The sequence below is a fragment of the Pseudomonas sp. LBUM1649 genome, from assembly GCF_059716155.1.
Genome location: NZ_CP166807.1, coordinates 2,732,999 through 2,790,669, shown reverse-complemented (window position 1 = coordinate 2,790,669; position 57,671 = coordinate 2,732,999). Strand labels below are relative to the sequence as shown.

Sequence of the window (57,671 nt, the reverse complement as noted above, 5' to 3'; positions counted from 1 at the left end):
GGCCGAAAACGCCGGCAAACTGGTGTACCTGCGTATCGAGCTGCAACCGCTGCACCGCCTGCCGCGCAGCAACGCCATTGTCTTTCCGATCCGCACTTACCTGCTCAGCCTCGAAGACATCGCCACCAACCCGGCATGGGCGCGGCGCATGCATCGGGTGCTGCATGACTTGAATCAGCAACTGGTCGATTACAAGGGTTTCAGCAGGTATCGCGATGCGGCCGTTGAGTGGCTGTCGCAGTACGACGATGGGCGCGATAGCGAAACCAAGAAACAAGCCTGACCTCGGGCCTGCTGTTGCTGTAGGAGCAAGGCTTGCCCGCGATGGCGCCCTCGAGATCGCTATCGCGGGCAAGCCATGCTCCTACAAGTCCGGGGTGTTCAAAACAACAAGCCCGAAACGGGCATTAGCGGGCCAACCCGCCAGCACCGCAATCCACTGCCATTGATAATGAGGAAATAACATGAGTGGCTCATCCAACACGCGTGCAAGCAGCGCCGATCAGGACGCGGAACAACTGCGCGCCCTCGGCTACAGCTCGGATTTCAATCGCAGCATGAGCCTGTGGGAGAATTTTTCCCTGGGCTTTACCTACCTGTCGCCGGTCGTCGGGGTCTATACCCTGTTCGGCTTGTGCCTGGCCGCCGGCGGCCCGCCGATGTTCTGGTCCTACCTGCTGATCGGTGCAGGGCAAATGCTGGTTTGCCTGATTTTTGGCGAAGTGGTGTCGCAGTTCCCGATTTCCGGGGGTGTCTATCCCTGGGCCCGTCGTCTGGTGGGCAAGCGCTGGGCGTGGATGGTTGGCTGGGTCTATGCCTGGGCGTTATGCGCCACCATCGCCGGGGTCGCGGTGGGTGCCGGGCCGTACCTGGCGATCATGCTGGGCTTCAATCCCGGCCCGGAGGCCAACATCTGTATTGCCCTGGCGATCATCCTGCTATCCACCGCGCTGAATCTGGTGGGCACCAAGTTGCTGGCGCGGGTGGCGATGTTCGGTTTTCTCTGCGAGCTGGTCGGCGCGATCCTGGTCGGTGGCTACCTGCTGGTCTTCGAACGTCATCAACCGATCAGCGTGCTGTTCGACACCTTCAACCTTGAGGTGAATGGCTCGTACCTGCCGGCCTTCCTCGCTGCATCCCTGGCTGGCCTGTTCCAGTACTACGGCTTCGAGGCCTGCGGCGATGTCGCGGAAGAAACCCCGAACCCGGGCAAGCGCATTCCCAAAGCCATGCGCATGACCATCTACATCGGCGGCGCGGCAGCGATGTTCGCGTGCCTGGCGTTGATTCTCTCGGTGCCGGACATGGCCAAAGTGCTGGCCGGTGAAGACACCGATCCAGTCGCCACGATCCTGGCCAATGCCTTCGGCCCGGTCGGTTCGCGCCTGGTCATGGCGGTGGTCATGGTGTCGTTCATCTCCTGTGTGCTGAGCTTGCAAGCAGCGGCCAGCCGCCTGTTGTTCGCCTATGCCCGGGACGAGATGATCGTCGGCAGTTCGCTGTTCAAACGCCTGTCGGCCAACCATGTGCCGTCGTTCGCGCTGCTGGTCAGCGGCCTGGTGCCGGCGGCGATTGTCTGCCTGGGGATTTTCATGGCCGATGCCGTGGCCACTATCGTCGGTTTCGCGGCGATTGGCATTTACGTCGCCTTCCAGTTGATCGTGGTCGCCGCGCTGATCGCCCGCGCCAAGGGCTGGCGCCCGAACGGTCAATTCACCCTCGGGGCCTGGGGTCTGTGGGTGAACCTCGCCGCACTGATCTATGGCGTGTGCGCCATCGTCAACATGGTCTGGCCGCGCTCGCCGGATGCAGCCTGGTACATCAATTATTCGATGATCCTGACCACGCTGGTGGTGATGGGTGCGGGCCTGGTCTACATGCTGCTGGGCAAGCCCTACGACAAAGGCACGGCGCCGGCGGGGGATGCTTGGAAGTTTTCAAAGCCATTGGCAAAACCTGCTGATCTTTCCGGAGCTTCAGTAAACAGATCAGCGATCTGACAACGATTACCCCCTGTAGGAGCGAGCATGCTCGCGATGGTCGTCAACGATGACGCTGGGCACCTGACACCCATCGGTGCTCTCAGGTTCATCGCGAGCATGCTCGCTCCTACAGGGGCCGGGTTTCAAAACAAGAACTGCTTTGAAAAGGACAAGAACATGCAAACCCAACTCTTGATCAACGGCCAACTGCTCGACGGCGAAGGCCCCGCCCAACCGGTGTTCAACCCGGCGCTGGGTCGCGTGCTGGTGGAAATCAACGAAGCCAGCGAAGCCCAGGTCGATGCCGCCGTGCGTGCCGCCGATGCCGCGTTCGACAGCTGGTCGCACACCCCACCCAAAGAACGTTCGCTGCTGCTGCTCAAACTCGCCGACGCCATCGAAGCCCACGGCGAAGAACTGGCCAAGCTGGAATCGGACAACTGTGGCAAGCCCTACAGCGCCGCGCTCAACGACGAGATCCCGGCGATTGCCGACGTGTTCCGGTTCTTCGCCGGTGCCAGCCGTTGCATGAGCGGCTCGGCCGGGGGCGAATACCTGCCCGGCCACACCTCGATGATCCGCCGCGACCCGGTGGGGGTGATCGCCTCCATCGCGCCGTGGAACTACCCGCTGATGATGGTCGCCTGGAAAATCGCCCCGGCCCTGGCCGCCGGCAACACCGTGGTGCTCAAGCCGTCGGAACAAACGCCGTTGACGGCGTTGCGCCTGGCGCAACTGGCGTCGGAAATCTTCCCGGCCGGTGTGCTCAACCTGGTATTCGGCCGTGGTCCTACGGTCGGTAGCCCGCTGGTCACCCACCCGAAAGTGCGCATGGTGTCGCTGACCGGTTCGATCGCCACCGGCTCGAACATCATTTCCAGCACCGCCGACAGCGTCAAACGCATGCACATGGAACTGGGCGGCAAGGCCCCGGTGATCATCTTCGACGACGCCGACATCGACGCCGCCGTCGACGGCATCCGCACCTTCGGTTTCTACAACGCCGGGCAGGACTGCACCGCCGCCTGCCGCATCTATGCCCAGGAAGGGATCTACGACAAGTTCGTGGAGAAGCTCGGCGCGGCCGTCAGCAGCATCAAGTACGGCTTGCAGGACGATCCATCGACCGAGCTCGGCCCGCTGATCACCGCGCAACACCGCGACCGCGTGGCCGGGTTTGTCGAGCGCGCCGTGGCACAGCCGCACATTCGTCTGGTCACCGGAGGCAAGGCCGCCCCGGGCAATGGCTTCTTCTTCGAACCGACGGTGCTGGCCGACGCGCAGCAGGACGACGAGATCGTCCGTCGCGAAGTGTTCGGGCCGGTGGTGTCGGTGACCAAATTCAGCGATGAAGCGCAGGTGCTGGGCTGGGCCAACGATTCGGACTACGGCCTGGCGTCGTCGGTATGGACCGCCGACGTCGGCCGCGCCCATCGCCTGGCGGCGCGCTTGCAGTACGGCTGCACCTGGGTGAACACGCACTTCATGCTGGTCAGCGAAATGCCCCATGGCGGGCAGAAATTGTCCGGGTATGGCAAGGACATGTCCATGTATGGGCTGGAGGATTACACCGTTGTGCGGCATGTGATGTTCAAGCACTAAAAGCATCGCGAGCAAGCTTTGCTCCTACAGGTTTTGTGTCGTTCACATCACCGGGGTGCGCTACAAAACCTGTAGGAGCAAAGCTTGCTCGCGATGGCGGCACACCCAATTCCCAGCCCTGCGCTACAGCGTTCTCTGGCTATTGCCGATGCCCTTGGCAATGTCGATCCCCCAGTCCATCGCCGCTTCCATGTCCAGCATATGCGGTTGTGGATCGTGGTTTTCGTCAATGGCCGAGCCGTCCGGTCGATAAACCCCGATGAACATTCCCAAAGAGCCGTCCTTCAGTATCTCGGCCTTGACCTTGATGCTGCATCCGTTCGAAAGCGTCTCCTTGTGCTCCACATGGCGCTCAGTCATTGCTGTTTTCCTCCTGCGGCTGGTTTCGACCTATGGGCAATGCTAGCTCAGACACCTGCGTAGCGCTGATTGAGGCGACGGAGACCGCGCCCTGACAGCGGCGTAATGCCACCTATACTACAGGCCACCTCCCCCCCCCAAGGGGCTGCGCTCCCAACAATAAAAAGCAGAGGTGGAACATGGTCTGGCAGCAAATCTACGATCCGTTCAACAACCCGTTGCTTTCAACCCTCATGGCAGCCGTGCCGGTGGTGGTGATGCTGGCAGCCCTGGCCTTCTTCCATGTCAAGGCACACCTGGCGGCACTGCTCGCCCTGGCCTCGGCCCTGGTGATCGCGATTTTCGCCTTCGGCATGCCCGCCGGCATGGCCGGGTCGGCCGCGCTGTACGGTGCCGCCAACGGTTTGCTGCCCATCGGCTGGATTGTGTTAAACATCATTTTCTTGCATCGCCTGACGACCGAGAACGGCTCGTTCAAAGTGCTGCAGGACTCTCTGGCGCGGATCACCGACGATCGCCGCCTGCAATTGCTGCTGATCGCCTTCTGCTTCGGTGCCTTTTTCGAGGGCGCAGCGGGGTTCGGTACACCGGTGGCGGTGACCGGGGCGATCCTGATCGGCCTGGGCTTTTCTCCGCTGGCCGCGTCGGGCCTGGCGCTGATCGCCAACACCGCCCCCGTGGCCTTCGGTGCCTTGGGTACACCGATCATCACCCTGGCCAAAGTCACCGGGCTCGATGAAATGGAGCTGTCGATGATGGTCGGTCGGCAACTGCCGTTCTTCTCGGTGATCGTGCCCTTCTGGTTGATCTGGGCCTTCGCGGGCTGGCGCAAGATGGTGGAAATCTGGCCGGCGATCCTGGTGACCGGGATCAGTTTTGCCGTTCCGCAGTTCATCGTGTCCAACTATCACGGGCCGATGCTGGTGGACGTGATCGCCGCGCTGATCTCCATGGCCTGCCTGACGGGCTTCCTGAAAGTGTGGAAACCGGCCACCGTGCATACCTCCGCCGCACTGTCCGGGCGCGTCGACAACTCGGCAATCGCCGAGGAGCACGACGAAAAGCCGGTCGCCAGCGCAACCTTTGCCAGCGATGCCAAGCCAGCGGTGATGCGTGCCTGGATGCCGTGGATCATCCTCACCGTCTTCGTTTTCGCCTGGGGCACCCAGGGCTTCAAGAATATGTTCGATACTCGCCCGGCGATTGATCCGGCCACCAGCACGGCCAAACTGGACCCCCAGGGTAAACCGCTGCGTGAGGCGAACCCGATTTTCGCCCCGACCCTGACCTTCACCACGATTCACCAGCAGATCGAAAAGGTTCCACCCGTGGTGCCTGCGGCGAAAACCGAAGAGGCGATCTACAAATTCACCTGGTTCACCAGCACCGGCACCGGCATTCTGCTGTCGGCGATCCTCGGTGGGCTGTTGATGGGCTACTCCATCCCGCAATTGATTCACCAATACCTGCGAACGCTGTGGGTGGTGCGCTACTCACTGATCACCATTACCGCGATGCTTGCCCTGGGCTTTCTCACCCGCTACTCGGGGCTGGACGCGACCATGGGCCTGGCCTTTGCCGCGACAGGGATTTTCTATCCGATGTTCGGCACCCTGCTGGGCTGGCTCGGCGTGGCCCTGACCGGCTCGGACACCGCCTCCAACGTGCTGTTCGGCGGCTTGCAAAAGGTGACCGCCGAGCAACTGGGGCTCAGCCCGGTGTTGATGGCTGCCGCCAACAGTTCCGGCGGGGTCATGGGCAAGATGGTCGACGCCCAGTCGATTGTGGTCGCCTCTACCGCCACCCGCTGGTACGGCCATGAAGGGGAAATCCTGCGCTATGTGTTTTTCCACTCGATTGTCCTGGCGATCCTGGTCGGCGGCCTGGTGACGTTGCAGGCCTATGTCGCGCCGTTCAGTCATATGGTGGTGGGCGGCCATTGATCGGACAGCCCGGGCAATCGCCCAAATGCTGTTCACTGTAGGAGCGAGCATGCTCGCGATGGTCGTCAACGATAACGCGTGTTTACTGAATAAACGCAGCGTTCTTGAGTCCATCGCGAGCATGCTCGCTCCTACAGTGAACAGCATTACGGCAATCGCCCGGGCTTTCATGAACGGAGTATCGTAAAACGACTATGAACATTCTCTACGATGAACGCGTTGATGGCGCTCTGCCAGAGGTCGACAAGGCCGCGATGTTGCAGGCCTTGCGCACGCAGTTGCCGGATCTGGAGATCCTGCACCAGCAGGAAGAACTCAAGCCGTACGAATGCGACGGGCTGAGCGCCTACCGCACCACGCCGATGCTGGTGGTGCTTCCACGCGACATTACCCAGGTACAGGGCGTATTGCGCCTGTGCCATGAACGCCAGGTAGCGGTCGTCGCCCGGGGCGCCGGTACCGGTCTGTCCGGCGGCGCATTGCCCTTGGAAAAAGGCGTGCTGCTGGTGATGGCCCGCTTCAACCAGATTCTGCAGATCGACCCCGCCGCCCGTACCGCCAAGGTTCAGCCGGGGGTGCGCAACCTGGCGATTTCCCAAGCCGCCGCACCGTTCAGCCTGTACTACGCACCCGACCCGTCCTCGCAAATCGCCTGCTCCATTGGCGGTAACGTCGCCGAAAACGCCGGCGGTGTGCATTGCCTGAAATACGGCCTGACCGTACATAACCTGCTCAAGGTGGACATCCTCACCGTCGACGGCGAACACCTGACCCTGGGCTCCGACGCCCTGGACTCCCCCGGCCTTGACCTGCTGGCTTTGTTCACCGGCTCCGAAGGCATGCTCGGGGTGATCACCGAGGTCACGGTCAAGCTGCTGCCCAAACCGCAGTCCGCCAAGGTGCTGCTGGCGGCATTCGACTCCGTGGAAAAAGCCGGCCGCGCCGTCGGCGACATCATTGCCGCCGGTATCATCCCGGGAGGCCTTGAGATGATGGACAACCTGGCCATCCGCGCCGCCGAAGACTTTATCCACGCCGGTTACCCGGTGGAGGCCGAAGCCATCCTGCTGTGCGAACTCGACGGCGTCGAAGCCGACGTGCGTGACGATTGCGATCGCGTGCGCCAGGTGCTGGAGCAGGCCGGCGCCACCGAAGTGCGCCAGGCTCGGGATGAGGCCGAACGCGTGCGCTTCTGGGCCGGGCGCAAGAATGCCTTTCCGGCGGTGGGCCGCCTGTCGCCGGACTACTACTGCATGGACGGCACCATCCCGCGCCGTGAGCTGCCCGGCGTGCTCAAGGCCATCGCCGAACTCTCGGCCGAGTACGGCCTGCGGGTGGCCAACGTGTTCCATGCCGGCGACGGCAACATGCATCCGCTGATCCTGTTCGATGCCAATACGCCTGGCGAACTGGATCGCGCCGAAACCCTGGGCGGCAAGATCCTCGAGCTGTGCGTGAAGGTCGGCGGCAGCATTACCGGTGAACACGGCGTAGGCCGGGAAAAGATCAACCAGATGTGCGCGCAGTTCAACAGCGATGAGCTGACCCTGTTCCACGCAGTCAAGGCGGCATTCGACCCCGGCGGCCTGCTCAATCCCGGCAAGAACATACCGACCCTGCACCGCTGCGCCGAGTTTGGCGCCATGCATGTGCATGCAGGGCAAGTGCCCTTCCCTGACCTGGAGCGCTTCTGATGCACGGACCTGCCGATCTCGATGACAGCACTGCGCTGCTGGAGCAGGTCAATCAGGCGTTGGCAAACGCCACGCCGCTGCGCATTCAAGGTGCCAACACCAAAGCGTTTCTGGGACGCGTGACGGCGGGCGAAATACTCGATACACGATCGCACCGGGGCATTGTCAGCTATGACCCAACTGAACTTGTGATCACCGCACGCTGCGGCACGCCACTGGCCGAACTTGCAAATGTGCTGGACGCCGCGCAGCAGATGTTGCCCTGCGAACCGCCTGCCTTTGGCGATGACGCCACCGTCGGTGGAATGATCGCTTGCGGGCTGTCGGGCCCGCGTCGGCCGTGGTCGGGGTCGGTCAGGGATTTCGTTCTGGGCACGCGGGTGATCACAGGGCTAGGCAAGCACTTGCGTTTCGGTGGCGAGGTCATGAAAAACGTTGCCGGTTACGACCTGTCACGCCTGATGGCCGGCAGTTACGGCATCCTGGGCCTGATCACCGAGGTCTCGCTCAAGGTGCTGCCCAAGCCCAGGAAGGCCCTGAGCATCAGCCTGCAAATGAACGCCGAGCGTGCCCTGCTGCGCCTGGCGGAATGGGGCCAGCAACCGTTGCCGATCAGCGCCGCGTGTCATGACGGTGAATGCCTGCACCTGCGGCTCGAGGGCGGCGAAGGTTCGGTGGCGGCGGCCCATGACCGCCTGGGCGGCGAGTTGCTGGACGCTTCGTATTGGGCCGACCTCAACGAACAGCGCCTGGCTTTCTTCGACGAAGACCAGCCACTGTGGCGCCTGTCCGTGCCCCACAACACACCGCGCCTGTCCCTGCCCGGTCGGCAATTGATCGACTGGGGCGGCGCCCAGCGCTGGCTCAAATCCGACGCCCAGGCTACGTTCATTCGCCAGGTCGTCGAAGCGGTTGGCGGGCACGTCACCTGCTACAGCCACGGGCTCACGGACACGCCCTTCCAGCCGCTGCCCGACGCGCTGATGCGCTACCACCAGAACCTCAAGCAGCAACTCGACCCCCAGGGCATCTTCAACCCCGGACGTCTGTACGCGGAGTTATGAATCATGCAGACCACCTTGAGCGAAAGCGCCCGCAGACTGCCCCGCGCCGAAGAAGCCGACAGCATCCTGCGCACCTGCGTGCACTGCGGTTTCTGCAACGCCACCTGTCCGACCTATCAGTTGCTCGGCGATGAGCTCGATGGTCCGCGCGGGCGCATCTACCTGATCAAACAGGTGCTGGAAGGCAACGAGGTCACAGAAAAGACCCAACTGCACCTGGATCGCTGCCTGTCGTGCCGAAACTGCGAGACCACCTGCCCTTCGGGGGTCGATTACCACAACTTGCTGGACATCGGCCGGGCCGTGGTCGATGCGGCGGTGCCGCGTCCGATCGGCCAGCGTCTGTTGCGCGAGGGGCTGCGTACGCTGGTGCCGCATCCGGACCTGTTCAAGTACCTGGTCAACAGCGGCCAGACATTCCGGGCGCTGCTGCCCGGCACGCTGCAAAGCAAACTGCCGCGCAACGTCCCGGTGCCCAAGCGGCGTCCCGACATTCGCCATGCCCGGCAGGTGCTGATGCTCGAAGGTTGCGTGCAGCCCGCACTGTCGCCCAATACCAACGTGGCCGCCGCCAGGGTACTGGACCGGCTGGGCATCAGCGTCATGCCGGCCCGCGAGGCCGGATGTTGCGGTGCCGTGGATTATCACCTCGACGCCCAGGCCGCCGGCCTTGATCGCGCCCGGCACAACATCGATGCCTGGTGGCCGGGCATTGAACAAGGCGCCGAGGCCATCGTGCAAACCGCCAGCGGTTGCGGGGCCTTCATCAAGGATTACGGGCATCTGCTCGAACGCGATCCGGCCTATGCCGACAAGGCCAGGAGGGTCAGCGCGCTGGCCCGGGACCTGGTCGAAGTGTTGCGCGACGAACCGCTGGAACAGCTGGGCATCCACAACGCCCACCGCGTGGCGTTCCATTGCCCCTGCACCTTGCAGCACGCGCAAAAACTTGGTGGCGCGGTCGAAAAACTGCTGATCCGCCTGGGATTCAATCTCACCAGCGTACCTGACAGCCATTTGTGCTGCGGTTCGGCGGGCACCTATTCGCTGACCCAACCGGAATTGGCCCGGCAACTGCGCGACAACAAGATGAATGCCCTGGAAAGCGGCTACCCCGAAGTTATCGTCACCGCCAACATCGGCTGTCAGTCGCACCTCGACGGCGCAGGCCGAACCCCCGTCCGCCACTGGATCGAACTGGTCGAAGACGCACTGTCCCAATAGCACCCCACTGGAGAACGCCCATGAACAGCAAAGCCGTCCTGAGCCAGGCCGAGGTCAGTCAGATACTCGCCGCCGCGCGCACCGAAGCCCAGGACAACCACTGGCCGGTGACCATTGTGGTGGTCGACGACGGCGGGCATCCCCTGGCCCTCGAACGCCTCGACGGCGCATCGCCCATCAGTGCCTACATCGCCATCGAAAAAGCCCGCACCTCGGCCCTCGGGCGACGTGAATCCAAAGGTTATGAAGAGATGGTCAATGGCGGGCGTACAGCCTTTCTGTCGGCGCCGCTGCTGACCTCGCTCGAAGGCGGGGTGCCGATCACGGTCGACGGCCAGGTGATCGGCGCGGTCGGGGTGTCCGGGGTCAAGGCCGAGCAGGATGCACAAGTGGCGAAAGCCGGGGCGCAGTGTCTCGTTTGACCACTGGACAGGTAGAAGCCAGAGCCCTCAATCCGCCGAAGAGGAAGCGCACAGATGACCCGTCTCACTGCAAAAGACTTTTCCCCGCAACTGCTGGAACTCTATGACTACTACGCCCATGGCCTGATCAACCGGCGCGAGTTTCTCGACCGTGCCGCGCTGTTCACCCTGGGTGGATTGACCGCCAGTGCGCTGCTGGCGTCCCTGAGCCCGGACTACGCCCTCGCCGAACAGGTCGAATTCACCGACCCGGACATCATCGCCGAGTACGTCAGCTACCCCTCACCCAAGGGCAACGGGCAGGTGCGAGCCTATCTGGTGCGTCCGGCAAAAGCCGTCGGCAAGGTCGCGGCGGTGGTGGTCGTACATGAAAACCGTGGGCTCAACCCTTATATCGAAGACGTCGCGCGGCGCTTGGCCAAGGCAGGTTTCATCGCCCTCGCCCCGGATGGCCTGAGCTCGGTCGGCGGCTACCCCGGCAACGACGACAAGGGACGTGCGCTTCAGGAAAAGGTCGACCCGCAAAAGCTCATGAATGACTTCTTTGCGGCCGTCGAGTGGATGATGAAACATCCCGACGCCAGTGGAAAAGTCGGCATCACCGGTTTCTGTTATGGCGGTGGTGTCACCAACGCGGCAGCCGTGGCTTACCCGGAACTGGGCGCTGCCGTGTCGTTTTACGGCCGGCAACCGGATGCCAAGGATGTGCCCCGGATCAAGGCGCCGGTGATGCTGCACTACGGTGAACTGGATACGCGCATCAATGAAGGCTGGCCCGCTTATGAACAGGCGTTGAAGGCCGGGGGCAAGACCTATGAAGCCTATATCTATCCCGGCGCCAACCATGGTTTTCACAACGATTCCACGCCGCGCTATGACGAGGCGGCGGCGAAGCTGGCCTGGGAGCGGACGCTGGGGTGGTTTCGTAAATATCTGGTGTGATCGAAGGCCGCCCTGTGCACGGTAATGCTGTTCACTTTAGATTGGGGGCTGCAGGTGCATATTTGGATTGGGTGTATATCCTTTGCTGTGGTAACGGCCACTTAGGGTTTCGCCCTTACGGCGAGTCTCTTTTTCAAACGCCTGTACGGACCGGACACATGGTTGACGGGGCGCCCAAATCTAAAGCCAAAGCGAGGCGGCCTGACAGCCGACCTGACTTTGGCAGATACCCCCAAATCCCCTGTGGGAGCGAGCCTGCTCGCGATGGTCGCCAACGATAACGCGCCCTGTCTGGATGATCGCGTCGTCCGGACGTTTTTCGCGAGCAGGCTCGCTCCCACAATTGGATCGCGGACAGACCTGCAATCAGGTCGGCTTTAAGGCCGCCTCGCCTTGCTTTGGCTTTTGATTTTCTTGCCACATCACGCCCTGAGCCTGTCCGTCAACCTGAGACTACCTCCATCGGCGCCTCTACCAACGTTGACCTCCATCGCGAGCAGGCTCGCTCCTACGGGGCTTTTCCAAGTGACTCGCTAATGAAATGGCTACCCCCGCCGCCCCCTGCGATCGCCCACTAAGCTTTCGCAGGGGGCTCACCGGAGACTGTTGCCATGAACGAAATATCTATCGCCGCCATCGATTTGGGAAAACACACTTTTCACCTGCATGCGCAGGATGATCGTGGTCATGAAGTTTGCCGCAAAAAATTCACCCGGTCGGCACTCATGCAGTACCTGATGAATCTCCAACCCTGCACCGTCGTGATGGAAGCCTGTGGTGGCGCCCATTTCATGGCACAGGAGGTGGCCAAGCTTGGGCATATACCCAAGCTCATTGCCCCTCATCTCGTGCGCCCTTACGTGAAAAGCAACAAAAACGACTTCGCTGATGCCGAAGCGATTTGCGAGGCCGCTACTCGCCCAACGATGCGCTTTGTGCCGGTCAAAAACCAAGCCCAGCAAGCGCTGGCCATGCTCAACTCGACACGTGATGCGTTCATCAAGGACCGCACTGCGGCCGTCAATCGTATTCACGCCGCTCTTCTGGAGGTCGGCGTCAGCCTGGCCCCGAGCCTCAAATCGATTCGATCTCTTTCGGCGCTGCTTGAAGCGAGCTCAATGGCTCAGCCCTTCAAAAACACTCTGACGAGGCTGTATCAACACTTCAAGCATTTGGACGAGGAGATCAAATCGCTGGACAAGGATGTGGAGTGCCAGGCCGCTGAAGATGATCTGGCGACTCGTTTGATGACCATGCCGTGTGTCGGTCCGATCACCTCCACCGTCCTGGCTGCCGAATTGGGCGATGGCAAACAGTTCAAATGCGGCCGAGACTATTCAGCCTCGATCGGGCTGGTGCCCAAGCAGCATTCCACGGGCGGCAAAACCGTACTGCTGGGCATCAGCAAGCGCGGCGATCGCAACCAGCGACGCCTGCTTGTCCAGTGTGCCCGCGTTTACGTGAGGTATCTGGACCGCCAGAAAGGCTGGCTGGCGGACTGGGTCCGGCAGCTATTGGCCCACCATCACTCCAACCATGTGGTTTGCGCGCTGGCCAACAAGCTGGCGAGGATCGCCTGGGCGATTGCGGCACACCACACTGAATTCGATGCAGGGCCAAGCGCGATGAACGCCTGACCCTGCTGTCACCCGAGCATCACCCACCTGGTTTTGCGATGCTGGATAACTGATGACGTGAACGGCCAACCGGCCTGACGACAACCCTGGGCTTTTACACGGCTGAAAGGCCGTCTCGCTAATAAGGATCGTCGGGCATCGATTCTCATCGAGGCGCGGGGCTACACCCCCACTCAGACGCCGGATAGATGAAAGCAAGCCAACCACTCATCAAAAACAGTATTGCAGAAAAGGGGGTAACCATAGATGTAAAAGCGAAACCCTAAGTGGCCGTTACCGCAGCAATGGATATACACCCAATCCAGTTCTTAAATACATCCCCATGATTAAGTGAACAGCATTGCCCTGCACACCGTCCCGGCAGGAGCGGTGTACAGGTCCGCCGCCGGGGGTTACTTGGGTTGCGGCACCACGCGCAGATACGGTTTCAGGGTCTTGAAGCCGTCCGGGTACTTCTTCCTGGCATCCTCGTCGGAAACCGACGTCGGAATGATCACGTCTTCGCCCGGACGCCAGTTCACCGGCGTGGCGACGGTGTGCTTGGCGTTCAGTTGCAGTGAGTCGAGCAGGCGCAGCACTTCGTCGAAATTACGCCCGGCGCTCATCGGGTAGATCAGCATCGCCTTGACCTTCTTGTCCGGGCCGATGATGAACACCGAACGAACCGTGGCGTTGTCCACGGCGGTGCGTTGGCCGCCGCTGGCGTTGGGGTGAATCATGTCGTAGAGCTTGGCCACCACCAGGTTGTCGTCACCGATCATGGGATAGTTGACCGCATGGCCCTGGGTTTCCTCGATGTCGCCGAGCCAGGCGTGGTGGTCGCTGACCGGGTCGATGCTCAAGCCGACGACCTTGGTGTTGCGTTTGTCGAACTCCGGCTTCAACCGGGCCATATAGCCAAGCTCGGTGGTGCAGACTGGGGTGAAGTCTTTCGGGTGCGAGAACAGGATGGCCCATTTGTCGCCGATCCATTCGTGGAAGCGGATAGGCCCCTCGGTACTGTCGGCGGTGAAATCCGGTGCCTCATCGCCAATGCGGATAGTCATGTTCGATCTCCTTTGTGTGATGGTCAGGGATGTCTTGCATGCTCAGGTTTTTCGGACCTCAATCAGTGTAGTCAGGAACCCGCCTGTCGGAACCTGCCTGTCAAAACCCGCCTTGGCGTCAATCCACCAAAGCGATCAATTGATGACGCTGCGCATCGGTGAGCATCGGGCCGAAACCGGCGCTGGCGTTTTCCGTCATGTAGCGCGGGTTGCCGGTGCCGGGGATGACGCAGGTCACCGCCGAATGCGACAACAGGAACTTGAGTGCCAGGGGCGGCCAGCTCTTGACCCCGACTTGCGCGGCCCAGCCGGGCAATGGTTTGCCCTGCAACCGAGCGATCAAGCCTCCGCCGCCGAACGGCCGGTTGCAGATCACCGCAACGCCGCGGTCGCGACACAATGGCAGGATGCGTTTCTCGACGGTGCGATCATCCAGCGCGTAGTTGATCTGCAGAAAGTCCAGCGGCTCGGCCTTGAGCACTGCCTCCACTTCGTCATAGGCCGACGCGGTGTAATGGGTGATGCCGATGTAGCGAATGCGCCCTGCCTCCTTCCATTGGCGCAGGGTCGGCAGATGGGTTTGCCAGTCCAGCAGGTTGTGGATCTGCATCAGGTCGATGCGATCGGTCTGCAGCAGCTTGAACGATTGCTCCATCTGCGCAATGCCTTCCTCGCGCCCACGGGTCCACACCTTGGTCGCCAGGAATGCCGGCGATCGTGGCTCGTGAATCGACAGCAGCTCACCGGTGGTCTGCTCGGCGCGGCCGTACATCGGCGAACTGTCGATGACCTTGCCGCCCTTTTCGAACAACGCGTCAAGCACGGCGGGCAAGCTGCGGTACGCAGGATCCGAAGGCGCCACATCGAAGCCGCGATAGGTGCCCAGGCCGACAGCGGGCAATGGCTCTTTGCTGGAAGGAATGACGCGGGTCATCATGGTCTTGCCTCCTGTTCCCGCCGCTGGCGAGGTTTGCGCACCGCTCGGGCCGAGCGTGAAGACCGCCGAAGCTGCGGCAGCCAGCGTGAGTATTTGCCTGCGGGTCAAACCTTGCGGATGGCTCATGACGTTTCCCTGACCGCTGGTGCGGACTCGGCCAATCGCGCCTGGCGCCTGGCCAGCCACAGGCACAACCCGCCCCACACTCCCGCAACCGGCACGACCGCCACCGCGACCAGGCCGAAGCCTGCGCCCAGGGCCGTCAAACCCGCCGACAGCCACCCACTGGCGGCGTCGCCCCCACGATAGACCAGGGTTTCGATCACATTCTTGGCCTTGTACTTCTCTTCACGGCTGACCACCGTCCACAGCACTTCACGCGCCGGCCGAACAATGCCGAACTCCACCGCGCGGCGCAGCCCCTGGGCCATTGCCACGCTGGCCGGCACTGGCGCCAGTGCCATGGCGCAAAACGCCACGACTGTTGCCAGGGGCAACGCCAGCAGCGCGCCGCCGATGCCCAGCAGACGAATCAACGGCGCCGTCAGCAGCAACTGACAGATCAAGGTCAGCGCCGACACCAGCAAATCGACCATGGCGAAGAATTGCGTCCTGCTGCCTACATCAGCGTAGCTGCCAGCGACGATCCGTCCCTGCTCGAAATACAACAAAGTCGCGGCGCTGGTGTGCAGCAGCATGAAGGCCACCAACCCCAATAGATAAGGCGAGTGCAGGATCAGCGTGATCCCGGCAAGCATGCTGCCGCCCATGTGCCGTTCGTCCAATAACCGGTTACCCTGCTGCGATTGCGTCTTCGCCAGCAGCCCCCGATAGCAACGGACCGCCAGTTCCAGCAGCAGCGCCGCGGCGACGGTCAACGCCAGCGGGCCCAGACGAGTGGCCATGGTCGCCGCCAGCAAGGGCCCGATGAAGGTGCCCAAGGTGCCGCCGGCCGCGATGCAGCCGAACAGCCGTCGCCCCTGCTCGCTGGAGAAGCGGTCGACCAGCACACTCCAGAAAATCGAGACGATGAACAGGTTGTAGAGGCTGATCCAGACAAAAAACACCCGCCCGACCGTCACCGGCGCGACGCGGTTGGCGATCAACAGGCCAAACACCAGCATCGACACGGCAATCGTGCGGTAGATCAATGGCACGAAGCGCGTGGCCGGCAGCCGCGACGCCAGCGCGCCAAACACCGGCACCATCAGCAGCATCACCGCGAAGGTAGCTGTGAACAGCCACTGCAACTGGCCGACGCCGCCTTCAAGGCCCAGGGCATCGCGCAACGGTCGCACCAGGTAATAGCTGGCAAGCACGCAGAAATGGAACGCGAAACCCAGGGCCAGGGCCGCTCTTTCCGCAGGCAACACGTTGAGCCACTTGAGCGCGATGGGCATCGGTGCCCTCCTTTACCGCCAGCTACACTCTGACAGCACCCCGGAGCCGTCAATGTCGCCCACTAACGTTAGCCGAATGTCTCGTACCCTGGTGTTACTCGTCGTCATCGCCGCTGTGCTGTACCTGGCGCTCTGCGCGGCCCTGTTCGTGTTTCAGCGCGCGCTCATCTACTACCCACAACCCCGCGCCGTCGACTCGCCCGAAACGCTGCTGACGTTGCCCGTGGACGAGGCGCAGGTGCTGGTGTCGGTGCGAGCGCATGACGGCCCCAAAGCATTGACTTCGGTGGCAATGCCGAGGACGTGTCGCGCAGCCTGCCGGAGTTCGCCCGTGCCTTCCCCGACCATGCCCTGTATCTGCTGCATTACCGTGGCTATGGCGGCAGCACCGGTTCCCCTTCCGAAGAAGCGCTTGCCCACGATGCCATGACCTTGTTCGACAAGGTCTACGCCGACCACCCGCAGGTTGCCGTGGTCGGACGCAGCCTGGGCTCGGGGGTCGCGGTGCGCCTGGCCAGTTACCGACCGGCGGCGAAACTGCTGCTGATCACGCCGTACAACAGCCTGGAGGAACTGGCTGAGCGCCAGTTCCGCTGGCTTCCGGTGCATTGGCTGCTGAAGGATAAATTCGAATCCTGGCGCTACGCCGCACACATCACGGTGCCGACGCGCCTGATCGCCGCTGAACACGACGAAGTGATTCCAGGCGCAAGCACCCGGCGGCTCTACAGCCATTTCCCCCCGGGCGTGGCGACTCTGCAGGTGATTGCGGGCACCGGGCACAACACGATCAGCAACAGCCCCGAATACCTCAAGGCGCTGGAGGATGGCCTGTAGGAGCGAGCCTGCTCCGGGCGGCGTTCCGAGAAAAACCCGAGAGCGCCGCGGGGCGTCAGGCTTCCCGCGTCATCGTTGACCTCCATCGCCCTGTAGGAGCGAGCCTGCTCGCGAAAAACCTGAGGGCACCGCGGGGTGCCAGGTATCCCGCGTTATCGTTGACCTCCATCGCGAGCAAGCTCGCTCCTACAAGTGTGAACTGACCAACTGGCTCTGGATTTTTTGCACCACCCCTTGCATCGCCGGCAGGTAACGGCGGGCCGCTTCCTCGACAGACATCGCCTTGGCAATGTAGACCAGGTTCAGGCACCCCATCAGCCGCGTCTCATGGGTGACGGGTATCGCGATGGCTGCAATTTTACGCTCCTGACCCCAATGCGAGTTGTTTTCGCCATAGCCCCTGGCGACGGTGTGCTCCACCAGCCGTTCGACAAAACGGCGATCGGCGGCCAGCGCCGATTGTTCGTCGTCGCGGCTGATCATCAACTCGATCAGCTCTTCGCGCTCGGCAGGCGGACAGAACGCAAAGTAGGCGCGTCCGGTGGCGGTCATCAGCAACGGCAGGCGCCGGCCGACCATGGAGCGGTGGAACGAAAGGCGGCTGAAGCGATGAGTGGTCTCGCGAATGACCATGGCGTCGCCATCCAGCGTACACAGGTCCGTCGGCCAGACCACCTCCTGCAGCAGTTCGCCGAGCAGTGGCGCGGCGATCGAAGAGATCCATTGTTCATCGCGAAATCCCTCACTCAATTCGCGCACTTTGAGGGTCAGGCGATAGCTGTCGTCCGACTCGCTGCGCCGCACATAACCCTCGGCCTGCAAGGTTTCCAGCAGCCGTCGAACCGTTGTTCGATGCAGCCCGCTGCGCTCGGCCAGTTGCGCGGTGCTGGCCCCGCCGTCGAAGCGATTCAAGCTGTTGATCAGGGCCAGGCCACGCATCAATCCCCGCACGGACTTGTATTCGGTCTCGCTCATTGATCGTTCCTTTTTTGTTGTAAATCAACGATGTGCACTCAGTGCACACTAACAAGGGTTGTCGTTGTCCACCAGTACCGCGATTCCCATACTGCGCCCAACAAGAAATCCAAAAGCGCTGTACGGAGAGACCCATGAGTCCTGCACCCACGCCCTCCACACTGGAGCTGAGTACCGACGTCGCCATCGTCGGCGCCGGCCCGGTCGGTTTGATGATCGCCAACTACCTGGGCCAATGCGGCGTGAACGTCACCCTGGTGGAAAAGCTCGACCGCCTGATCGATTATCCCCGCGCCATTGGCCTGGATGACGAAAGCCTGCGCACCTTCCAGGCAGTCGGCCTGGCCGAAAACGTACTGCCGCACACCACCCCCTGGCACGCCATGCGCTTCCTGACGCCAAAGGGTCGCTGCTTTGCCGACATCCAGCCCCAGACCGACGAGTTCGGTTGGTCGCGGCGCAACGCGTTCATTCAGCCCCTGGCCGACCGCGTGTTGTACGAAGGCTTGCAGCGCTTCAAAAACGTCAAGGTGCTGTTCAGCCGCGAGCTGGAAAGTTTCGCGCAGAACGATAGCGCCGTGGTGCTCAGCCTTAAGGATCAGAACGGCCGCGAAGAACGCCTGCATGCCCGCTACCTGATCGGCTGCGACGGTGGCAACAGTCTGGTGCGACGCAGCCTGGACATCAGTTTCGAAGGCAAGACCGCGCCCAACCAGTGGATCGTCGTCGACATCGCCAACGACCCGCTGGCTACCCCGCACGTTTACCTGTGCTGCGACCCGGTGCGGCCTTATGTGTCCGCCGCCCTGCCCCATGGTGTGCGTCGTTTCGAATTCATGGTCATGCCCGGCGAAACCGAAGCCGAGTTGAGCAAGCCCGAGAACATGCGCAAGTTGCTGGCCAAGGTGCTGCCCGACCCCGACCGCATCGAGCTGATCCGCAGCCGCGTCTATACCCACAACGCACGCCTGGCCGGTCAATTCCGTCAGGGTCGGGTGCTGTTGGCCGGCGACGCCGCGCACATCATGCCGGTGTGGCAGGGCCAGGGTTACAACAGCGGCATGCGCGACGCCTCGAACCTGGCGTGGAAGCTGTCGCTGGTGATCAAGGGCCTGGCCGCCGACAGCCTGCTCGACAGCTACGAACAGGAGCGCCGCGACCACGCCAAGGCCATGATCGACCTGTCCGTGCTCGCCGGCCATGTCCTGGCGCCGCCCAAGCGCTGGCAAGGCACCCTGCGCGATGGCGTGTCCTGGCTGCTCAACTACGTGCCATCGGTCAAGCGCTACTTCCTGGAAATGCGCTTCAAGCCGATGCCGCAATACACCCGTGGCGCCTTGATCGCACCCAACGACAAGTCCTCTGCCGTGGGCAAGATGTTCATTCAACCGCGGGTGCTGACCGAAGCGGGCGACACCCTGTTGCTCGATGAAGTGATCGGCAAGCACTTCGCGATCATCGCCTGGGGCTGCGACCCAACCTGGGGTTTGAGCGCCGACCAGATCGAACATTGGCGGGCCCTGGGCACGCGGTTTATCCAGGTGTTGCCGGACGTCCAGCTCAAGGCCGCGAGTGATGTCAGCCCCGGGGTGATCCGCGTCGGTGACAGCAGCGGTCGCCTCAAGGAGTGGTTCGCCCGTGGTTCGGCGTCCATCGCCCTGGTGCGCCCGGACCGTTTCCTCGCCGGGCTGGCCATACCGCAAACCGTTGGCCAGGCCTGTGATCAGTTGGCCCTGGCGCTCAAGGCACTGCCGCACACGGCCGCGGCGACCGTCGCCAGCCAGGTGGCTTGAGATGAGTGCTTATCTGCACTGCCTGTCGCACACCCCGCTGGTGGGCCACGTCGACCCGACGCCGCAGGTGTTGGCCGAAGTCGACGCGATGACCGCCGAGGCCCGCGAGCGCATCGCCCGCTTTGCACCGCAACTGATCGTGCTGTTCGGGCCGGACCACTACAACGGTTTTTTCTACGATGTGATGCCAGCGTTCTGCATCGGCATGGCGGCCGATGCCATCGGCGATTTCGACACGGCCGCCGGCCCCCTGGACGTCCCCAAGGCGCTCGCCGAAGCCTGCGCCCAATCAGTCCTGGATGCTGGCGTCGATACCGCCGTTTCCTACCGCATGCAGGTCGACCACGCGTTCGCCCAGCCCCTGGAACTCTTGCTCGGAGGCTTGCAAGGCTGCCCGGTGATTCCGGTGTTCATCAATTGCGTCGCCGTGCCCCTGCCCGGTTTCAAGCGTGCCCGGCTGCTCGGTGAAGCCATCGGCCTGTGGGCGAAGTCGCTGGACAAGCGCGTGCTGTTCCTGGCCTCCGGTGGCTTGTCCCACCAGCCACCTGTGCCGGAACTGGCCAAGGTCGATGCGCGCATGGCCGATCGCCTGATGGGCAGCGGTCGTCAGTTGCCGGCCGATGAGCGACAGGCGCGGCAGAACCGGGTCATTCAAGCCGCCAGGGACTTCGTCGAAGACCAGCACAGCCTGCACCCCCTCAACCCGACATGGGACCGGCAGTTTCTCGACACCCTCGAACAGGGTCGACTCAGCGACCTCGATGCCCTGGGCAATGACCAGTTGTCGGCCCTGGCCGGCAAGTCCACCCACGAAGTGAAGACCTGGGTCGCCGCCTTCGCCGCGCTGTCTGCGTTCGGCCCGTATCGCACCGAAGGTCGCTACTACCGCCCGATTCCCGAATGGATCGCAGGCTTTGCCGCCCTTGGCGCCCAGCCGCTGAACAACAACCACTGAATCCAAGGAACTGCCATGACTGCCACTGCGTTCACCGAAGCATCCACCAGCCGCTTTGCCCGTATCAAGGAAGGCGACCTGGACCTGCAACTGCATTACAACGACGTTGGCCACAATCCTGAAAACCCGAGTGCCGAGAGTGCCGAAACTATAGTCATGCTCCATGGCTCAGGCCCCGGTGCCAGCGGTTGGGCCAACTTCCACCGCAACATCGATCCACTGGTGAACGCCGGCTACCGCGTGATCCTCATGGACTGTCCAGGCTGGAGCAAGAGCGACCCGATCGTCTGCGACGGCTCGCGCTCGGATCTCAATGCCCGTGCGCTCAAAGGCCTGCTCGACGTGCTTGACCTGGACCGCGTGCACATCCTCGGCAACTCCATGGGCGGCCACAGCAGCGTGGCGTTCGCGCTCGCCAACCCGCAGCGGGTCGGCAAACTGGTGCTGATGGGGGGTGGCACCGGCGGCCCCAGCGCCTTTGTCCCGCAGCCTACCGAAGGCATCAAGCTGATAGGCGCGCTGTACCGCGACCCGACCATCGAAAACCTGAAGAAGATGATGAACGTGTTCGTCTTCGACGCCAGCAGCATTTCCGACGATTTGTTCCAGACCCGCCTGGACAACCTCCTCGCACGCCGCGATCACCTGGAGAACTTCGTCAAGAGCAGCACCCTCAACCCCAAGCAATTCTCGGATTTCAGCCACCGCTTGCATGAAATCAAGGCGCAAACCCTGCTGGTCTGGGGTCGCGAAGACCGCTTCGTGCCCATGGACACCGGCCTGCGCCTGCTGGCCGGGCTGCCCGACGCCCAATTGCATGTGTTCAACCGCTGCGGCCACTGGGCCCAGTGGGAACACGCCGAGACGTTCAACCGCCTGGTCCTGGACTTCCTGACCCACTGATGACAGAGGCCGACATGCTCCCTACTCAAAAAACCCTGGAACACCTCGCCGCTGGCCTGCGCCAGGCCCAGGCCAGCAACGAGGCCATTGCCCCGCTGCGCGAGCAGATTGGCGAAGACAACGCCGCAGCCGCCTACGCCATCCAGCGCCTCAACATTGCCCATGCCCTGGCCGACGGCAACCGCGTGGTTGGCCGCAAGATCGGCCTGACCAATCCCAAGGTCCAGCAGCAACTGGGGGTCGATCAGCCAGACTTCGGCACCCTGCTCGCCGACATGCACTACACCGACAACCAAACCGTACCGATAGGCCGCGTCATGCAGCCGAAGATCGAGGCGGAAATCGCCCTGATCCTCGAGCAGGACCTGCCAAGCCCCGAGACCGGTTTCGACGACGTGCTCGCTGCGACCGGCTGGGTGGTCCCGGCCCTGGAAATCGTCGGTAGCCGGATCCAGGGCTGGAACATCCGCTTCGTCGATACCGTGGCGGACAACGCCTCCAGTGGCTGTTTCGTGCTGGGTGAAACGGCACGCCGTATCGATGGGCTCGACTTGAGCCTGGCCAACATGCGCATGACCCGCAATGGCGAAGAAGTTTCAAGCGGCAGTGGTGCCGAATGCCTCGGTCATCCTCTCAACGCCGCCGTCTGGCTGGCCTGCACCATGGCTCGCCTGGGCGATCCGCTGCGGGCCGGCGACATCATTCTCACCGGCGCCCTGGGGCCGATGGTGGCGGTGGCGGGCGGTGATCGTTTCGAGGCTGAGATCGAAGGCATCGGCCGCGTCGGTGTGAGCTTTTCGGAAGAAAGTAGCGCCGAGTGATCGGCGACTTGCGTGCAAAAGAGGCAACAACCATGAACAACAAATTGAAAGTCGCCATCGTCGGTTCCGGCAACATCGGCACAGACTTGATGATCAAAATCCTGCGTAACGCCAGGCACCTGGAAATGGCGGTCATGGTGGGGATCGACCCGGCCTCCGACGGTTTGGCCCGCGCCCAGCGCATGGGGGTGGCCGTGACCCATGAAGGCGTCGAAGGCCTGACCCGCATGGACGTGTTCAAGGACATCGACTTCGTCTTCGATGCCACTTCGGCCGGCGCCCACGTCAAGAACGATGCGTTTCTGCGCTCGATCAAGCCTGGCATCCGCCTGATCGACTTGACACCGGCGGCGATCGGCCCGTACTGCGTGCCGGTGGTGAATCTGGAACAGAACCTGGACCAGCTCAACGCCAACATGGTCACCTGCGGTGGCCAGGCGACCATCCCCATGGTCGCGGCGGTTTCACGCGTGGCCAAGGTGCATTACGCCGAAATCGTCGCTTCCATTGCCAGTAAGTCCGCCGGTCCCGGCACCCGCGCCAACATCGACGAGTTCACCGAAACCACCTCCAAGGCCATTGAAGTGATCGGTGGCGCGAGCAAGGGCAAGGCGATCATCGTGATGAACCCGGCTGAACCACCGCTGATAATGCGCGACACGGTGTTTGTGCTGTCCGAGGCGGCGGATCAGGCTCTGGTCGAGGCTTCGATTGTCGAAATGGCCGCGGCCGTGCAGGCCTATGTACCGGGCTATCGCCTGAAGCAAAAAGTCCAGTTCGACGTGATTCCCGAAGACGCGCCGCTGAACATCCCCGGCCTGGGAAAACTCTCCGGCCTGAAGACCTCGGTGTTCCTCGAAGTCGAAGGCGCCGCCCATTACTTGCCAGCGTATGCCGGCAACCTCGACATCATGACCTCCGCAGCCTTGGCCACCGCCGAGCGCATGGCGCAGTCGATGCTTAACGCCTGAGGAGACCGAAATGAACGGCAAAAAACTCTACATCTCCGACGTGACCCTGCGCGACGGCAGCCATGCTGTCCGTCATCAGTACTCGATCCAGAACGTGCAGGACATCGCCCGGACCCTGGACAAGGCCCGCGTCGACTCGATCGAAGTGGCCCACGGCGACGGCCTGCAAGGTTCGAGCTTCAATTACGGGTTCGCTGCGCACACCGATCTGGAATGGATCGAAGCCGCGGCCGACGTGATCAGCCACGCCAAGATCACGACCTTGCTGTTGCCCGGCATCGGCACCGTGCATGACCTCAAGGCGGCTTACAACGCCGGTGCCCGGGTGGTGCGCATCGCCACCCATTGCACCGAAGCGGATGTCTCGAAACAGCACATCGAGTATGCCCGCGAGCTGGGCATGGACACCGTCGGTTTCCTGATGATGAGCCACATGATCCCGGCCGAGCAACTGGCTGCCCAGGCCAAGCTGATGGAGAGCTACGGCGCGACTTGCGTGTACATGGCCGACTCCGGTGGCGCGATGAACATGCAGGATATCCGCGAGCGTTTCCGTGCGTTCAAGGCAGTGCTCAAGCCAGAAACCGAGACCGGCATGCACGCACACCACAACCTGAGCCTGGGGGTGGCCAACTCCATCACCGCGGTCGAGGAAGGCTGCGACCGCATCGACGCCAGCCTCGCCGGCATGGGGGCTGGGGCCGGTAACGCACCACTGGAAGTGTTTATCGCCGCCGCCGAGCGCCTGGGCTGGAACCACGGTACCGACCTGTACACGCTGATGGACGCCGCCGACGACATCGTCCGCCCGCTGCAGGACCGTGCGGTGCGGGTCGACCGCGAGACCCTGGCGCTGGGATATGCCGGGGTCTACTCGAGCTTCCTGCGCCACGCCGAAATCGCTGCCGCGAAATACGGCCTGAAGACCCTCGACATCCTCGTCGAACTGGGCAAACGCCGGATGGTTGGCGGTCAGGAAGACATGATCGTCGACGTCGCGCTGGACCTGCTCAAACGTTAACGCCACACAACCTGTGGGAGCGAGCCTGCTCGCGATGAGGGCATTTCATTCAACATCATCGTTGACTGACCCGACGCCATCGTCGGAACGCCGCCCGGAGCCGGCTCGCTCCCACAGGGTCCGCCCTCTGATTGCCATAACAACAATAAAACGGGTATTGCCCATGACATCGCTGAACGTGACAACCCCGCTCTACCTGGCGCGGACCATCGGTCTGTGCTTCCTCGTCGCCCTGATGGAAGGCCTCGACCTGCAAGCCTCAGGGATCGCCGCCCAGGGAATGGCGGCTGCGTTTGAACTGGACAAGCTGCATATGGGCTGGGTCTTCAGCGCCGGGATCTTCGGCCTGCTGCCCGGTGCCTTCTTCGGCGGCCTGCTGGCCGACCGCATCGGCCGCAAACGCGTGCTGATGGCCTCGGTGTCCCTGTTCGGGGTGTTCTCGTTGCTCACGGCCGTGGCCTGGGACTTCAACAGTTTGCTGATCGCCCGTTGCCTGACTGGCGTGGGCCTGGGTGCCGCCCTACCCAACCTGATCGCCCTCTGCAGCGAAGTGGCGGGGCCGCGCCTGCGCGGCACCGCCGTGAGCCTGATGTACTGTGGCGTGCCGTTGGGTGCGGCACTGGCGGCCAGCATCGGGATCGCCGACCTGGCCGGTGGCTGGCAGGTGGTGTTCTACGTCGGTGGCGTGGTGCCCCTGTTGATCGTACCGCTGCTGGGACTTTACCTGCCGGAGTCGGCGCAGTTTCTTCGCGGTGCCCAGGACACCGCACCAGGCGGTGTGGTTCGCGGCCTGTTCCGGGAAGGTGCGGCGCTGCCGACCGCGATGATCTGGGTCAGTTATTTCTTTACGCTCATGGTGGTCTACATCCTGATCAACTGGCTGCCCAGCCTGTTGATCGGTCAAGGCTTCAGCGGGACCCAGGCGAGCTGGGTGATGCTGGCCCTGCAGTTTGGCGCGGCGGCGGGCACCTTGTCGCTCGGCTGGGTAATGGACCGGTTACCGGCCTGGGCGCTGTCCGCGCTGATCTATGTCGGCCTGCTCGCCTCGCTGACCGCACTGGGCATGGCCAGTCAATTGCAAAGCATGTTGCTGGCCGGTTTCGTCGCCGGCTTTTTCGCCACTGGCGGGCAATGCGTGCTGTATGCCCTGGCACCGCATTTCTATCGTCCGTCGGTACGTGCCACGGGCGTCGGCAGCGCCGTCGCCATCGGCCGGTTGGGCGCCATGAGCGGCCCCTTGGTGGCCGGCAAAATGCTCGCGCTGGGCACCGGCACCACCGGCGTGATGATGGCCTCGGCACCGGGAATCGTCATCGCGGCATTGGCGATGTTCTACCTGTCGGTACGACGCAACGGCACTCAACCCGACTGACACCCTGACCGCAATTCCCCGCGTCGCGACGGCGCGGGTCCCCCCTACAACAATAAAAGTGAACACTGCCATGCTCAGGAATTCTCTCGGGGCGCTCAGCGCTTGCGCCTGCGTTTTATCCGTTGGCCAGGCTTGCGCCGCCGGCTTTGTCGACGACAGCCACGCCGATCTGGTATTGCGCAACTATTACTTCGACCGCAATTACGTGAACGCCACCCCCCAGGCCGCCGCCCGCGAATGGGCCCAAGGTTTCATCCTCAACCTGAGTTCCGGCTACACCCAAGGGCCTGTCGGGTTCGGCCTCGACGCCCAGGGTCTTTTGGGCGTGCGCCTGGACTCTGCGCCGGACCGCACCGGTACCGGCTTGCTGCCCTACGACCCCGCCACCCGGGAACCGGCCAGCGAATATTCGGAGTTGGGCCTGACCGCCAAGGCCAGGGCCTCCAACAGCGAGTTGCAACTGGGTACCATCAGCACCTTCCTGCCGATCGCCTTCGCCAGCCCTACCCGCCTGCTGCCGCAGACGTTCCGTGGCGCCTATCTCAAGTCCCGGGAAATAGACAACCTGACCTTGCACGCCGGCTGGCTGGATCGCATCAACCTGCGCGACTCCACCGACTACCAGAAGATGTCGGTAGGCTCACCCAACGGACGTTTCAATGGCGCTGCCGAGTCGGACCGTTTCACCTTCCTCGGTGGTGACTACGCCTGGTCGCCGCAGCTGACCCTCAAGTACTACCACGCCGAACTCGCTGACCTGTACCGCAAGGATTTCTATGGTTTGGTCGACAATCGCCCGATGGGGCCCGGCAGCCTGAAAAGTGACGTGCGCCTGTTCGTCACCGGCGAAGACGGCGCCGCCAAGGCCGGCCCGGTGGACAACCGCAACGCGGCGTTGATGCTGACGTACAGCCTGGGGGCGCATAAATTCGGCGCCGGCTACATGCAACTGACCGGCAAGACAGCCATGCCCTACCTGTTCGGCACCGAGCCGTTGGTCATTACCGAAGGCACGTTGAGCTCGGAGTTCCTCAATCCCAAGGAGCGCAGTTGGCAAGTGCGGTACGACTACAACTTCGTGGCCATGGGCTTGCCGGGGCTCAATGGCGTGTTGCGTTACGTGCGCGGCGACAACATCGAGTTGCCCAAGCTGGGGGGCTCGGACCTGACAGAAAGCGAAAAGGATGTCGAGCTGAACTATGTGTTGCAGGGCACGCCGCTCAAGGGCTTGGCCGTGCGCGTGCGCAATGCCTGGTATCGCAACGACTTTGCCGCGCAGGCCAGCCACCGGGATGACAATGAACTGCGGGTGAACATCGACTACACGTGGAAGTTATTGTAGGAGCGAGCTTGCTCGCGAACCAGGCTCTGCGGTGTATCTGTAATACCCCGCTATCATTTTTCGCCGGCAAGCCTGGCTCCTACAGGGGTCATTTGCATCTGCGCCTTGAGAAAGCCCATCAACTCGGCCGCTGCCGGCGACAGGCTATGACCCTTGCGACACAGGATGCCGATCTGGCGTTCCACCCGGGGCTCGGCCAAGGGTAAAAACACAAGCTGTTCATTGCCCTGGGGAAACGCCAGGGACGGCAGCGTGGTGATGCCGATGCCCTCCTCGAGCATCGCGATCAGCGAAATCATGTTGGAGACGAACAGCAGGCTGCTGTCCAGCAACCCCGCCGCGTCCGTTCCCGCCAGCAAGCGCGAGGTGCCGTTGCGTACCAGTGGATACGCTTGCAGGCTGGACCAGTGCAGCGCACCGCCGTGGGCCACCAGCGGATGATCATGCCGGCAGACCACCCCTACCCGGTCACTCAGGATCGGCACGAACTCTATGTTTTCATCCGCCACCCAGACGCTGCTGATGGCAAAGTCCACCTGCCCCTGGACCAATAGCTGCTGCACGCTGTCGGCGTTGCCGTCCTGAATGCTGATCTGCATTTTCGGGTGCTCGCCCACAAACCGCGCAAGCAGGTGCGGCAACAACCGGCTGGCCACCGACGGCACCGTGGCAATGCTCACCTGGCCGATTTCGTGCCGCGCCAGCAGGCTCACTTCCCGGGCGATGCGATCGTGATGCGCCAGCAAATCCTGGAACAGCGGCAGACAGTGCGCGCCAAACGGCGTCAGCTCGGTTTTACCGCCCTTCTCGAACAATGGCTGGCCGAGCTTCTGCTCCAGCTCGCGCACGGCCAACGACAACGCCGGTTGCGTGCGATACGCCTGCCTGGCCGCGCCGTGGAAGCTTTTCAGCTGGGCAACGAGCACGAAATAACGCAGTTGAGTGATCTTCAGCTCGGGCAACACGGTTAGTTTTCCTTATCATTTCATATTTATTATTAATTTTTATTTGCAGAGTAATACTCTCAAGATGGGACCAACGCAATCGGAGGTTCCCATGGCACTGCAACCCTACAAAAACTACATTGGCGGCAACTGGTGCGAAGGCCAGGGTCTTATCGCCAACCACAGCCCTTCGGATGTCGAAGATCTGATCGGGCACTACCACCAGGCCAGCGCCGAACAGACCCTGGACGCCATCGCGGCCGCCCGTGACGCCCAGCCGCAGTGGGCGGCCAGCGGCCTGGAACAGCGCCAGCAAATCTTGATGGCCATCGGCAACGAGCTGATGACGCGCAAGGAAGAACTCGGCGAACTGCTCTCGCGCGAAGAGGGCAAGCCGTTGGCCGAGGGCATCGGTGAAGTCCATCGCAGCGCGCAATTCTTCCACTACTACGCCGCCGAAGTGTTGCGCCAGATGGGCGAAACGGCCGCCTCGGTACGCCCCGGGATCGAGATCGAAGTCCAGCGCGAACCGGTGGGTGTGGTCGGCATCATCACCCCGTGGAACTTCCCGATGGCCACCGCCGCTTGGAAGATTGCCCCGGCCCTGGCCTTCGGTAACGCCGTAGTGTTCAAGCCGGCCAACCTGGTGCCTGCCAGCGCCTGGGCACTGACCGAGATCATCAGCCGCCAGCCCTTGCCCGCAGGCACCTTCAACCTGGTGATGGGCAGCGGCAGTGTGGTGGGTGAAAGCCTGATCCAGTCAGCCGATATCGATGCGCTGACGTTCACCGGTTCCCTGCAGACCGGCCGCCGCGTCGCGGTTGCCACCGCTGGCAACCTGGTGCGCTGCCAGCTGGAGATGGGCAGCAAGAACGCCCTGGTGGTACTCGATGATGCCGATCTTGGGATCGCGGTCGAATGCGCCTTGAACGGTGCTTTCTTCGGCACCGGACAAAAGTGCACCGCCTCCTCGCGCCTGATTGTCTGCGATGGCATCCATGACCGGTTTGTCGAGGCACTGGTCGCGCGCATGCGCCAGTTGAAGGTCGGCCATGCCCTTGAACAAGGGGTGCAGATTGGCCCTGTCGCCGAAGCCCGCCAACTGGAACAGAACCTTCATTACCTGCACCTGGCCGAGGAAGACGGTGCGACCCTGGTCGAAGGCGGTGAATTGCTCGCCCTGCAACCGGCCGGGCACTACATGCGTCCCGCGCTGTTTATTAACACCACCAACCAGATGCGCATCAACCGCGAAGAAGTGTTCGGGCCGATTGCCTGCGTGATCCGGGTGAACGACTACGAGCAGGCCCTGGCGGTGTTGAACGACACCGAATACGGCCTCACCGCCGGGATCATCACCCAGTCGCTGCGTTACGCCAGCGACTTCAAGCGCCGCGCCCGCACCGGTTGCGTGATGGTCAACCTGCCCACCGCCGGCACCGATTACCACGTGCCGTTCGGCGGCCGCAAAGCCTCAAGCTTCGGTCCGCGCGAGCAAGGGCAATACGCCCGCGAATTCTACACCGTGGTCAAGACCACCTACGTGCGACCTTGAACGGGAGATCACCATGCACGACTTATTGATGATCGATGGCCTGCAATATTCCCATTGGAACGAAGAGATCTTTCGCCAGATGCGGGCCGGTGGCCTGAGCGCCGTTCACGCCACCATCGCGTACCACGAGAACGCCCGGGAAACCCTGTCGCGAATCGGCGAGTGGAACCGCCGTTTTGAAACCTGGCCGGAGCTGATTCGCCCGGTGCGCAACGCTCAAGACATTCGTCTTGCGCACGAGGAAGGTCGCGTCGGGATTTTCTTCGGCTTCCAGAACTGTTCGCCCATCGAAGACGACATCAGCCTGGTCGAGGTCTTCCGCCAGCTCGGCGTGTTGATCATGCAGTTGACCTATAACAACCAAAGCCTGCTGGCCAGCGGCTGTTATGAGACCGAAGACAATGGCATCAGCCGCTTCGGCCGCCAGGTGATCCGCGAGATGAACCGCGTCGGCATGTTGATTGACATGTCCCACAGCGCCGAGCGCAGCACCCTGGAAGCCATCGAGTTGTCGAGCCGGCCGGTGATCGTCTCCCACGCCAACCCTTCGAGTTTCCACGCGGCCAAACGCAACAAATCCAATGTGGTGTTGCGCGGTATCGCCGAGTCCGGCGGCCTGCTGGGTTTCAGCACCTACCCGTTCCACCTCAAGGGTGCGTCGGGCTGCACCTTGGAGTCGTTCTGCGACATGGTCGCCAGCACGGCCGAACTGATGGGCGTGGAGCACATCGGCATCGGCACCGACCTGTGCCAACAGCAACCCCTGCAAGTGCTCGAATGGATGCGCAACGGGCGCTGGAGCAAAGACAAGGATTACGGCGAAGGCTCAAAGGACAACGCCCACTGGCCGTCACCGCTGCAATGGTTCCGCGACAGCCGGGATTTCCCGATCATCGCCCAGGGCCTGCGCGCCCGTGGCTTCGCCGAGGACGAGGTACGCAACATCATGGGACTCAACTGGTTGCGCCTGTTGGAAAGCGCGACACCTGCGCAAAACTGACCCTTGATTCACTGACCCTGGTTTCACACCGTGAGGACAGCACAGCATGAAAAATAACAACAATAGCCTCCCGTTCATCTCCCCGACCGGCGATGCACAGCCCCAGGCGCGTATTTTGGAGGCATCATGAAAACGACTACCACACTGCAAGCCGACAACCAGCCGCTGCAAGCGTCGGCGCCGAAAAAAGACATCGACTGGCCGCTGTTCCTGATCAGTGGCGGCTTCCTCGGCGCCTTCCTGATCGCTGCGCTGGTCGACATCGAGGGCATGTCGCTGCTGGTCAACACGCTGTTCGCCTGGTCGACTAAATTCTTCGGGCTGTACTGGCAGATCCTGATGCTGGCGACCTTTGCCATGAGCCTGTTCATCTGCTTCAGCAAGTGCGGGCGGGTCAGGCTCGGCGGCGTCGACCAGCGTCCCGATACCAGCACCTTCAACTGGATCGCCGTGATCATGTGCGCCCTGCTCGCCGGTGGCGGTGCCTTCTGGGCGGCAGCGGAACCGATGATGCACTTCGCCAGCCCCCCACCGCTGTTCGCCGGGGTGCAGCCGCATACCGAAGCGGCAGGCCACGCCGCGCTCGCGCAATCCTTCGTGCACTGGGGCTTCCTGGCCTGGGCGGTATTGGGCAGCCTGCTGGCGATCGTGCTGATGCATCTGCATTACGACAAAGGCCTGCCCCTGGCACCGCGCACATTGCTCTATCCATTGTTCGGCGAGCGTGCGCTCAAGGGCCCGATCGGCACGTTGGCCGATGCCACCTCGATCATTGCGGTGGTGGCCGGCACTATCGGCCCGATCGGATTCCTCGGCCTGCAGATCAGCAGCGCGTTGCACTCGGTGTGGGGCATTCCCAATGACCTGACGGTGCAATCGATCACCATCGTGCTGGTCACCATCATGTACACCACGTCTTGCCTGGTGGGCCTGAAGGGCATCCGCTTTGTCAGCGAAATCAACGTGTGGCTGATGATCGGCCTGGCGCTGTTCATAGTGCTGCTGGGGCCGACCGCGTTCATTCTCGGCGGTTTCCCCACGGCGTTCGCCCTGCACCTGGAGCAGTTCATTCCAATGACCCTGTTCCGTGCCGATCCTAAATGGCTCGACTGGTGGACGGTGTTCTACTGGGGCTGGTTCATCGGTTACGCGCCGATGGTGGCGCTCTACGTGGCGAAGATCTCCCGGGGCCGGACCATTCGCGAGGTGATCATGACGCTGTCGATCATCGCCCCGCTGGTGACCATGTTCTGGTTCACCGTGGTCGGCGGAACCGGCATCGGCCTGGAACTGCAGACGCCAGGCATCGTCACCGCCAACGGCGCGCAACCCGAAGCCTTGCTGCTGGGCGTCACCCAGAACCTGCCATTGGGTGGGTTGGTCTCGGCGCTGTTCCTGTTCCTGAGCTTCATTTCGGTGGCCACCAATGGCGATGCCATGGCCTTCACCGTGGCAATGGCCATGTCCCGTAATGATGAGCCCCGCAATGACAAGCCCAAGCCATGGCTGCGCGCCTTCTGGGCAGTAGGCATGGGCCTGGCCGCCGTGGTGCTGATCACCATCGGCTCGGGCGGGGTCACGGCGCTGCAATCCTTTATCGTAATTACTGCCGTACCGGTTTCGCTGCTGATCCTGCCGTCGCTCTGGGATGCACTGCGCATCGCCCGGCAGATGGCTCGGGAACAGGCAGTCTGATGATGAACAGTTCAGGAATCGCAATGATGTCGCACACCGACACAGACACTTCTTCGGCCTTGCGGCCCGCCGCCCGGGTCATGGACCTGGAGCGGCTGGGCAGTCACTTCCAGAGCCGCCTGAGTTTCGTGCGCAGCTGCATGCGCAAGATGATGAACGAGCAATGGCGTATCGAGCGCACCCGCTTCGATCTCGACGCCGAAGGCTTCGGCACGGCGATCTATCGGATCGACACCGCTCATGCCCACTATCACTGCGTGATTTTCTCGATGTACCTGCCGCCGGAAAAACGCAGTGACCGGGTCATCGCCGATCAGTGGGACGTCAGCTTCGTGCTGCTGGCCGGCGATGTCGACGAGCCGCAACTGGCCGACTTGCGGCGCAACGTGCCGTTGCAGGAAGCCGGGCGTTTCGATGCGCGGGTGCTGGTGCTGTCACGGGCCAATCGCAGCCTGCGCAACTTCGAGCGCTTCCTCGGGGCGCTGGCGGAAGGTTGCCAGCCAGATCCACGGCAACTGGCGGAGGTTGGCTACCTGTATCGCACCACCGCCGTGTACGGCAACGGCAAGTTCGGCATCGCCGACTTCAGTTGCCTGCAAGGCAATGCCGACTTCACCCAACCGTTCAGCGCGCAGATGTTCACCGTGTACCTGCTGCGGCACTTCAGCATCGAGCAGATCGAGCACATGGCCCGCGCGCGCAATCCGCAACGGGCGGTCGGGTTGGACATTGAGCTGCAACGCTACCTGGGGGTCGGCAACTCTACGGGGCTGGGCATGGCGCCCTTCCTGATCAATCACCCGCAACTGGTCGACCAGTGGATCTGTGCCCGTGAAACCGCACTGGCGCGGGTTATGGCACAACCGGCTGACGTGCCCCGCGTGCAGCGTTTCCAGGCACTGTTGCAGCGGGCTCGCCGACACCTGCAACAAACCAGCACCGAGGACCAACGGCAAAGTGCAATCGACCGGCAGACCCTGGCCGATCTCGATCAATTGAGCGAGTGGTTCGCCTGTCAGCCCGTCAGCGCCGATCTGTGGTCACGGCTGCAGGGTTGGGCCGAGCTGAACGCCGGCTTTGGCTGCCAGGAATTGCTGGTCAGCCTGCAGCTGGAGCTGTACCCCGAACAGGTCGATCCGCTGGCCGAGCAGATGTCGGTCAACGAGGGCTTTCGCCTGAACGCCGAGATGCCGCTGGACGCGCTGTGCAACCTGATCGAGACCCGCTACCGCTGGGTGCTCGACTACGACCTTGGCGCTGCCGAGGCCAACCACTTCTTCTGGTATCGCTCGGCGGAAAAGGAAGAACCGCGCCTGGGGGAACGCGCCATGGAACCTGGCGCGGACAAGGAAATGCAACTGGGGATCGCCCACAACATACAGCGTTGCCACCGCGCCTTGCTGGCCTACCGCGAACAACATCCACAGCAATTGACCGCGCATTTCCTGCTCGCGCAGCCGTCGTTCAAAGGCACCGTGTGCCGGTTGCAGGGCATGGCCCGTTGCGCCTTCGGGGAAATTCGCGCCAACCTGATGGACCGCGGCATGCTGCCGATCCACTTGCTGCGCTGCAAACTGGCGTTCTTCGGCGCCGGCAAGTTCGACCCCAAGTCCAGCCGCTGGGTGCGCATCACCTTGTTCCAGGGTGCTCCGCTGGTCAGTGAGATTGGCCAGCCTTTCGCCGATGACTGGAATTTCGCCGTGATGCCGACACTCGCCACCGCTGCCGGAGAACACTGATATGCGCGTCTCGCTCAATGAAATCCAGGTGATCTGCCGCAAGGCCTTCGAAGGCATCGGCTTCGCCCCCGGTGACTGCGACGACGCCGCCGAGATGATCGCCCGCCTGCAACTGCAAGGCCTCGATGGCATCGGCGCGTTGAAAACGGCCCTGGCGTTCCTCCACGACGAAGTCGATCGCCCCATCGAAACCTGCTACGAAGACGCCGCTCAGTTGACCCTCGATGCCCACGGTCAAAGTGTCTTGCGCTGCGCCGCCCAAGCGGTCGAGCTGGGTGTAGGCAAGGCCTTGCGCGGCGGCAGTGCTTTGATCCGCATCCGCCACTGCCATAACCGCATTCTGCTGCTCGGTTACCTGGCACGCTGTGCCGCAGAGGCGCTGAATTTTTGCGTCTACTGGCGCGATGCACGCCAGGAGCTGGTCGCCACTTTCAGCGCCGGGCAAACCCGCCCGACCCTGCGGGTGTATGACCTGCCGCAACCGGCGCAGAGCGACGAACAAAGCATCAATGTGCTGATCTCCCGGCACTTCACGCTGCTGCCGCGACTCAGTGCCGAGGATGCCATGCCTGCAGCCACCCAACCGGAACGACAGTCCGCAGATGGGCTGGTCGTCGACGACGACGTCTGGGCCCAATTGAAAAAACTCGGCGAGCAGGTGCTGGTGGAAAGCACCGAGGAGTCGCGTCGGCGCGGTGCCGGCGAAAGCAGCGATGCCCAATAAAACCTTGCAATGCATCAGGAACCAATCAATGAAACACGCGATCAAGACCGACCTTTTCGCCTCGCGCGCGCCACTGGAATGGGCGGTGGTCGGCAACGGTACGCTGTACACCGCACAGATCCCCATCGACCGCGAAGGCCAGGTGGTCAGCGGGGGCATCGAAGCGCAAACCCGGCAGACCCTGGACAATCTGCGGCATACCCTGCAAGCCGCCGGCAGCACGCTCGACGCGGTTACCCAGGTGCTGATCTACGTCACCGACCGCCGCTACCTGGCGACGGTGAACGCGATTTATGGCGAGTATTTCCAGGCGCCCTACCCCAACCGCGCGGCCATCGTCGTGGCTGGGTTGGCTCGGGAGGAGATGCTGGTGGAACTGGTGGTGTACGCCTGCCTTGACTTGAACTGACCCCCAGATGTTGGACGGTCTTTGTCACTAGCCAGCGGATCGTGTTCTGTATTCCACAGGGCTCAGTCCGCCGGGCTTCGATTTGCGACAACTATCCTGACACCGGGGGGAATTGTAAAACTGCTCTGGCAGCACCGACAACAAGGCCGATTGCCCAACCAGAAACCCAAACTTGGCATGACGAAGATGAAGCAACTTGCTTGTCAGAACCTAGCGACCACCCTCCTTGAGACGTTCGGACAACTTGACCAGTTCGGCCAGGGAGTCGGCTTTCATCTTACGCATCAAGGCGCCGCGCCGTACTTTCACCGTGACTTCGCTGACTCCCAGCCTTGCGGCGATCTGTTTATTCAAAAGCCCGGTTACCACCAGTTCCATGACATTGAGCTCACCCTCGGAGAGGCTGGCATGGCGGCACTGCAAATCAGCCAGCCCCGCGGCCGCCGCACGCCTTTCGCTGTCATGGCGCAGGCCCCGGGCAATGGCGTCAAGCAGGTCCTGCTCGCGAAACGGTTTGGTCAAAAACTCTAGAGCGCCGGCTTTCATGGCCCTCACCGACATGGGGATGTCGCCATGGGCAGTGATGAAAATCACCGGCAGCAAAATCCCGGAACGCAGCATTTCGTCCTGAAAATCTAGCCCGCTCATGCCCGGCATGCGCACATCCAGAATCAGGCAGCCGGGTGCGTCCGGTCGTCGGGCCTCGACGAATTCGCGAGTGGAACCGAACGTCATGCTGGTCAACCCGACCGAAGCCAGCAGGTCTTCCAGTGAGGCGCGTATCGAGGCGTCGTCGTCGACGACGTAAACCATGGATTCGACCGGGGCCAGAACGACAGCATCCGTCATCAGTTTTCCTTGTAGCCACAGGGCAAGGTGAAGTGGAAAGTGGCACCGAGCTGCGGGTTGACGCAGGCCCAGATACGGCCGTCATGGGCTTCGATAATAGAGCGGCTGATGGCCAGCCCGATACCCATGCCGTCGTGCTTGGTGGTGTAGAAGGCATCGAAGAGCCGCTCGTAATCCTCCTGGGCCAAGCCACTGCCTTGGTCGCAGATCGAGAAGTGCAATTGGTCGCGTGGACCGTGTTCGACATGCAATTCCAAAATGCGCCGTTCGGGGTCGACATCGCGCATGGCGTCCACAGCATTCATGGCCAGATTCAATAACACCTGTTGGATTTGTACCTGGTCTGCCAACATTGGCGGCAGCCCCTCGTTAATATGCAACCGCAACGTGATGCCTTGCTCATCCAATTCGCTACGCAACAGCTGCAGGCTACCAGTAACAGTGTCGGTGACATTCAACCACTGTTTGGTCGGCGGGTGACGTTGGGCCATACCGCGTACCCGGGCAATGATTTCGCTGGCGCGATGGGTATCGGCGACAATCCTCTCCACCGCCTGCCGGGCCTTGGGAAGGTTTGCCGGTTGCGCCCCCATCCACCGCAGACAAGCGTTGCCGCTGGTGGCGATTGCCGCCAACGGCTGGTTCACTTCATGGGCAATGGAGGCTGTGAGCTCACCCAGCACGTTCATCCGGGCGACATGGGCCAGGTGCTCGCGGGCCTGATGCACAGCACGAATCGCCGCAGACATGCGTAACGCCAGGTAAGTGGTGCAGGCAATGACAGCGAGGCTGATCAAACAGTTGATCAACCCCGCCTCGGCGTCACCGGAGGGCGTGAGCCGGTAACTGACCACCGTCAACACCATGCAGATGGCCGCGACGCCGACCACCCCACGCGATGGCAGAAAACTCACGGCGATGAGCACCACAATGATCTGGAACACCCCCGCTGCAATTTCCAGGTCGGTGACGGTGTCGGCCACAGTGATGCACAGCGCCAGCCCAAGCAGTAACGTCAGGCGAATCGCCAGTTTGGCCCTTTCCACTCTGCTCTTCTCTCGCATCGCTCCTCCTGTCGGCGCCATCGACTGACATTACTACCCGCCACAGCACGGTGACGCGCTCCAGGTTACAGAGCGCTTGTTGACTCAGCACGGGTTGTCCAGGCTGAACAGGTCGGCCACTTCGTCGTAAGCGTACAGCTCAGCATAGCGCCCCCATTGTGTGACACAGTCCAGGGTAGTGACAGCATCTTGCTCGGACATGAAGTCTTCCAACTGGTCACGAAACCGCCGGGCCGGCGCGGTGCGGGTGGAGCGATCGTCCAGTACCCGGCGCACATGAGCGACCAGGGGTACGTAACTGAGCAGATGCTGGGCGAACAGTTGCTTACGCCCATCGACATCGGATCGGGCGTAACTGCGAGCGGCTGGCAGCAGTTTGATGTCGCCGCCCCGCAGTTCGGCAAAGCGCAACAGTTGCAGCACTTCGGCAATTGGGAACAACTCATCGGCAGAGTAGTGCAGCGTACTGGCCAGCGCTGGCAAGTCGGCACGACCATCATAAGGATGCGCACTCACCGCCTCGATCAATCCGGCCAGGGTGTTGGTCGACACCAGCGGCAGGACCATGCCCACCCCGGTCCCGGGGAATAGCCCCTGGCGGTGCGTATCTACCTCACCGCCCCCAGTCATCTGCACGTAAATTTGCTCGACCAATGCCTGGAACGCCGGGTCCAGGCGGTTACGAGGCTGTGCCAGGTCTACCACGATTTCACTCACCACCCGCCCTGGGTTGGAAGAGAACAACAAGATGCGATCACACATCAGCACGGCTTCTTCAATGTTGTGAGTGACCATCAAGATCGACTTGATTGGCATCCGCCCCTCGCACCAGAGGTCCAGCAGGTCGGTCCGCAGGGTTTCGGCAGTCAGTACGTCCAGCGCCGAGAACGGCTCGTCCATCAGCAACACATTAGGGTCGACCACCAAAGCGCGGGCCAGACCGACGCGCTGACGCATACCGCCGGACAGTTCCTTGGGGTAGGCACTTTCGAAGCCGTCGAGGCCGATCAGATCGATGGCAGACAATGCCCGCTTGCGTCGCTCAGGTGCAGGCACATTACGCGCCTCCAGGCCCACTTCGACATTTTGCAGCACAGTAAGCCAGGGGAATAGCGCAAAGCTCTGGAACACCATGCTGACCGAACTGGGCAAATCGCGAGGGCCGGCCGGGAAATCCACCACGCCTGAGGTGGGCGAAATCAGGCCGGCAATGGAGCGCAGCAAGGTTGATTTGCCAGAGCCTGAACGCCCCAACAGCCCGACGATCTCGCCGTCGTTCAAGCGCATGGCGACATTGTCCAGCACCAAGCGCTCGGTCCCGCCGGGGTTGCCATATACATGCCGTACTTCACGCACATCCACCAGGCAACGCTTCTTCATGACATTCATGTGATTCATTCCTCAATCAAGACGCAGACGGCGTTCGGCATACCGGTACAAAGGACGCCACAACAAGCGGTTGAAACTGACGACAAACACAGACATCACCACAATGCCCAACGCCACGCGTGGGAAATCCCCTGCTTCGGTGGCCTTGGCGATAAAAGAGCCCAGCCCGTATGCCTGCAAATGTTGATCTCCCCAGGACACCGCTTCAGCCACGATGCTGGCGTTCCACGAACCGCCAGCGGCAGTGAGCGCACCAGTCACGTAATAGGGGAAGATTCCCGGCAAGGCGACTTGGCGCCACCACTGCCACCCTCGCATGTCAAACATCCGCGCGGCTTCGCGCAGATCGGTGGGCAACGCGCTGGCGCCGGCGATCACGTTGAACAGGATGTACCACTGGGTGCCCAGCACCATCAGCGGCGACAACCAGATATCCGCGTTGAGCTTCAGACCGACGATGGCGATCACGGCGAACGGGAACAGGACGTTGGCCGGAAACGCAGCGAGAAACTGCGCCATAGGTTGCAAGCGCTCTGCCCATACCGGGTTCAATCCGATCCACACGCCGATGGGCACCCAAATCACGCTGGCGATAACGATCAGCACCGCGACCCGTGTCATGGTAGTGAGCCCAAGGCCAAAGGCACCCAGCACGTCCTCCATGCCCAGTGTGGTGCCAATGAAACGCGCCAGATACAAACTACCGACGACACAGGCAGCCAATACCAGACCCAACCAGATCAGGTCGGTAGCACGGCTAAAACGGGCAGTGGGCGTGAGTTTCAACAGCGGCCCAAGCTTTGGCATGTTCACCAGCATCAAGACGCTCTTGATGTTCGCACACCCGCGCATGAGAACCGGTACCAGCCGGGTGGCCCTGACCAAGTCGTACACCCAGGAGCGCGGGCGCTTTTGCGACGCGGTCTGCTCGAAACGAAACTTGTCGGCCCAGGCGACGATGGGGCGGAACAGCAACTGATCGTAGGCCAGAATCACCACCGCCATGATTGCCACCGCCCAGGCGATGGCGGCCATGTCTTTCTGGGCAATCGCCAGGGCCAACCACGAACCGATACCGGGCAGGTTGACTGTGGTGTCGCCGACGGTAATGGCCTCGGATGCCACCACGAAAAACCAGCCGCCGGACATCGACATCATCATGTTCCATACCAACCCTGGCGTGGCGAACGGTAACTCCAGCCGTACGAAGCGGTGCCACGCCGAGAAGTTGAACTGGCGGCTCACTTCATGCAGATCGTTGGGCACCGTGCGCAGCGACTGATAGAAGCTGAACGTCATGTTCCACGCCTGGCTGGTAAAAATGGCGAAGATCGCCGCGCACTCCACCCCCAACTGACCGCCGGGGAACAGACCCATGAAGAAGCTCACGGTGAAGGTCAGAAAACCCAGCACCGGCACCGACTGCAGGATGTCCAGCGCTGGCAGGATAATCAGCTCGGCCTTGCGGCTTTTGGCCGCCAGGGTGGCAATCACCAGGGTGAACACCAGCGAAGCGGCGAGGGCTACGAACATGCGCATGGTGGTGCGCAAAGCGTATTCGGGTAAGTGGGCGAGTTCCAATGATACGGGCGCCGAATCGAGCACCGTCAGCGATTGGCTCATTTGCTCGACACCGTGAACGATCAAGATCGCCCCCAGCGCCAGCAGGATAAAAAAACCGAGGTCAGCCCACCAGGATGAGCCGTTACGCGGTGGCGAGCCTCGGGTGAGAGATCTGGAAATGGGAGTTGCAGATGGGAGACGCATGATTCACCTCGTCATAGCCCCCAAGCCGAGGCCAGTATGCTCGCGCGACCTAACCTGCGGTCGATAGGCGGACCGCATTGACGGGGCATGAAATATCAATGTGCGACCGCTGCGAGGTTGTCACACTCGAACGCGAAGACAGGGCTAGGTTAAGGACTGACAGCGGTGTTCGCTACAACGCAAAAGGGCAAAAAACTATACCTTGGTATAGCCGTACTCGTTACGCCGGACAGGGTGGGAGACTTTGCTGACACCCGAGGAATCGAACGTTTGACTTCTCCAGTGAAAGAATTTACCTTCGCCCCCGCTTTTTTAGTCCACACAGGAGACCAGTCTTGGACAGTTGCCCCAGTCGATCACGACAGGCTAAAGCGGCGAGCTAGTTCAGCAGAGTCCCTTCTCTGCCACTGTCTTGCCGTATTACGGCGGATAGTGGTATTTCGTTCCCGTTCTGGGAATCGACCCTCCATTTACCCCTGAGCTTTCCCCAACGCATGCATGCGAGTGCTTGAACGCGTCTGTGGGTTTTCGCTCATGCCTTTCGCGATCCATCCCCGTAACCCTGTTCGCTCAGCGAACAATCGTCGGTATGGAAGTGAATAATGGATTGGAAAATCTTCTTTCTGCGCGTGACCGTCGCGCTCGCTCTAGGCGCCCTGGTGGGTGCCGAACGTCAACTGCGCCAGCGCCTGGCCGGATTGCGTACCAATGCCCTGGTTTCAACTGGCGCGGCTTTGTTCGTCATGGTGTCGCTGCTCACTTCGCAGGGCGATAACTCCGGCGCCGCGAGAATCGCCGCGCAAGTCGTTTCCGGAATTGGTTTTCTTGGCGCTGGCGTGATCATGCGTGAGGGTCTCAATGTGCGCGGTCTCAACACCGCAGCCACTCTCTGGTGCTCTGCTGCGATAGGCATTCTGTCAGGCATGGGGCATATGCTAGAGGCCGCCATCGGCACTCTGGTGGTGCTCTGCGCCAACATTCTGTTGCGCGAAGCCGCTCAGCGCATAAACCGCCAGGGCGCAGCCGCAGCCGTGGAAGTCGACCAGCGCTTCACCTTCAACATCGTCTGCCGGGCCGAGGACGAGGTGCATGTGCGCACCCTGGTTCTGCATGGTTTGAACGGTAGCGCACTACGCTTGCAATCACTGCACAGTGAAGATCTGGCCAACCCGGACAAGCTCGAAGTACGCGCTGAACTGATTGGCACGCCTGCAAGCCCAGCCCAACTGGAGCAGTTGGCTAGCCGGGTGAGCCTGGAAAAAGGCGTGAGCTCCGTACGTTGGGCAGTTGCTCAACAGCAATCAGCAAGACGAGTAATCACTTTGCCGAGATGCGTATCACCTTCGGCTTCAGCACTCACCGCAGACACTATGAACTCATACGCCGGTCTTTCGATTTTTCCGCAGCATTAACAAGAATCACGCAACGCTTTCTATCGCTCAGGGGCTACCTCAGCCGGAGCATGATCGTGACGTCGTTTGGCTTGAGGTAAACGCGCCTACGGTCGAAGAGCGCGCGAGCCTCCAGCAGCGCTTTGGCATTGAAACATCCCCGAAAATCAGTAGCGTCGTCGAGGACGGCCACTTTCTGTATATGCGCTCCAAACTGCTTGCATTGGATGTGAACGGAGCTCCGCATTTTGGAGGTGTGACCTTCGTCTTGGGTGAGCAGGTGGTAGCGATTCTCTGCGATGACGCGGACTTCCGCCCGTTTGATGTCGCCCTGCAACGCTTGCGCCGCAAACCTGCCAATACGCAGAGCCCGAAAGCAGTGCTGCGGGTATTACTGCAGATGGCCAATGACGGTGCTGATGCTGTTATCGACCGTATTGCCGACGAGCTGGAAAAGAGTGCCGAGGAGATCTCAGAAATATCCGATGGCTACAACGCGAGTGGTAAGGAGTTGGGGGTGCCGGACTTGATCGACACGATGCGCGCTCTCAACGACAAGGAAGAACTGATTTCACTCTGTATCGAGGCGCAGCTATCTCTTGCTCGAGCTGTGCGCTACCTCAGTGGCGAGGTGGATAACGTAACCGAAGCGGATTTGCAGGGTTTGGTAAACGAGCTCACCGCCGACGTTACCGGAGTCAAGGAGCATGCCTACTTCGAACACGAGAAGGTACGGTACCTGCAAAACGCCGTGACGAACATTCTCAACATAAAACAGAACCAAATCGTCAAAGTGTTCACCATCATTACAGCGGTCTTCCTGCCACCCACACTGGTCGGCACGTTCTACCGCATGAACTTCGCGGTGATGCCAGAGCTTTCGTGGGAGCACGGCTTCATCTATTCGATGGGACTGACCCTTTCGGCTGCGGTTCTTCCACTGGTTTACATCAAGCGCAAGGGATGGCTGCGCTAATTGAGAATGCTCACTCGTGAGTCGAGGGACTCGAGCCGGCAGCAGTCTCTGCCGGCCTTCACGTTGGTTGCCAACGCCCTTCGCTATAATGGTTAGTCTTCGCAGACATCTGGACTACCCGGCACCTTGCTGGTCAGGTTGAATGCAAATGGGTGGTCAGATGCAATGGTGAAGTCCATGCAATTACACACCGTGCTTATCCTTACACTGAATTTCCCCGTCTCGACTGCTACACAGTGCGCGATGCCGAGACCCCTGCCGACCGCGCGCGAGCCGCAGGTTTGCGTGGCCGGCCGGCGAAAACATCGCCGCCGGCCAAGGCTCACCGAACAAGGCCATGGCCGGCTGGTTGGCCAGCCCCGGGCATTGCGCCAACCTGATGAACCCGATGTTCACGCAAGTGGGTGCCGCCTATGCGACGGACGCACGCAGCGATGAAGGGGTTTACTGGACGATGGTGTTCGGGGCGCAATGACCCATGCACCGGGCTTCGTCGCGATGCCCGGTACTTCAGCAAGCCGTTACTTCACCAGCCGAATTTCCCTGGACGGCCGATAACCGAAATAGGCGCTGTAGCACTTGCTGAAGTGACTGGGTGAAACGAAACCGCAGGCCACCGAGACTTCAACGATGGTCAGTGTGGTGTGCTGCAGCAATCGACGCGCTTCGGTGATGCGCAAGTCCATGTAGTAGCGCTGGGGTGTAGTGCCCAACTGCTCTTTGAACAGGCGCTCGATCTGCCGGCGAGACCGCCCGGCGTATAGACAGAGTGCCTCCATCTCCAGCGGCTCTTCCAGATTGGCGTCCATCAGATTGACCACCTCCCTCAGCGGGCCACTGACAGACACATTCAAGGTGGGTTTGATGCGCCGATAACGCGACGCTTCAAACGCCAGGATATCTTCGATTCCGTCAGTCAACGCCTTGTCATGCAACCCCCTGATCCACTCCAGGGCCATGTAGAAGGTGCCCGATGGACTGGACGCGGTAAGGCGGTCGCGATCCACCACATAGGCTTCGCTGGTGACCTGGGTGAGTCTGGCGATTTCCGCCAGCGCCGGACGATGCTCCGGGTGAATGGCGCAGCGATAGCCGTCCAGCAAGCCGGCTTGCCCGAGAAACCAGGCGCCATTCCATATTCCAGCCAGCGAAACGCCCTGTTCGGCCGCATCGCGCAAGAGGCAGGTCAACGTGTCGTCTGCCTTGAGAGCCGTGCGGTAGCCACCGCAAACAACCAATAAGTCCAGCGTTTGTATCTCGACCGGGTCAAGGCGCGCATCGGGTCGAATCACCAACCCTAGATCGCTGACGACTTCCCCTTCGGACAAAGCAAAGGTTTTCGTTGAAAACAGCTCAGGCCTGAGCAAGTTGGCGGTGACGATGGTATCGAGCGCCTGCGTGAATGCCGGCAACGAAAAATGTTCCAGCAGCAGGAAGCCGGCCCGGGCCCGAATGGATTGGCCTTCATGGTCATTGAGGTAGCGAAGGTTTTTCCCCTTCATGGCACCGCTGAACTGACGTCGCTCTACCAACGTTCGCCTCGCCTTTCGTGTTGATCAAGATGTGATTGCGCCTTGCGTCTCTTGCGACGGTTCAATGCGCGCTCTGTTTACGCCAGTTGTCCCCCATGAGCAAGCGCAATGCTGCCGCCTCGCTAAGGCCGGCGCACCACCCTCACCCGCCCGCTGCTGCCACCCCCACAGAAAAACCGCTCGCCACCGTCGGACTCAAGCCCCGACACCCCGATGCCGGCCGGCAGCCTGAGGCTTTCCAGCACTTCGCCGGTGTTCGAGTCAACTCGGCGCAATTCGCTCTCCTCGCCTTCCCAGGTGCCATGCCACAGCGCACCCTCGACCCAGGTCACGCCCGTGACAAAACGGTTGGATTGCAGGGTGCGCAGGATGGTCCCGGTCTCGGGATCGATCTGGTGAATTTTCCGTTCGCGGTACTGGCCCACCCACAGCGAGCCTTCGGCCCATGTCAGCCCGGAATCGTTTCCACCGCCGGGGGCCGGGATCGTGGCCAGGACTTCTCCAGTGCGCGGGTCGACTTTCTGAATGCGGTCCTCGGCAATCTGGAACAGATGCGTGCCATCGAATGCAGTGCCGGCATGGGCGGCGACATCGAGCGAGCGCAGCATGCGACCACTGTCAGGGTCCAGGGCGTGGAGCTTGTCGGTGGTCGCAAACCACACCTGCTGACCGTCCCAGGTGACGCCGTGCACGTCGTCGACATCGGCAAAGGGGCCATATTCACGCAGGATCTCGGCGGCTGACTGTTTCATCTTGGTGTTCCTCGAAAGGGTTGGTGGCGTTCATCCTAGCCACCGGGCAGCGGAACGGGGAGTAACAAGGTCGTCGCGAAACCGGGCACTGGTGGGGTCAACCAGCGCCGTGCCCGTCCTTGTCCGAACGATTGCACCTTGCCTGCCGCCGCCAGCGTGTCGAGCGCCCGTTGCACGGTGCGCTGACTGTTACCCAGCACCAACGCCAGGGCTGAACTCGACCAGGACTCACCGTCGCCGAGCAAGGCGAACAGCGCTGCATATTTTTCTTCGACCGGTGGTGTGAGCAGCACCACATCCGGTGAAACCTGCGCGACCAATGCGAATCCGCGCCGGGTTGCGATTACCGTCGCCAAGGGTTTCAACGCCGCGCGCAAGCGTCCGATTTCAACCCGCAGCCGGGCTCGATGGGATTCATCACTGAGCTTCAAACGAAAGGCCTGGGCGATGAGTGTCTCTCTGGGCACATCGCCCGGCCAGGCTTGGGCGAGTGCTCGTACGAGGGAAAACAGGATCGGACGCCTGGACAGGGAAACCGACATGCCCGCGCCACGTACAACATAGCGGCAAGCGTCCACCACCAGTGAAGTCGAGGCGAGAAGCGCTTCCACGTCGTCGAGCAACAGAGGCCGTTCTTCGCCATGGACGATCTGGTGAGCGGCGGGGCTGTTCAGAATGGATGATGCACTTTCGACTTCTGCAGACAGCGCAGGAATGCCGGCGAGATGCGCGGCGAGTTCGGCCCTGGCGAGCGCGGCCCGTGCGGTTTGGGAATACAGATGGCGCATCGCGATCCCAGCCACAACCAGTTCATGGGTCGCCCGCAAGGGTGGTGGTAGCGTTGCCGGATCCAGTTCAACGAGTTGCTCGTGGGCCTCATCAAGCCGCCCGATCAGCAACAAGCGACGGATGCCCAGATACCGCGCGTGGGCCGCATTGATCAGGTCACCGTGGGCTTGCAGCGTGACCCGCGCCGCTTCAAGCGCCTTCACCGGCCAGCCGAGATCCCGCGAGGCCAGTGCGATCTCGGCTTCGGCGACGATGCAGCGTGCCCGCGCCACGACCTCTTTCGGCCCGAATGCCCGCGCCGCCCGGCGCACCAGCGCCTTGGCCCGCGCCAAATCACCCAGTTGCGCCATGGCGATACCGCGCAGTGCCAGCGCTGGCGCATCATCGCGCAATGCGATCCGGTCCAGCGCGCCGAGCGGATCGCCCGCCGCCAACGCCTGCGCGGCGGCGGTGATCAGCGAGTCCATTGCAGTCCTGCCACGCGTGTCACTCCTACCGTGATAAGCCCCGTATGAGTCTATCTCACCACTCAGTAGAGCGTATCCGGCACACACACGCCCCATTTGCGCACCGGCGGCGGCCGCAGGGCCCTGTGCTAGTCTCCTTCGTCTAACGTGCGCTGATGCGTTTGAATGGACCGCTCCCCCTGGATGATGGAGTTCAACATGAAAAACACCGCTTCCTGGCTAACGATCACCCTTGTAAGTCTAGTGCTTTGCGCCTGCGCCGCCGTCGACGCTGGAAGCGGTGGCCCCGGCGAGATGGAAATCCGCTCAGGCAAAATCGAGCAGATCACCATGACGCAGATGCAGACCAATCACGACAGCGGTGTCGGCGCCATTCTTGGCGGACTCGCGGGCGTGGGTATCGGTAGTCTGATCGGTTCGGGCACCGGGCGAGATGTTGCCATGGTCGCTGGCGCCCTCGCTGGTGCGGCGGGCGGCAACTACGCCGAGAAGAAAAAATACGATCAACCACAACAAGCCCAGCAGATTATCGTGCGTACGAAAAGCGGCGTTCTGGTGTCGGTGACCCAGCCGATCAATGCCGCACTGAGCAAAGGTCAGAGTGTTTATATCGAAGGCACCGGCAATGAAGCTCGGGTAGTGCCGCAAGGCTGATCATCCCCCCAACGCCGAGAATCGATGGTCCAGCGTCAATGAAAAGCCCCGAGCCTGAACAGCCCGGGGCTTTATTTTGAACATGCATTGAATCTGACCGTTCGTCGTCCAGCTAGGGAGATACCCCTTGACGTCGACTGAGTTCTGGAGGAATATTATTTCTATCGGATGCGATCAAAACGCACACGACACTAAATCAAACCTGACCGCACCCTTGAGGATTCACCCCATGAGCAAGATCGAAAAAGTCCTGGCCACCGGCAAGACCCACACCACCCTGAGCAGCGCCGGCAACACCCTGCGTGGCCACAACGGCAACCTCGACATCCAACTGTCGACGCCAGGCGTTGCCCAGCCAGCCCATGTGTTCGCCGCCACCCAGCCGCACCCGAAAGCCGAGCAACTGTTCGCCGGGGCCTGGTCGGCCTGCTACATCGCCGCCGTCGGCCTGGTGGCCGCAGAGCGCAACATCGCGCTGCCGGCGGATCTGGCCGTCGACATCGAAGTGGACCTGGGCCAGACTGGTCCGGCCTATTTTCTTCAGGCCCGACTGACCCTGCGCGTGCCGGGGCTGGCACAGGACGTCGCGACGGAACTGGCGCATATCGCCGATTCCATCTGCCCCTACTCCAAAGCAACACGCGGCAATATCGACGTTGCCCTGAACGTTATTACGGCATAATTAATATCGCATGCGATACTAGCGCACTCGATCTACATAATCGGTAAACCTGAGGAAATCATCATGAGCAAGATTGAAAAAGTCCTGGCCAGCGGCAAGACCCACACCACCCTGAGCAGCGCCGGTACCACCTCGCGCGGCCATAACGGCAACCTCGACATCGAACTTTCTTCCCCTGGCAGCGCCACACCGGCACACGTGCTCACCGGCGTGCAACCGCACCCCAAAGCCGAGCAACTGTTCGCCGGGGCATGGTCGGCCTGCTACATCGCAGCGGTGGGCCTGGCCGCCCAACAGGCGAAGGTGACACTGCCGGCCGATACGGCTGTAGACATTGAAGTCGATCTGGGCCAGACCGGCGCAGCCTACTTCCTCCAGGCCCGACTGACCCTGCGGGTGCCGGGCCTGTCACACGAAGTCGCGACCGAACTGGCCCACAGCGCCGATGCGATCTGCCCGTACTCCAAGGCCACCCGCGGCAACATTGACATCGCCATCAACGTCCAGACCGCGTAACGCATTGCTCGCCGGTTCCCGGGGGATTTCCCGGGGGAACCGGCCGTCGGCCGTTACGGGGCAGGTGCCCACAGGGTTAGAGCACTTCCGACACCATCGCATACGATGTATAGTTTAAGTCTTGCAGCCTGCCCAAAGAGTATGCCCATGAAAACCACCGACAAGACGTCCGCCCTGGATCTCAAGCTCTCCGACTTCCTGTGTTTTGCGGTCTATTCCACCAACCTTGCTTTCGGCAAGGCCTACAAGCCGATGCTCGAACGGCTCGGCCTGACCTATACGCAGTACATCACCCTCGTTGCGCTGTGGGAGCAGGACAACCAGACCGTCGGCAGCCTGGGAGAAAAGCTGTTCCTGGAATCCAACACCCTCACCCCGATCCTGAAAAAGCTCGAAGCGATGGGTTACCTGCGGCGTCAGCGCGACCCGGAAGATGAACGCCAGGTGCGAATCAGCCTGACCGACGCAGGTCGCCAACTGCGCGCAGAACTGACGGAAGAAGGCTTCCCGCAAACCGGCCTGGATCCCGACGATTTCGTACAGATGCAGCAGGCGATCGTGGCGCTGCGCAACAACCTTATCCGCACCACCAAGGCCCCGTAGGAGCGAGCCTGCTCCGGGCGGCGTTCCGACGAAAAACCAGAGAGCACCGCGCGGTATCAGGTATCCCGCGTTATCGTTGACGACCATCGCGACCAGGCTCGCTCCTACATTACCCTGTGGGGCGCCGTCGCGCCCGAGGAGTTGAATGATGCCGCTGACGCTCTATTACCACCCGCTTTCGTCGTTCTGCCACAAGGTGCTGATCGCGCTTTACGAGTACGGCATCGACTTCCAGAGGCGGATCATCGATCTTTCCAGCGCAGCAGACCGGGCGGAACTCGAGGCGTTATGGCCCCTGTGCAAGTTCCCGGTCATCCGCGATCACACGCATCCGCAAGGGTTGGCGGAGTCGAGTGTCATCATCGAATACCTGGACCGTTTTTATGCCGGACAGCACTGCCTGCTGCCCGGTGATTGGGATACCGCGTTGCAGGTGCGCTTTTGGGATCGTTTTTTCGACCAGTACGTCCAGGTACCGCTGCAACAGATAGTCGCCGACCGCCTGCGCGCGACGAACGGCGACCTGACCAGAGAACGGGCCATGCTCACGACGGCCTACGGCATGCTCGAGCGCCAGCTGGCGTCCCGAACCTGGGTAGCCAGCCCGGACTTCAGCCTGGCCGATTGCGCAGCTGCCCCGGCCCTGTTCTATGCCAGCACGCTGATGCCCTTCCCCGACGACTGCCAGCACTTGAGCGCGTATTTCGACAGGCTGACGCAACGGCCATCCATTCAGCGCGTCATCGACGAAGCCAAACCCTGGTTCGCCTTCTATCCGTTTGCCGAGGCCATACCGCAACGGTTTCGCTAGCCGCCCCCCTCGAAACTACCTCATGCGTCCACTCCAGACGCTTGATTGACCCGCAACACTTCCTATCAAGCCAACCATTCACAGGAAATTCCCCCAATGTCGGGGGCACTTTCGCCCGGACGGTTGCGAGTCTGGCGATCCCGGCCTATGGTCCAGACACAACACCTGTCACGACCGGCGCTTGACCTGCCGCCGTCTTTTTGTCCATCCATTGTGCTAGCGCAACGAGGTGATGACATGCCCAACGACTCCCGCCCCGCCGTACTCGAACTGATCGGCAACACGCCACTGGTGCGCGTCAGCCGCTTCGATACCGGGCCGTGCACGCTGTTTCTAAAGCTCGAATCACAGAACCCCGGTGGTTCGATCAAGGACCGCATCGGCCTGGCGATGATCGACGCCGCCGAGCGCGACGGCCGCCTGCGACCCGGTGGCACCATCGTCGAAGCCACGGCCGGCAATACCGGCCTCGGCCTGGCACTGGTCGGCCGCGCCAAGGGTTATCGGGTGGTGCTGGTGGTGCCGGACAAGATGTCCACCGAGAAGGTCTTGCACCTCAAGGCCATGGGCGCCGAGGTGCACATCACCCGTTCCGATGTCGGCAAGGGCCATCCAGAGTACTACCAGGACGTTGCCGGGCGGCTGGCCAGTGAAATCCCCGACGCCTTCTTCGCCGACCAGTTCAACAACCCGGCCAACCCGCTGGCCCATGAATGCAGTACCGCGCCGGAGATCTGGGCGCAGACCCAACATGATGTCGATGCCATCGTGGTCGGCGTGGGTTCGGCCGGCACGCTGACCGGACTGACCCGGTTCTTCAAACGCGTGCAGCCGGATCTGGAAATGGTCCTGGCCGACCCGGTCGGTTCGGTGATGGCCGAATACAGCCGCGGTGGCACCCTCCCCACCCCAGGTTCCTGGGCAGTAGAAGGCATAGGCGAAGACTTCATTCCGTCGATTGCCGACCTGTCCAGCGTGCGCCACGCCTATTCGATCAGCGACGAAGAAAGCTTCGACCATGCCCGCCAACTGCTGCGCGCCGAAGGCATTCTCGGCGGCTCCTCGACCGGCACCCTGCTGGCCGCGGCCCTGCGTTACTGCCGCGAACAGACCGAACCGAAACGGGTGGTCAGCTTCGTCTGCGACACCGGCACCCGCTACCTGTCGAAAGTCTACAACGACCAGTGGATGAACGATCAGGGCCTGCTGCAACGCAAACAGTACGGCGACCTGCGCGACCTGATTGCGCGGCGCTTCGAGGACGGCCGGGTGATCAGCGTCGGCCCCGATGACACCCTGCTCACCGCGTTCCAGCGCATGCGCCTGGCGGATGTATCGCAACTGCCGGTGCTGGTGAACGGCAAACAACTGGTCGGCGTGATCGACGAGTCCGACATCCTGCTAGGCGTGCATGAAGACGTTGCGCACTTTCGCAAGACCGTATCCAGCGCCATGACCGACAAACTGCAAACCCTGTCCCCCGGCGCCTCACTGGCGGATCTGGAGGCAGAACTGGGCCGTGGACTGGTGGCGATCATTCAGGATGCTTCGGGTTTCCACGGCCTGATTACCCGAACCGACATGCTCAATCACCTGCGGAGATCCCTGCCATGAGTCAGCACGATGAAAATGCCCCGCCACAGGGCTTCGCCACCCGCGTAATCCATGCCGGGCAAACGCCGGACCCTTCGACCGGCGCGCTGATGCCGCCGATCTACGCCAACTCCACCTACCTGCAACAGAGCCCCGGGGTACACAAGGGCCTCGACTACGGGCGTTCGCACAATCCGACGCGCTGGGCGCTGGAACGCTGCGTGGCCGACCTCGAAGGCGGCACCCGGGGCTTTGCATTCGCTTCGGGTCTGGCGACCATTTCCACGGTGCTGGAACTGCTCGACGCCGGCTCGCACATCGTCTCCGGCAACGACCTGTACGGCGGCACCTTCCGCCTGTTCGACAAGGTGCGCCAACGCAGCGCCGGGCATCGCTTCAGCTTCGTCGACCTGACCGACCTCGCCGCCTTCGAAGCCGCCTTGCAGGACGACACCCGCATGGTCATGGTCGAGACGCCGAGCAACCCCCTGCTGCGCCTCACTGACCTTGCCGCCATCGCCCGCACCTGCCGCGACCGTGGCATCATCTGCGTGGCCGACAACACCTTTGCCAGCCCGTGGATACAACGCCCGCTGGAACTGGGCTTCGACATCGTGCTGCATTCCACTACCAAGTATCTCAACGGCCACTCCGACGTGATCGGCGGCATCGCCGTGGTCGGACAGAACGCCGAGCTGGCCGAGCGCCTGGGTTTCCTGCAGAACGCAGTGGGTGCCATCGCTGGGCCGTTCGACGCCTTTCTCACCCTGCGCGGGGTCAAGACCCTGGCGCTGCGCATGGAGCGCCACTGCAGCAATGCGCTGGAACTGGCGCAATGGCTGGAACGTCAGCCACAAGTCGCCCGCGTCTACTACCCGGGCCTGCCCTCACACCCGCAGCATGAACTGGCGCGGCAGCAGATGCGCGGCTACGGCGGGATGATCTCCGTCGACCTGAACACCGACCTGGCCGGATCCCGGCGCTTCCTGGAAAACGTGCAGATTTTCGCCCTGGCCGAAAGCCTGGGCGGGGTGGAAAGCCTGATCGAACACCCGGCGATCATGACCCACGCCACCATCCCCGTGGAAACCCGTGCGCAATTGGGCATTGGCGATGCGCTGGTGCGGTTGTCCGTGGGGGTTGAGGATATTGAAGACCTGCGCGCGGACCTGGCGCAGGCTTTGGCACGTATTTAGCGTGTACACACTCCTCTGTGGGAGCGAGCCTGCTCGCGAAGGGGCTGATATATTCGGCATTGATGGCGAATGATACTCCGCTATCGCGAGCAGGCTCGCTCCCACAGGAGTACCGAACATTGGTTTGAATTTTTTTCGGATAATCGACACATGTCCAATCTCGACACCTCCCTGCAAGACGCTGCCGCACCCGATGGCGTGTGCTACGGCTGCGGCAGCAGCAATCCCCACGGGCTGCACATCAAGAGCTACTGGCATGAGGACGGCGTGCATGTCATGGCCGAGCACGTGCCGGACGCCATGTACTGCGGCTGGCCGGACCTGGTCTATGGCGGACTGATCGCCATGTTGGTCGATTGCCATTCCAACTGGGCGGCAATGGCCTATCACTACCGCGCGGAAAACCGCGAAGTCGCAAGCTTGCCGCGCATCAATTGCGTCACCGGCAACCTCGGCATCAAGTTCATCAAGCCTACGCCCATGGGCATCCCGCTCACCCTGCGCGCGCGGGTGGAAGGTGAAGTCGGACGCAAGACGCGGGTCATCTGCGAAGTCTTCGCCGGGGACGTGCTGACTGCGGTGGGCGACTCGATTTTCGTACGGGTCGATACCGGGCAACTGGCAGACACCGCGCACGGGCGGCAGGTGTGAATCACCGCGGATCCCACATGTGTGCAGCCGCCCGCACTCGATAAATGAGCTATACCCGCTAATCTCCCCTTGCCGTTATTCAACACAGGAGTTTGGCAATGAAGCTCAGACATTCACTTGCGGCGCTAATGGTCGGTGCCAGCCTGTTCGGCTGCGCCACCTCATCAAACCAAAGCGTGTCGGTCACCCTGGTTGCCACCCGGCAGAACACCGGGCAAATCGGCAATGTCGCGTTGTCCGACTGGGACAAGCAAACCGGACTCAGTTTCTTCATCAGCGGTGTTCCAAGCGGTGCTGCCCTGCCCCTGCGCATCTACAGCTTCATCAACAAAGGCAGCTGCGAGCAACCCGGCCCCGTCGCGTACGCCATGAATGACAAGGTCAATACCGAGCGCCAACCGATTCGCGGCTGGACGTTCTCAAGAAGCGTGCCTGTGGCCCTGCCTGTGTTGCTGGCCGGTGACTATCACATCGTCGTGCGGACCGCAGCGACGGATGGCAACGTCGATATTTTCTGTGGGGACATCAAGCAACAAGAACCGGTGAAGTAGGCGCTTGTACACTTTCGCCTCACACCGGCGAAATCGTTGCCAGCACGCCGATCAGAATCGTCAACACCAGAAAACCACCGAGGAAAATCGCCATCTTGCCCATAGAGCCTCCAACATTTCGAAAGTGCGGTGCACCGCGGCTACCGCTGCGTAATTTGCCGTCATTGTGGGGCTCAGGCTGAATGCATTACAGCGTCAGAAAGCGATGAAAAATACGGATCAGATGATTCACATGAAACTGTAGGAGCGAGCATGCTCGCGAAAAACCTGAGCACGCCACGGGGTGTCAGGTTGATAGCGTTATCGTTAACGTCCATCGCGAGCATGCTCGCTCCTACAGGGTTATGCGTGTGCCCATCAATTTGGGTTGACGCTGGACTGTAGAAGCTTGCGTCTGCAGGGGATACAAAAAAGCCCACTGGCCATCCCTGGCCTAGTGGGCTTTTTGATCAGGCGTTCAGTTACAGCGCCATATCCGCCGCAGCATTCTCTTTCGGTGCCTTGGCCTTGTCAGCCTCGACAGCCGGAGCAACAGCCTGGCCAATCGCAGGTGGGGGAGTCAGTTCCAGCACCCTGGCGGTGTAGGCCCATTCCTCGGCCACCTTTTGCGGGCTGGCGTTGAGCTGGGTGCCGTAGCTCGGCACAATTTGATGCAGTTTTTCCTGCCAGGCCGGGGTTGCGACCTTGTCCTTGAACACTTTCTGCAGCACGGTCAGCATGATCGGTGCGGCGGTCGAAGCGCCTGGGGACGCGCCCAGCAGGCCGGCGATGGTGCCGTCCTGGGAAGCAACGATTTCGGTGCCCAGTTTCAGCACGCCACCGGCGGCTTCATCACGCTTGATGATCTGCACGCGCTGGCCGGCTTGCCACAGGCGCCAGTCCTCGGCCTTGGCGTTCGGGAAGTATTCCTTCAGGGCGTTGAGGCGGTCTTCGTCCGACAGCATCAGCTGGCCGGCAAGGTACTCGACCAGCGGGTATTCCTTGATGCCGACCTTGGTCATTGGCCACACGTTGTGCGTGGTGGTGGTGGTCAGCAGGTCCAGGTACGAACCTTCCTTGAGGAACTTGGTGCTGAAGGTCGCGAATGGGCCAAACAGGATCACGCGCTTGCCATCCAGCACGCGGGTGTCCAGGTGCGGTACCGACATCGGCGGTGCGCCAACCGACGCTTTGCCGTAGGCCTTGGCCAGGTGTTGCTCGGCGAGGGTCGGGTTCTCGGTCACCAGGAACGAGCCGCCTACCGGGAAGCCTGCGTATTCCCTGGCTTCAGGAATGCCCGACTTCTGCAGCAGGTGCAGGGCACCGCCGCCGGCGCCGATGAAGACGAACTTGGCGTCGGTTTCGGACTTGCTGCCGTCTTTCAGGTTTTTGTAGCTGACGCGCCAGCTACCGTCTGCGTTCTTGGTGATGTCCTGCACTTCGCTGGACAGCTTCAAGTCGAATTTCGGCGTGGTTTGCAAGTGAGCAACGAACTGGCGGGTGATTTCGCCAAAATTCACGTCGGTGCCGATCGGGCTCCAGGTGGCCGCGATTTTCTGGTTCGGGTCACGCCCTTCCATCATCAGCGGGACCCACTTCTTGATCACGGCCGGGTCTTCGGAGTACTGCATGCCGGCAAACAGCGGGCTCGCTTGCAGGGCTTCGTAGCGCTTTTTCAGGAACTTGATGTTGTCATCGCCCCACACAAAGCTCATGTGCGGCGTGGAGTTGATGAACGAACGAGGGTTCTTCAACACGCCTTGCTGGACCTGCCAGGCCCAGAACTGACGGGAGATCTGGAACGCTTCGTTGATTTCAACAGCTTTGGGGATCGAGACTTTGCCGTTCTCGTCTTCCGGGGTGTAGTTCAACTCGGCCAGGGCAGAGTGACCGGTACCGGCGTTGTTCCAGCCGTTGGAGCTTTCCAGGGCGACGCCGTCGAGACGCTCGATCATTTCCATCGAGGTGCCGGGTTCCAGCTCATTGAGCCAGACTCCGAGGGTCGCGCTCATGATGCCGCCGCCGATCAGCAGTACGTCGACTTTCTTGGCTTCTTCGGCCTGGGCTGTCGTCATCCCCAACGACAAGGCCAGCCCCAGCAGGGCCGTGTTCACTTTCTTAAACATCTGTAGCACCTATGATAAAACGCCATCCGCCCTTCCAGCTGCAATCGCGAGCCGCTTGTTTCACGGCATCCAGGCAAGTCTGCCGCGGGTTCTCGCACATGACGTCTGGAGGGTGGGCACACAAGGCCGACTGACTGCATCGACCCCAGTTATATGTCCCTACTGAACTGACTTTTTATCTTTTTTGGCTTCAGCTACTTGAGCGACAGTGATTCTGTTCACCCGTCTCAAGGACAGGAAAACTGAATAGGTCAAAACAAGTTGTGTAGAAGAATATCACGACATGGCAAACCCGCGCGTGATGGATCTGTAGGAGCCGGCTTGCCGGCTTCTACAGGTTGCGGTGGATGGGCGACTATACTCAGTGGTCATCAGTTGAGCATGTGGGGAAGAGCCATGAGCGATAAAGACGACCTGCGCAAATATTCCTCCCAGGTGATCGACGGCGTGGAGGCCGCGCCCGCCCGCGCCATGCTGCGTGCCGTGGGCTTTACCGACGAAGACTTCAAGAAACCGCAGATCGGCATCGCCTCCACCTGGGCAATGGTCACGCCCTGCAACATGCACATCGACAAACTCGCGATCGAAGCTGAAAAAGGTGCGAATGCCGCCGGTGCCAAAGGCGTGATTTTCAACACCATCACCATTTCCGATGGCATCGCCAACGGCACCGAAGGCATGAAATATTCACTGGTGTCCCGTGAGGTGATTGCTGACTCCATCGAAGTGGTGGTCGGTTGCGAAGGCTTTGACGGGCTGGTGACCGTGGGCGGTTGCGACAAGAACATGCCGGGCTGCCTGATCGGCATGGCGCGGCTCAATCGCCCTTCGATCTTCGTCTATGGCGGCACCATTCGCCCGGGCGCCGGCCACACCGACATCATTTCCGTGTTCGAAGCCGTGGGCCAGCACGCGCGCGGTGACATCAGCGAGATCCAGGTCAAGCAGATCGAGGAAGTGGCGATTCCCGGCCCCGGCTCCTGTGGCGGGATGTACACCGCCAACACCATGGCCTCGGCCATCGAGGCATTGGGCATGAGCCTGCCCGGTTCGAGTTCCCAGGAGGCCGTTGGCAGCGACAAGGCTTCGGACAGTTTCCGCGCCGGCCAGCAAGTCATGGAACTGCTCAAGCTTGACCTCAAGCCCCGGGACATCATGACCCGCAAGGCCTTCGAAAACGCCATCCGCGTGGTGATCGCCCTCGCCGGCTCGACCAATGCCGTGCTGCACCTGTTGGCCATGGCCAATGCCGTGGACGTCGAGCTGACCCTGGACGACTTCGTCGAGCTGGGCAAGATCTCCCCGGTAGTGGCCGACCTGCGCCCCAGTGGCAAATACATGATGAGCGAGCTGGTGGCCATTGGCGGCATCCAGCCCTTGATGAAGCGCATGCTCGCAGCCGGCATGCTGCACGGTGACGTGCTGACCGTGACCGGCAAGACCCTGGCGGAAAACCTCGAAAACGTGCCCGACTACCCCACCGGCCAGGACGTGATCCTGCCCTTCGATCAACCGATCAAGAAGGACTCGCACCTGGTGATCCTGCGCGGCAACCTCTCGCCCACCGGCGCCGTGGCCAAGATCACCGGCAAGGAAGGCCTGCGCTTCGAAGGCAAAGCCCGTGTGTACCACGGCGAGGAAGGCGCGCTGGCCGGCATTCTCAACGGCGAAGTGCAAGCAGGCGACGTGATCGTGATTCGCTATGAAGGACCCAAGGGTGGCCCGGGCATGCGCGAAATGCTCTCGCCGACCTCGGCGGTGATGGGCAAAGGGCTGGGCAAGGAAGTGGCGCTGATCACCGACGGCCGTTTTTCCGGCGGCTCCCATGGTTTTGTGGTGGGGCATATCACGCCTGAGGCTTTTGAAGGCGGGCCGATAGCGTTGGTCGAAGATGGCGACCGGATCACCATTGACGCTGAAACCCGGCAGATCACGGTTGATGTGTCCGATGCTGAGCTGGCCGAGCGCAAGAGCCGCTGGGTAAGGCCGGAATCCAAATACAAGCGCGGGGTGTTGGCCAAGTA

Annotated in this window: 49 protein-coding genes and 3 pseudogenes (2 of these 52 running past the window's edge); 38 read left to right on the top strand and 14 right to left on the bottom strand. The window is 61.8% G+C overall.

The genetic code is table 11. From position 1 onward, the window contains the following. From ACA058_RS13050 to ACA058_RS13040, 3 genes are all read left to right on the top strand, one after another. Window positions 1–283, top strand: the end of a protein-coding gene (locus tag ACA058_RS13050) for a heme-dependent oxidative N-demethylase family protein (RefSeq protein WP_497639448.1). The gene continues 758 nt to the left of window position 1, outside the view; the window shows 283 of its 1,041 coding nt (coding positions 759–1,041); its start codon lies off the left edge, out of view; it ends in the stop codon at window positions 281–283. Between the two features lie 181 nt (window positions 284–464). Beyond that, window positions 465–2,000, top strand: a complete 1,536-nt coding sequence (locus tag ACA058_RS13045; RefSeq protein ID WP_497639447.1) for an APC family permease — start codon at window positions 465–467, stop codon at window positions 1,998–2,000. 159 nt (window positions 2,001–2,159) lie between these two features. Then, on the top strand, window positions 2,160–3,584 hold the full coding sequence (locus tag ACA058_RS13040) for a gamma-aminobutyraldehyde dehydrogenase (RefSeq protein WP_497639446.1): 1,425 nt from the start codon (window positions 2,160–2,162) through the stop codon (window positions 3,582–3,584). 123 nt (window positions 3,585–3,707) lie between these two features. Here ACA058_RS13040 and ACA058_RS13035 read toward each other — a convergent pair whose 3' ends face one another. After that, the gene (locus ACA058_RS13035; protein WP_497639445.1) at window positions 3,708–3,944 is read right to left on the bottom strand and encodes a hypothetical protein; all 237 of its coding nucleotides are present in this window, start codon (window positions 3,942–3,944) and stop codon (window positions 3,708–3,710) included. 179 nt (window positions 3,945–4,123) lie between these two features. On the opposite strand from ACA058_RS13035, the gene ACA058_RS13030 reads away from it, so the two are divergent. The 7 genes from ACA058_RS13030 to ACA058_RS13000 all read left to right on the top strand — a co-directional run bounded on the left by ACA058_RS13030 (window position 4,124) and on the right by ACA058_RS13000 (window position 12,870). Further along, window positions 4,124–5,887: an L-lactate permease gene (locus ACA058_RS13030; protein ID WP_497639444.1), complete on the top strand. Its 1,764-nt coding sequence runs from the start codon at window positions 4,124–4,126 to the stop codon at window positions 5,885–5,887. Window positions 5,888–6,081: 194 nt separating this feature from the next. Continuing rightward, window positions 6,082–7,581, top strand: coding sequence for a glycolate oxidase subunit GlcD (gene glcD, locus ACA058_RS13025; RefSeq protein WP_497639443.1), 1,500 nt, complete (start codon window positions 6,082–6,084; stop codon window positions 7,579–7,581). Further along, window positions 7,581–8,645: a glycolate oxidase subunit GlcE gene (gene glcE, locus ACA058_RS13020; RefSeq protein WP_497639442.1), complete on the top strand. Its 1,065-nt coding sequence runs from the start codon at window positions 7,581–7,583 to the stop codon at window positions 8,643–8,645. Before glcD ends, glcE begins: the two co-directional genes overlap by 1 nt. A 3-nt stretch (window positions 8,646–8,648) precedes the next feature. Further along, on the top strand, window positions 8,649–9,869 hold the full coding sequence (gene glcF, locus ACA058_RS13015; protein WP_497639441.1) for a glycolate oxidase subunit GlcF: 1,221 nt from the start codon (window positions 8,649–8,651) through the stop codon (window positions 9,867–9,869). Window positions 9,870–9,889: 20 nt separating this feature from the next. Next, window positions 9,890–10,291 (top strand): heme-binding protein, encoded by a 402-nt coding sequence (locus ACA058_RS13010; protein ID WP_497639440.1) that lies wholly within the window; start codon window positions 9,890–9,892, stop codon window positions 10,289–10,291. A gap of 54 nt (window positions 10,292–10,345) precedes the next feature. After that, on the top strand, window positions 10,346–11,233 hold the full coding sequence (yghX, locus tag ACA058_RS13005) for a YghX family hydrolase (protein WP_497639439.1): 888 nt from the start codon (window positions 10,346–10,348) through the stop codon (window positions 11,231–11,233). A gap of 611 nt (window positions 11,234–11,844) precedes the next feature. Continuing rightward, the gene (locus ACA058_RS13000; RefSeq protein WP_497634895.1) at window positions 11,845–12,870 is read left to right on the top strand and encodes an IS110 family RNA-guided transposase; all 1,026 of its coding nucleotides are present in this window, start codon (window positions 11,845–11,847) and stop codon (window positions 12,868–12,870) included. Between the two features lie 392 nt (window positions 12,871–13,262). Here the strand turns inward: ACA058_RS13000 and ACA058_RS12995 are convergent, their stop codons facing one another. The 3 genes from ACA058_RS12995 to ACA058_RS12985 form a co-directional block, all read right to left on the bottom strand. Further along, window positions 13,263–13,916 carry a peroxiredoxin gene (locus tag ACA058_RS12995; protein WP_497639438.1) on the bottom strand — a complete coding sequence of 218 codons (654 nt, stop codon included), beginning with the start codon at window positions 13,914–13,916 and terminating at the stop codon, window positions 13,263–13,265. Between the two features lie 118 nt (window positions 13,917–14,034). After that, window positions 14,035–14,979, bottom strand: a complete 945-nt coding sequence (locus ACA058_RS12990; RefSeq protein ID WP_497639437.1) for an aldo/keto reductase — start codon at window positions 14,977–14,979, stop codon at window positions 14,035–14,037. Continuing rightward, the gene (locus ACA058_RS12985) at window positions 14,976–16,253 is read right to left on the bottom strand and encodes an NTP/NDP exchange transporter (protein WP_497639436.1); all 1,278 of its coding nucleotides are present in this window, start codon (window positions 16,251–16,253) and stop codon (window positions 14,976–14,978) included. The genes ACA058_RS12990 and ACA058_RS12985 overlap by 4 nt, the downstream gene beginning before the upstream one ends. Window positions 16,254–16,305: 52 nt before the next feature. Between ACA058_RS12985 and ACA058_RS12980 the strand changes: the two are divergent. Further along, window positions 16,306–17,090, top strand: a pseudogene (locus ACA058_RS12980) (alpha/beta hydrolase). Window positions 17,091–17,276: 186 nt separating this feature from the next. On the opposite strand, the gene ACA058_RS12975 reads toward ACA058_RS12980, so the two are convergent. After that, a complete protein-coding gene (locus ACA058_RS12975; RefSeq protein ID WP_497639435.1) occupies window positions 17,277–18,065 on the bottom strand; it encodes a DNA-binding transcriptional regulator in 789 nt (262 codons plus the stop codon). Window positions 18,066–18,199: 134 nt separating this feature from the next. Between ACA058_RS12975 and ACA058_RS12970 the strand changes: the two genes are divergently transcribed. The 8 genes from ACA058_RS12970 (at window position 18,200) to ACA058_RS12935 (ending at window position 27,243) form a co-directional block, all read left to right on the top strand. Further along, window positions 18,200–19,858, top strand: coding sequence for a bifunctional 3-(3-hydroxy-phenyl)propionate/3-hydroxycinnamic acid hydroxylase (locus ACA058_RS12970; RefSeq protein WP_497639434.1), 1,659 nt, complete (start codon window positions 18,200–18,202; stop codon window positions 19,856–19,858). A gap of 1 nt (window position 19,859) precedes the next feature. Continuing rightward, entirely contained in the window at window positions 19,860–20,813 is a 954-nt protein-coding gene (gene mhpB, locus ACA058_RS12965) for a 3-carboxyethylcatechol 2,3-dioxygenase (RefSeq protein ID WP_497639433.1), read from the top strand. A gap of 15 nt (window positions 20,814–20,828) precedes the next feature. After that, on the top strand, window positions 20,829–21,716 hold the full coding sequence (locus tag ACA058_RS12960; RefSeq protein ID WP_497639432.1) for an alpha/beta fold hydrolase: 888 nt from the start codon (window positions 20,829–20,831) through the stop codon (window positions 21,714–21,716). A 14-nt stretch (window positions 21,717–21,730) separates the two neighbouring features. Next, window positions 21,731–22,537 carry a 2-keto-4-pentenoate hydratase gene (gene mhpD, locus ACA058_RS12955; RefSeq protein WP_497639431.1) on the top strand — a complete coding sequence of 269 codons (807 nt, stop codon included), beginning with the start codon at window positions 21,731–21,733 and terminating at the stop codon, window positions 22,535–22,537. Window positions 22,538–22,569: 32 nt separating this feature from the next. Then, complete coding sequence (locus ACA058_RS12950) at window positions 22,570–23,508, top strand: acetaldehyde dehydrogenase (acetylating) (protein ID WP_497639430.1); 939 nt, start codon at window positions 22,570–22,572, stop codon at window positions 23,506–23,508. A gap of 10 nt (window positions 23,509–23,518) precedes the next feature. Next, entirely contained in the window at window positions 23,519–24,529 is a 1,011-nt protein-coding gene (gene dmpG, locus ACA058_RS12945) for a 4-hydroxy-2-oxovalerate aldolase (RefSeq protein ID WP_497639429.1), read from the top strand. Between the two features lie 163 nt (window positions 24,530–24,692). Next, window positions 24,693–25,901: a 3-(3-hydroxy-phenyl)propionate transporter MhpT gene (mhpT, locus tag ACA058_RS12940; RefSeq protein ID WP_497639428.1), complete on the top strand. Its 1,209-nt coding sequence runs from the start codon at window positions 24,693–24,695 to the stop codon at window positions 25,899–25,901. A 70-nt stretch (window positions 25,902–25,971) separates the two neighbouring features. Further along, on the top strand, window positions 25,972–27,243 hold the full coding sequence (locus ACA058_RS12935; protein ID WP_497639427.1) for an OprD family porin: 1,272 nt from the start codon (window positions 25,972–25,974) through the stop codon (window positions 27,241–27,243). A 53-nt stretch (window positions 27,244–27,296) separates the two neighbouring features. Here ACA058_RS12935 and ACA058_RS12930 read toward each other — a convergent pair whose 3' ends face one another. Then, window positions 27,297–28,208 carry a LysR family transcriptional regulator gene (locus ACA058_RS12930; RefSeq protein ID WP_497639426.1) on the bottom strand — a complete coding sequence of 304 codons (912 nt, stop codon included), beginning with the start codon at window positions 28,206–28,208 and terminating at the stop codon, window positions 27,297–27,299. Window positions 28,209–28,299: 91 nt separating this feature from the next. Between ACA058_RS12930 and ACA058_RS12925 the strand changes: the two genes are divergently transcribed. The 6 genes from ACA058_RS12925 to ACA058_RS12900 all read left to right on the top strand — a co-directional run bounded on the left by ACA058_RS12925 (window position 28,300) and on the right by ACA058_RS12900 (window position 35,309). Then, window positions 28,300–29,742, top strand: a complete 1,443-nt coding sequence (locus ACA058_RS12925; RefSeq protein WP_497639425.1) for an aldehyde dehydrogenase family protein — start codon at window positions 28,300–28,302, stop codon at window positions 29,740–29,742. Window positions 29,743–29,755: 13 nt separating this feature from the next. Further along, on the top strand, window positions 29,756–30,742 hold the full coding sequence (locus ACA058_RS12920) for a dipeptidase (RefSeq protein WP_497639424.1): 987 nt from the start codon (window positions 29,756–29,758) through the stop codon (window positions 30,740–30,742). Window positions 30,743–30,868: 126 nt separating this feature from the next. Further along, window positions 30,869–32,437: a BCCT family transporter gene (locus tag ACA058_RS12915; RefSeq protein WP_497639423.1), complete on the top strand. Its 1,569-nt coding sequence runs from the start codon at window positions 30,869–30,871 to the stop codon at window positions 32,435–32,437. 23 nt (window positions 32,438–32,460) lie between these two features. Continuing rightward, entirely contained in the window at window positions 32,461–34,176 is a 1,716-nt protein-coding gene (locus ACA058_RS12910) for a hypothetical protein (protein WP_497639422.1), read from the top strand. A gap of 1 nt (window position 34,177) precedes the next feature. After that, on the top strand, window positions 34,178–34,900 hold the full coding sequence (locus ACA058_RS12905; RefSeq protein WP_497639421.1) for a DUF3726 domain-containing protein: 723 nt from the start codon (window positions 34,178–34,180) through the stop codon (window positions 34,898–34,900). A gap of 28 nt (window positions 34,901–34,928) precedes the next feature. Further along, window positions 34,929–35,309: a RidA family protein gene (locus ACA058_RS12900; protein WP_497639420.1), complete on the top strand. Its 381-nt coding sequence runs from the start codon at window positions 34,929–34,931 to the stop codon at window positions 35,307–35,309. 210 nt (window positions 35,310–35,519) lie between these two features. Here the strand turns inward: ACA058_RS12900 and ACA058_RS12895 are convergent, their stop codons facing one another. The 4 genes from ACA058_RS12895 to ACA058_RS12880 form a co-directional block, all read right to left on the bottom strand. After that, window positions 35,520–36,158, bottom strand: coding sequence for a response regulator transcription factor (locus ACA058_RS12895; RefSeq protein ID WP_497639419.1), 639 nt, complete (start codon window positions 36,156–36,158; stop codon window positions 35,520–35,522). Then, complete coding sequence (locus tag ACA058_RS12890) at window positions 36,158–37,222, bottom strand: sensor histidine kinase (protein WP_497639418.1); 1,065 nt, start codon at window positions 37,220–37,222, stop codon at window positions 36,158–36,160. Before ACA058_RS12890 ends, ACA058_RS12895 begins: the two co-directional genes overlap by 1 nt. Before the next feature lie 84 nt (window positions 37,223–37,306). After that, window positions 37,307–38,611 (bottom strand): ABC transporter ATP-binding protein, encoded by a 1,305-nt coding sequence (locus tag ACA058_RS12885; RefSeq protein WP_497639417.1) that lies wholly within the window; start codon window positions 38,609–38,611, stop codon window positions 37,307–37,309. 12 nt (window positions 38,612–38,623) lie between these two features. Next, window positions 38,624–40,234, bottom strand: coding sequence for an ABC transporter permease (locus tag ACA058_RS12880; RefSeq protein WP_497639924.1), 1,611 nt, complete (start codon window positions 40,232–40,234; stop codon window positions 38,624–38,626). 746 nt (window positions 40,235–40,980) lie between these two features. Here ACA058_RS12880 and ACA058_RS12875 point away from each other — a divergent pair. The 3 genes and pseudogenes from ACA058_RS12875 to ACA058_RS12865 form a co-directional block, all read left to right on the top strand. Then, window positions 40,981–41,667 (top strand): annotated as a pseudogene (locus tag ACA058_RS12875) (MgtC/SapB family protein); the annotation flags it as partial. Between the two features lie 118 nt (window positions 41,668–41,785). Next, a complete protein-coding gene (locus tag ACA058_RS12870; RefSeq protein ID WP_497639923.1) occupies window positions 41,786–42,745 on the top strand; it encodes a CorA family divalent cation transporter in 960 nt (319 codons plus the stop codon). A 242-nt stretch (window positions 42,746–42,987) separates the two neighbouring features. Next, window positions 42,988–43,220, top strand: a pseudogene (locus ACA058_RS12865) (CAP domain-containing protein); the annotation flags it as partial. Window positions 43,221–43,266: 46 nt separating this feature from the next. Here the strand turns inward: ACA058_RS12865 and ACA058_RS12860 are convergent. From ACA058_RS12860 to ACA058_RS12850, 3 genes are all read right to left on the bottom strand, one after another. Continuing rightward, the gene (locus ACA058_RS12860) at window positions 43,267–44,277 is read right to left on the bottom strand and encodes a GlxA family transcriptional regulator (RefSeq protein WP_497639416.1); all 1,011 of its coding nucleotides are present in this window, start codon (window positions 44,275–44,277) and stop codon (window positions 43,267–43,269) included. 122 nt (window positions 44,278–44,399) lie between these two features. Beyond that, window positions 44,400–45,029, bottom strand: coding sequence for a Vgb family protein (locus ACA058_RS12855; protein WP_497639415.1), 630 nt, complete (start codon window positions 45,027–45,029; stop codon window positions 44,400–44,402). 35 nt (window positions 45,030–45,064) lie between these two features. Beyond that, window positions 45,065–46,285, bottom strand: a complete 1,221-nt coding sequence (locus ACA058_RS12850) for a winged helix-turn-helix domain-containing protein (protein ID WP_497639414.1) — start codon at window positions 46,283–46,285, stop codon at window positions 45,065–45,067. Window positions 46,286–46,483: 198 nt separating this feature from the next. Between ACA058_RS12850 and ACA058_RS12845 the strand changes: the two genes are divergently transcribed. The 9 genes from ACA058_RS12845 (at window position 46,484) to ACA058_RS12805 (ending at window position 53,542) form a co-directional block, all read left to right on the top strand. After that, a complete protein-coding gene (locus ACA058_RS12845) occupies window positions 46,484–46,939 on the top strand; it encodes an outer membrane lipoprotein (protein WP_497639413.1) in 456 nt (151 codons plus the stop codon). Window positions 46,940–47,168: 229 nt separating this feature from the next. Next, a complete protein-coding gene (locus tag ACA058_RS12840; protein WP_497639412.1) occupies window positions 47,169–47,621 on the top strand; it encodes an Ohr family peroxiredoxin in 453 nt (150 codons plus the stop codon). Window positions 47,622–47,684: 63 nt separating this feature from the next. Then, window positions 47,685–48,137: an Ohr family peroxiredoxin gene (locus ACA058_RS12835; RefSeq protein ID WP_497639411.1), complete on the top strand. Its 453-nt coding sequence runs from the start codon at window positions 47,685–47,687 to the stop codon at window positions 48,135–48,137. Window positions 48,138–48,284: 147 nt separating this feature from the next. After that, on the top strand, window positions 48,285–48,740 hold the full coding sequence (locus tag ACA058_RS12830; RefSeq protein WP_497639410.1) for a MarR family winged helix-turn-helix transcriptional regulator: 456 nt from the start codon (window positions 48,285–48,287) through the stop codon (window positions 48,738–48,740). A 148-nt stretch (window positions 48,741–48,888) separates the two neighbouring features. After that, on the top strand, window positions 48,889–49,551 hold the full coding sequence (locus ACA058_RS12825; RefSeq protein ID WP_497639409.1) for a glutathione S-transferase family protein: 663 nt from the start codon (window positions 48,889–48,891) through the stop codon (window positions 49,549–49,551). 237 nt (window positions 49,552–49,788) lie between these two features. After that, a complete protein-coding gene (locus tag ACA058_RS12820; protein WP_497639408.1) occupies window positions 49,789–51,165 on the top strand; it encodes a pyridoxal-phosphate dependent enzyme in 1,377 nt (458 codons plus the stop codon). Continuing rightward, window positions 51,162–52,340 carry a trans-sulfuration enzyme family protein gene (locus ACA058_RS12815; protein ID WP_497639407.1) on the top strand — a complete coding sequence of 393 codons (1,179 nt, stop codon included), beginning with the start codon at window positions 51,162–51,164 and terminating at the stop codon, window positions 52,338–52,340. Before ACA058_RS12820 ends, ACA058_RS12815 begins: the two co-directional genes overlap by 4 nt. A gap of 150 nt (window positions 52,341–52,490) precedes the next feature. Further along, complete coding sequence (locus ACA058_RS12810) at window positions 52,491–52,991, top strand: PaaI family thioesterase (protein ID WP_497639406.1); 501 nt, start codon at window positions 52,491–52,493, stop codon at window positions 52,989–52,991. Between the two features lie 98 nt (window positions 52,992–53,089). Next, window positions 53,090–53,542 carry a hypothetical protein gene (locus ACA058_RS12805; RefSeq protein ID WP_497639405.1) on the top strand — a complete coding sequence of 151 codons (453 nt, stop codon included), beginning with the start codon at window positions 53,090–53,092 and terminating at the stop codon, window positions 53,540–53,542. Window positions 53,543–54,003: 461 nt separating this feature from the next. Here the strand turns inward: ACA058_RS12805 and mqo are convergent, their stop codons facing one another. Next, window positions 54,004–55,647 (bottom strand): malate dehydrogenase (quinone), encoded by a 1,644-nt coding sequence (gene mqo / locus ACA058_RS12800; protein WP_497639404.1) that lies wholly within the window; start codon window positions 55,645–55,647, stop codon window positions 54,004–54,006. 396 nt (window positions 55,648–56,043) lie between these two features. On the opposite strand from mqo, the gene ilvD reads away from it, so the two are divergent. Continuing rightward, window positions 56,044–57,671, top strand: the 5' portion of a protein-coding gene (ilvD, locus tag ACA058_RS12795) for a dihydroxy-acid dehydratase (RefSeq protein WP_497639403.1). Its footprint extends 55 nt past the window's final position; the window shows 1,628 of its 1,683 coding nt (coding positions 1–1,628); it begins with the start codon at window positions 56,044–56,046; the stop codon falls past the right edge of the window.

Excerpts from the sequence above, each read along its gene's own strand:
- ACA058_RS13045 (WP_497639447.1), top strand. The coding sequence starts at position 465 with ATGAGTGGCTCATCCAACACGCGTGCAAGCAGCGCCGATCAGGACGCG.
- ACA058_RS13040 (WP_497639446.1), top strand. The coding sequence starts at position 2,160 with ATGCAAACCCAACTCTTGATCAACGGCCAACTGCTCGACGGCGAAGGC.
- ACA058_RS13035 (WP_497639445.1), bottom strand. The coding sequence starts at position 3,944 with ATGACTGAGCGCCATGTGGAGCACAAGGAGACGCTTTCGAACGGATGC.
- ACA058_RS13030 (WP_497639444.1), top strand. The coding sequence starts at position 4,124 with ATGGTCTGGCAGCAAATCTACGATCCGTTCAACAACCCGTTGCTTTCA.
- glcD (WP_497639443.1), top strand. The coding sequence starts at position 6,082 with ATGAACATTCTCTACGATGAACGCGTTGATGGCGCTCTGCCAGAGGTC.
- glcE (WP_497639442.1), top strand. The coding sequence starts at position 7,581 with ATGCACGGACCTGCCGATCTCGATGACAGCACTGCGCTGCTGGAGCAG.
- glcF (WP_497639441.1), top strand. The coding sequence starts at position 8,649 with ATGCAGACCACCTTGAGCGAAAGCGCCCGCAGACTGCCCCGCGCCGAA.
- ACA058_RS13010 (WP_497639440.1), top strand. The coding sequence starts at position 9,890 with ATGAACAGCAAAGCCGTCCTGAGCCAGGCCGAGGTCAGTCAGATACTC.
- yghX (WP_497639439.1), top strand. The coding sequence starts at position 10,346 with ATGACCCGTCTCACTGCAAAAGACTTTTCCCCGCAACTGCTGGAACTC.
- ACA058_RS13000 (WP_497634895.1), top strand. The coding sequence starts at position 11,845 with ATGAACGAAATATCTATCGCCGCCATCGATTTGGGAAAACACACTTTT.
- ACA058_RS12995 (WP_497639438.1), bottom strand. The coding sequence starts at position 13,916 with ATGACTATCCGCATTGGCGATGAGGCACCGGATTTCACCGCCGACAGT.
- ACA058_RS12990 (WP_497639437.1), bottom strand. The coding sequence starts at position 14,979 with ATGAGCCATCCGCAAGGTTTGACCCGCAGGCAAATACTCACGCTGGCT.
- ACA058_RS12985 (WP_497639436.1), bottom strand. The coding sequence starts at position 16,253 with ATGCCCATCGCGCTCAAGTGGCTCAACGTGTTGCCTGCGGAAAGAGCG.
- ACA058_RS12975 (WP_497639435.1), bottom strand. The coding sequence starts at position 18,065 with ATGAGCGAGACCGAATACAAGTCCGTGCGGGGATTGATGCGTGGCCTG.
- ACA058_RS12970 (WP_497639434.1), top strand. The coding sequence starts at position 18,200 with ATGAGTCCTGCACCCACGCCCTCCACACTGGAGCTGAGTACCGACGTC.
- mhpB (WP_497639433.1), top strand. The coding sequence starts at position 19,860 with ATGAGTGCTTATCTGCACTGCCTGTCGCACACCCCGCTGGTGGGCCAC.
- ACA058_RS12960 (WP_497639432.1), top strand. The coding sequence starts at position 20,829 with ATGACTGCCACTGCGTTCACCGAAGCATCCACCAGCCGCTTTGCCCGT.
- mhpD (WP_497639431.1), top strand. The coding sequence starts at position 21,731 with ATGCTCCCTACTCAAAAAACCCTGGAACACCTCGCCGCTGGCCTGCGC.
- ACA058_RS12950 (WP_497639430.1), top strand. The coding sequence starts at position 22,570 with ATGAACAACAAATTGAAAGTCGCCATCGTCGGTTCCGGCAACATCGGC.
- dmpG (WP_497639429.1), top strand. The coding sequence starts at position 23,519 with ATGAACGGCAAAAAACTCTACATCTCCGACGTGACCCTGCGCGACGGC.
- mhpT (WP_497639428.1), top strand. The coding sequence starts at position 24,693 with ATGACATCGCTGAACGTGACAACCCCGCTCTACCTGGCGCGGACCATC.
- ACA058_RS12935 (WP_497639427.1), top strand. The coding sequence starts at position 25,972 with ATGCTCAGGAATTCTCTCGGGGCGCTCAGCGCTTGCGCCTGCGTTTTA.
- ACA058_RS12925 (WP_497639425.1), top strand. The coding sequence starts at position 28,300 with ATGGCACTGCAACCCTACAAAAACTACATTGGCGGCAACTGGTGCGAA.
- ACA058_RS12920 (WP_497639424.1), top strand. The coding sequence starts at position 29,756 with ATGCACGACTTATTGATGATCGATGGCCTGCAATATTCCCATTGGAAC.
- ACA058_RS12915 (WP_497639423.1), top strand. The coding sequence starts at position 30,869 with ATGAAAACGACTACCACACTGCAAGCCGACAACCAGCCGCTGCAAGCG.
- ACA058_RS12910 (WP_497639422.1), top strand. The coding sequence starts at position 32,461 with ATGATGTCGCACACCGACACAGACACTTCTTCGGCCTTGCGGCCCGCC.
- ACA058_RS12905 (WP_497639421.1), top strand. The coding sequence starts at position 34,178 with ATGCGCGTCTCGCTCAATGAAATCCAGGTGATCTGCCGCAAGGCCTTC.
- ACA058_RS12900 (WP_497639420.1), top strand. The coding sequence starts at position 34,929 with ATGAAACACGCGATCAAGACCGACCTTTTCGCCTCGCGCGCGCCACTG.
- ACA058_RS12895 (WP_497639419.1), bottom strand. The coding sequence starts at position 36,158 with ATGACGGATGCTGTCGTTCTGGCCCCGGTCGAATCCATGGTTTACGTC.
- ACA058_RS12890 (WP_497639418.1), bottom strand. The coding sequence starts at position 37,222 with ATGCGAGAGAAGAGCAGAGTGGAAAGGGCCAAACTGGCGATTCGCCTG.
- ACA058_RS12885 (WP_497639417.1), bottom strand. The coding sequence starts at position 38,611 with ATGAATGTCATGAAGAAGCGTTGCCTGGTGGATGTGCGTGAAGTACGG.
- ACA058_RS12880 (WP_497639924.1), bottom strand. The coding sequence starts at position 40,234 with ATGAGCCAATCGCTGACGGTGCTCGATTCGGCGCCCGTATCATTGGAA.
- ACA058_RS12855 (WP_497639415.1), bottom strand. The coding sequence starts at position 45,029 with ATGAAACAGTCAGCCGCCGAGATCCTGCGTGAATATGGCCCCTTTGCC.
- ACA058_RS12850 (WP_497639414.1), bottom strand. The coding sequence starts at position 46,285 with ATGGACTCGCTGATCACCGCCGCCGCGCAGGCGTTGGCGGCGGGCGAT.
- ACA058_RS12845 (WP_497639413.1), top strand. The coding sequence starts at position 46,484 with ATGAAAAACACCGCTTCCTGGCTAACGATCACCCTTGTAAGTCTAGTG.
- ACA058_RS12840 (WP_497639412.1), top strand. The coding sequence starts at position 47,169 with ATGAGCAAGATCGAAAAAGTCCTGGCCACCGGCAAGACCCACACCACC.
- ACA058_RS12835 (WP_497639411.1), top strand. The coding sequence starts at position 47,685 with ATGAGCAAGATTGAAAAAGTCCTGGCCAGCGGCAAGACCCACACCACC.
- ACA058_RS12830 (WP_497639410.1), top strand. The coding sequence starts at position 48,285 with ATGAAAACCACCGACAAGACGTCCGCCCTGGATCTCAAGCTCTCCGAC.
- ACA058_RS12825 (WP_497639409.1), top strand. The coding sequence starts at position 48,889 with ATGCCGCTGACGCTCTATTACCACCCGCTTTCGTCGTTCTGCCACAAG.
- ACA058_RS12820 (WP_497639408.1), top strand. The coding sequence starts at position 49,789 with ATGCCCAACGACTCCCGCCCCGCCGTACTCGAACTGATCGGCAACACG.
- ACA058_RS12815 (WP_497639407.1), top strand. The coding sequence starts at position 51,162 with ATGAGTCAGCACGATGAAAATGCCCCGCCACAGGGCTTCGCCACCCGC.
- ACA058_RS12810 (WP_497639406.1), top strand. The coding sequence starts at position 52,491 with ATGTCCAATCTCGACACCTCCCTGCAAGACGCTGCCGCACCCGATGGC.
- ACA058_RS12805 (WP_497639405.1), top strand. The coding sequence starts at position 53,090 with ATGAAGCTCAGACATTCACTTGCGGCGCTAATGGTCGGTGCCAGCCTG.
- mqo (WP_497639404.1), bottom strand. The coding sequence starts at position 55,647 with ATGTTTAAGAAAGTGAACACGGCCCTGCTGGGGCTGGCCTTGTCGTTG.